General features: G+C 61.5%; 55 protein-coding genes and 1 pseudogene (2 of these 56 running past the window's edge). 31 read left to right on the forward strand and 25 right to left on the reverse strand.

Annotated elements, in window-relative coordinates; genetic code table 11:
* The 6 genes from QF045_RS07820 to yaaA form a co-directional block, all read right to left on the reverse strand.
* On the reverse strand, nt 1-600 hold the 5' portion of the coding sequence (locus tag QF045_RS07820) for an alginate export family protein (RefSeq protein ID WP_306491707.1). The gene continues 888 nt to the left of window position 1, outside the view; only the first 600 of its 1488 coding nucleotides appear in the window; it begins with the start codon at nt 598-600; its stop codon lies off the left edge, out of view.
* Nucleotides 597-1976 (reverse strand): alginate biosynthesis TPR repeat lipoprotein AlgK, encoded by a 1380-nt coding sequence (algK, locus tag QF045_RS07825; protein WP_306494869.1) that lies wholly within the window; start codon nt 1974-1976, stop codon nt 597-599. The genes QF045_RS07820 and algK overlap by 4 nt, the downstream gene beginning before the upstream one ends.
* A 131-nt stretch (nt 1977-2107) precedes the next feature.
* Nucleotides 2108-3274 carry an alginate biosynthesis protein Alg44 gene (locus QF045_RS07830; RefSeq protein ID WP_306491708.1) on the reverse strand — a complete coding sequence of 389 codons (1167 nt, stop codon included), beginning with the start codon at nt 3272-3274 and terminating at the stop codon, nt 2108-2110.
* A gap of 37 nt (nt 3275-3311) precedes the next feature.
* Nucleotides 3312-4781 carry a mannuronan synthase gene (gene alg8 / locus QF045_RS07835; RefSeq protein ID WP_373424415.1) on the reverse strand — a complete coding sequence of 490 codons (1470 nt, stop codon included), beginning with the start codon at nt 4779-4781 and terminating at the stop codon, nt 3312-3314.
* A gap of 103 nt (nt 4782-4884) precedes the next feature.
* Nucleotides 4885-6201, reverse strand: a complete 1317-nt coding sequence (locus QF045_RS07840; RefSeq protein WP_306491710.1) for a nucleotide sugar dehydrogenase — start codon at nt 6199-6201, stop codon at nt 4885-4887.
* An 877-nt stretch (nt 6202-7078) separates the two neighbouring features.
* Nucleotides 7079-7858 carry a peroxide stress protein YaaA gene (gene yaaA / locus QF045_RS07845; RefSeq protein WP_306491711.1) on the reverse strand — a complete coding sequence of 260 codons (780 nt, stop codon included), beginning with the start codon at nt 7856-7858 and terminating at the stop codon, nt 7079-7081.
* 132 nt (nt 7859-7990) lie between these two features.
* Between yaaA and QF045_RS07850 the strand changes: the two genes are divergently transcribed.
* The 5 genes from QF045_RS07850 to moaE all read left to right on the forward strand — a co-directional run bounded on the left by QF045_RS07850 (nt 7991) and on the right by moaE (nt 12152).
* Nucleotides 7991-9115, forward strand: coding sequence for a polysaccharide deacetylase family protein (locus QF045_RS07850; protein ID WP_306491712.1), 1125 nt, complete (start codon nt 7991-7993; stop codon nt 9113-9115).
* 339 nt (nt 9116-9454) lie between these two features.
* Nucleotides 9455-10849 (forward strand): PhoH family protein, encoded by a 1395-nt coding sequence (locus tag QF045_RS07855; RefSeq protein WP_032877681.1) that lies wholly within the window; start codon nt 9455-9457, stop codon nt 10847-10849.
* Nucleotides 10850-10987: 138 nt separating this feature from the next.
* Complete coding sequence (gene moaC, locus QF045_RS07860) at nt 10988-11461, forward strand: cyclic pyranopterin monophosphate synthase MoaC (RefSeq protein ID WP_306491713.1); 474 nt, start codon at nt 10988-10990, stop codon at nt 11459-11461.
* Nucleotides 11458-11700, forward strand: coding sequence for a molybdopterin converting factor subunit 1 (gene moaD / locus QF045_RS07865; RefSeq protein WP_038448994.1), 243 nt, complete (start codon nt 11458-11460; stop codon nt 11698-11700). Before moaC ends, moaD begins: the two co-directional genes overlap by 4 nt.
* A 2-nt stretch (nt 11701-11702) precedes the next feature.
* Nucleotides 11703-12152 carry a molybdopterin synthase catalytic subunit MoaE gene (moaE, locus tag QF045_RS07870; protein WP_306491714.1) on the forward strand — a complete coding sequence of 150 codons (450 nt, stop codon included), beginning with the start codon at nt 11703-11705 and terminating at the stop codon, nt 12150-12152.
* A gap of 108 nt (nt 12153-12260) precedes the next feature.
* On the opposite strand, the gene rhlB is transcribed toward moaE, so the two are convergent.
* Together rhlB and QF045_RS07880 are read right to left on the reverse strand one after the other, a co-directional pair.
* A complete protein-coding gene (rhlB, locus tag QF045_RS07875) occupies nt 12261-13727 on the reverse strand; it encodes an ATP-dependent RNA helicase RhlB (RefSeq protein ID WP_306491715.1) in 1467 nt (488 codons plus the stop codon).
* A 95-nt stretch (nt 13728-13822) separates the two neighbouring features.
* Entirely contained in the window at nt 13823-14479 is a 657-nt protein-coding gene (locus QF045_RS07880) for an alpha/beta hydrolase (protein ID WP_306491716.1), read from the reverse strand.
* 345 nt (nt 14480-14824) lie between these two features.
* Between QF045_RS07880 and QF045_RS07885 the strand changes: the two genes are divergently transcribed.
* The 4 genes and pseudogenes from QF045_RS07885 to QF045_RS07900 all read left to right on the forward strand — a co-directional run bounded on the left by QF045_RS07885 (nt 14825) and on the right by QF045_RS07900 (nt 18995).
* A complete protein-coding gene (locus tag QF045_RS07885; protein WP_053254520.1) occupies nt 14825-15856 on the forward strand; it encodes an amino acid ABC transporter substrate-binding protein in 1032 nt (343 codons plus the stop codon).
* A gap of 72 nt (nt 15857-15928) precedes the next feature.
* On the forward strand, nt 15929-17110 hold the full coding sequence (locus QF045_RS07890) for an amino acid ABC transporter permease (protein ID WP_306491717.1): 1182 nt from the start codon (nt 15929-15931) through the stop codon (nt 17108-17110).
* A 10-nt stretch (nt 17111-17120) separates the two neighbouring features.
* Complete coding sequence (locus QF045_RS07895) at nt 17121-18218, forward strand: amino acid ABC transporter permease (RefSeq protein ID WP_306491718.1); 1098 nt, start codon at nt 17121-17123, stop codon at nt 18216-18218.
* A gap of 11 nt (nt 18219-18229) precedes the next feature.
* Nucleotides 18230-18995: pseudogene (locus QF045_RS07900) on the forward strand (amino acid ABC transporter ATP-binding protein).
* A gap of 60 nt (nt 18996-19055) precedes the next feature.
* Here the strand turns inward: QF045_RS07900 and QF045_RS07905 are convergent.
* Entirely contained in the window at nt 19056-19544 is a 489-nt protein-coding gene (locus QF045_RS07905) for a type II toxin-antitoxin system MqsA family antitoxin (protein WP_306491719.1), read from the reverse strand.
* Complete coding sequence (locus tag QF045_RS07910) at nt 19541-19852, reverse strand: type II toxin-antitoxin system MqsR family toxin (RefSeq protein ID WP_306491720.1); 312 nt, start codon at nt 19850-19852, stop codon at nt 19541-19543. The genes QF045_RS07905 and QF045_RS07910 overlap by 4 nt, the downstream gene beginning before the upstream one ends.
* A 159-nt stretch (nt 19853-20011) precedes the next feature.
* On the opposite strand from QF045_RS07910, the gene QF045_RS07915 reads away from it, so the two are divergent.
* Entirely contained in the window at nt 20012-20671 is a 660-nt protein-coding gene (locus tag QF045_RS07915; RefSeq protein ID WP_306491721.1) for a FadR/GntR family transcriptional regulator, read from the forward strand.
* Nucleotides 20661-21926, forward strand: a complete 1266-nt coding sequence (locus QF045_RS07920; RefSeq protein ID WP_306491722.1) for a CynX/NimT family MFS transporter — start codon at nt 20661-20663, stop codon at nt 21924-21926. The genes QF045_RS07915 and QF045_RS07920 overlap by 11 nt, the downstream gene beginning before the upstream one ends.
* On the opposite strand, the gene QF045_RS07925 is transcribed toward QF045_RS07920, so the two are convergent.
* From QF045_RS07925 to QF045_RS07950, 6 genes are all read right to left on the reverse strand, one after another.
* Complete coding sequence (locus QF045_RS07925; RefSeq protein WP_306491723.1) at nt 21923-23062, reverse strand: DUF1120 domain-containing protein; 1140 nt, start codon at nt 23060-23062, stop codon at nt 21923-21925. The genes QF045_RS07920 and QF045_RS07925 overlap by 4 nt on opposite strands.
* A gap of 11 nt (nt 23063-23073) precedes the next feature.
* On the reverse strand, nt 23074-25500 hold the full coding sequence (locus QF045_RS07930) for a fimbria/pilus outer membrane usher protein (protein ID WP_306491724.1): 2427 nt from the start codon (nt 25498-25500) through the stop codon (nt 23074-23076).
* Between the two features lie 83 nt (nt 25501-25583).
* Nucleotides 25584-26282, reverse strand: coding sequence for a fimbria/pilus chaperone family protein (locus tag QF045_RS07935; protein WP_373424416.1), 699 nt, complete (start codon nt 26280-26282; stop codon nt 25584-25586).
* Nucleotides 26283-26305: 23 nt separating this feature from the next.
* Nucleotides 26306-26989, reverse strand: a complete 684-nt coding sequence (locus QF045_RS07940) for a DUF1120 domain-containing protein (RefSeq protein WP_306491726.1) — start codon at nt 26987-26989, stop codon at nt 26306-26308.
* Between the two features lie 2 nt (nt 26990-26991).
* On the reverse strand, nt 26992-27612 hold the full coding sequence (locus QF045_RS07945; protein WP_306491727.1) for a DUF1120 domain-containing protein: 621 nt from the start codon (nt 27610-27612) through the stop codon (nt 26992-26994).
* Nucleotides 27613-27623: 11 nt separating this feature from the next.
* The gene (locus QF045_RS07950; RefSeq protein WP_306491728.1) at nt 27624-28238 is read right to left on the reverse strand and encodes a DUF1120 domain-containing protein; all 615 of its coding nucleotides are present in this window, start codon (nt 28236-28238) and stop codon (nt 27624-27626) included.
* 577 nt (nt 28239-28815) lie between these two features.
* Between QF045_RS07950 and QF045_RS07955 the strand changes: the two genes are divergently transcribed.
* The 7 genes from QF045_RS07955 (at nt 28816) to dacB (ending at nt 36526) form a co-directional block, all read left to right on the forward strand.
* On the forward strand, nt 28816-29631 hold the full coding sequence (locus QF045_RS07955) for a response regulator (protein WP_306494870.1): 816 nt from the start codon (nt 28816-28818) through the stop codon (nt 29629-29631).
* 198 nt (nt 29632-29829) lie between these two features.
* A complete protein-coding gene (locus tag QF045_RS07960; RefSeq protein ID WP_306491729.1) occupies nt 29830-30465 on the forward strand; it encodes a response regulator transcription factor in 636 nt (211 codons plus the stop codon).
* 69 nt (nt 30466-30534) lie between these two features.
* Nucleotides 30535-31005 carry a nuclear transport factor 2 family protein gene (locus QF045_RS07965; RefSeq protein ID WP_306491730.1) on the forward strand — a complete coding sequence of 157 codons (471 nt, stop codon included), beginning with the start codon at nt 30535-30537 and terminating at the stop codon, nt 31003-31005.
* 36 nt (nt 31006-31041) lie between these two features.
* Complete coding sequence (locus QF045_RS07970; RefSeq protein ID WP_306491731.1) at nt 31042-31314, forward strand: GIY-YIG nuclease family protein; 273 nt, start codon at nt 31042-31044, stop codon at nt 31312-31314.
* Between the two features lie 75 nt (nt 31315-31389).
* Complete coding sequence (locus QF045_RS07975; protein WP_306491732.1) at nt 31390-32325, forward strand: glutathione S-transferase family protein; 936 nt, start codon at nt 31390-31392, stop codon at nt 32323-32325.
* A gap of 108 nt (nt 32326-32433) precedes the next feature.
* Nucleotides 32434-34848 (forward strand): TonB-dependent receptor, encoded by a 2415-nt coding sequence (locus QF045_RS07980; RefSeq protein WP_306491733.1) that lies wholly within the window; start codon nt 32434-32436, stop codon nt 34846-34848.
* A gap of 220 nt (nt 34849-35068) precedes the next feature.
* Nucleotides 35069-36526 carry a D-alanyl-D-alanine carboxypeptidase/D-alanyl-D-alanine-endopeptidase gene (gene dacB / locus QF045_RS07985; protein ID WP_306491734.1) on the forward strand — a complete coding sequence of 486 codons (1458 nt, stop codon included), beginning with the start codon at nt 35069-35071 and terminating at the stop codon, nt 36524-36526.
* A 1-nt stretch (nt 36527) separates the two neighbouring features.
* Here the strand turns inward: dacB and QF045_RS07990 are convergent, their stop codons facing one another.
* The gene (locus QF045_RS07990; protein ID WP_306491735.1) at nt 36528-37307 is read right to left on the reverse strand and encodes an IclR family transcriptional regulator; all 780 of its coding nucleotides are present in this window, start codon (nt 37305-37307) and stop codon (nt 36528-36530) included.
* Between the two features lie 119 nt (nt 37308-37426).
* Between QF045_RS07990 and hmgA the strand changes: the two genes are divergently transcribed.
* From hmgA to QF045_RS08010, 4 genes are all read left to right on the forward strand, one after another.
* Entirely contained in the window at nt 37427-38710 is a 1284-nt protein-coding gene (gene hmgA / locus QF045_RS07995; RefSeq protein WP_306491736.1) for a homogentisate 1,2-dioxygenase, read from the forward strand.
* Nucleotides 38711-38713: 3 nt separating this feature from the next.
* The gene (gene fahA / locus QF045_RS08000; protein ID WP_306491737.1) at nt 38714-40000 is read left to right on the forward strand and encodes a fumarylacetoacetase; all 1287 of its coding nucleotides are present in this window, start codon (nt 38714-38716) and stop codon (nt 39998-40000) included.
* Between the two features lie 12 nt (nt 40001-40012).
* Nucleotides 40013-40648, forward strand: coding sequence for a maleylacetoacetate isomerase (gene maiA / locus QF045_RS08005; protein ID WP_306491738.1), 636 nt, complete (start codon nt 40013-40015; stop codon nt 40646-40648).
* 146 nt (nt 40649-40794) lie between these two features.
* Nucleotides 40795-42156: an aromatic acid/H+ symport family MFS transporter gene (locus tag QF045_RS08010; RefSeq protein ID WP_306491739.1), complete on the forward strand. Its 1362-nt coding sequence runs from the start codon at nt 40795-40797 to the stop codon at nt 42154-42156.
* On the opposite strand, the gene QF045_RS08015 is transcribed toward QF045_RS08010, so the two are convergent.
* Nucleotides 42153-42956 carry a SirB1 family protein gene (locus tag QF045_RS08015; RefSeq protein ID WP_306491740.1) on the reverse strand — a complete coding sequence of 268 codons (804 nt, stop codon included), beginning with the start codon at nt 42954-42956 and terminating at the stop codon, nt 42153-42155. The genes QF045_RS08010 and QF045_RS08015 overlap by 4 nt on opposite strands.
* 187 nt (nt 42957-43143) lie before the next feature.
* Between QF045_RS08015 and QF045_RS08020 the strand changes: the two genes are divergently transcribed.
* Nucleotides 43144-44163, forward strand: coding sequence for a Glu/Leu/Phe/Val dehydrogenase dimerization domain-containing protein (locus QF045_RS08020; protein WP_306491741.1), 1020 nt, complete (start codon nt 43144-43146; stop codon nt 44161-44163).
* A gap of 54 nt (nt 44164-44217) precedes the next feature.
* On the opposite strand, the gene QF045_RS08025 is transcribed toward QF045_RS08020, so the two are convergent.
* Complete coding sequence (locus QF045_RS08025) at nt 44218-44478, reverse strand: YebG family protein (protein WP_003171979.1); 261 nt, start codon at nt 44476-44478, stop codon at nt 44218-44220.
* Between the two features lie 420 nt (nt 44479-44898).
* On the opposite strand from QF045_RS08025, the gene QF045_RS08030 reads away from it, so the two are divergent.
* The 4 genes from QF045_RS08030 to QF045_RS08045 all read left to right on the forward strand — a co-directional run bounded on the left by QF045_RS08030 (nt 44899) and on the right by QF045_RS08045 (nt 46402).
* Entirely contained in the window at nt 44899-45117 is a 219-nt protein-coding gene (locus tag QF045_RS08030; RefSeq protein ID WP_306491742.1) for a DUF6124 family protein, read from the forward strand.
* A 178-nt stretch (nt 45118-45295) separates the two neighbouring features.
* Entirely contained in the window at nt 45296-45484 is a 189-nt protein-coding gene (locus QF045_RS08035) for an antitoxin (protein ID WP_306491743.1), read from the forward strand.
* Nucleotides 45474-45743, forward strand: a complete 270-nt coding sequence (locus tag QF045_RS08040; RefSeq protein ID WP_306491744.1) for a type II toxin-antitoxin system RelE/ParE family toxin — start codon at nt 45474-45476, stop codon at nt 45741-45743. Before QF045_RS08035 ends, QF045_RS08040 begins: the two co-directional genes overlap by 11 nt.
* Before the next feature lie 170 nt (nt 45744-45913).
* Nucleotides 45914-46402 (forward strand): phosphate-starvation-inducible protein PsiE, encoded by a 489-nt coding sequence (locus QF045_RS08045; protein ID WP_306491745.1) that lies wholly within the window; start codon nt 45914-45916, stop codon nt 46400-46402.
* Here QF045_RS08045 and QF045_RS08050 read toward each other — a convergent pair.
* The 3 genes from QF045_RS08050 to QF045_RS08060 form a co-directional block, all read right to left on the reverse strand.
* Nucleotides 46399-46716 (reverse strand): DUF3509 domain-containing protein, encoded by a 318-nt coding sequence (locus tag QF045_RS08050; RefSeq protein ID WP_306491746.1) that lies wholly within the window; start codon nt 46714-46716, stop codon nt 46399-46401. The two genes, QF045_RS08045 and QF045_RS08050, sit on opposite strands and share 4 nt — an antisense overlap.
* A gap of 269 nt (nt 46717-46985) precedes the next feature.
* Nucleotides 46986-48272 carry a serine/threonine transporter gene (locus QF045_RS08055; protein ID WP_306491747.1) on the reverse strand — a complete coding sequence of 429 codons (1287 nt, stop codon included), beginning with the start codon at nt 48270-48272 and terminating at the stop codon, nt 46986-46988.
* Between the two features lie 61 nt (nt 48273-48333).
* Nucleotides 48334-49710: an L-serine ammonia-lyase gene (locus QF045_RS08060; RefSeq protein WP_306491748.1), complete on the reverse strand. Its 1377-nt coding sequence runs from the start codon at nt 49708-49710 to the stop codon at nt 48334-48336.
* A 137-nt stretch (nt 49711-49847) separates the two neighbouring features.
* Between QF045_RS08060 and QF045_RS08065 the strand changes: the two genes are divergently transcribed.
* Both QF045_RS08065 and QF045_RS08070 read left to right on the forward strand, forming a co-directional pair.
* Entirely contained in the window at nt 49848-50795 is a 948-nt protein-coding gene (locus QF045_RS08065; protein ID WP_306491749.1) for a LysR substrate-binding domain-containing protein, read from the forward strand.
* Nucleotides 50796-51008: 213 nt separating this feature from the next.
* Entirely contained in the window at nt 51009-51419 is a 411-nt protein-coding gene (locus QF045_RS08070; RefSeq protein WP_306491750.1) for an HPF/RaiA family ribosome-associated protein, read from the forward strand.
* 107 nt (nt 51420-51526) lie between these two features.
* Here the strand turns inward: QF045_RS08070 and fecA are convergent, their stop codons facing one another.
* The 3 genes from fecA to QF045_RS08085 form a co-directional block, all read right to left on the reverse strand.
* A complete protein-coding gene (gene fecA, locus QF045_RS08075) occupies nt 51527-53863 on the reverse strand; it encodes a TonB-dependent Fe(3+) dicitrate receptor FecA (protein ID WP_306491751.1) in 2337 nt (778 codons plus the stop codon).
* Between the two features lie 91 nt (nt 53864-53954).
* Nucleotides 53955-54896 (reverse strand): FecR domain-containing protein, encoded by a 942-nt coding sequence (locus QF045_RS08080; protein WP_306491752.1) that lies wholly within the window; start codon nt 54894-54896, stop codon nt 53955-53957.
* Nucleotides 54893-55381, reverse strand: coding sequence for a sigma-70 family RNA polymerase sigma factor (locus QF045_RS08085; protein ID WP_306491753.1), 489 nt, complete (start codon nt 55379-55381; stop codon nt 54893-54895). Before QF045_RS08085 ends, QF045_RS08080 begins: the two co-directional genes overlap by 4 nt.
* Before the next feature lie 169 nt (nt 55382-55550).
* On the opposite strand from QF045_RS08085, the gene QF045_RS08090 reads away from it, so the two are divergent.
* Both QF045_RS08090 and QF045_RS08095 read left to right on the forward strand, forming a co-directional pair.
* Nucleotides 55551-55853, forward strand: a complete 303-nt coding sequence (locus tag QF045_RS08090; protein ID WP_306491754.1) for a DUF3649 domain-containing protein — start codon at nt 55551-55553, stop codon at nt 55851-55853.
* Nucleotides 55850-56198: the start of a PepSY domain-containing protein gene (locus QF045_RS08095; RefSeq protein ID WP_306491755.1), read on the forward strand. Its footprint extends 1226 nt past the window's final position; 349 of the gene's 1575 nt are visible here — the first part of the coding sequence; the start codon lies at nt 55850-55852; its stop codon lies beyond the right edge, outside the window. Before QF045_RS08090 ends, QF045_RS08095 begins: the two co-directional genes overlap by 4 nt.

The raw sequence follows: 56198 nt of genomic DNA on the forward strand, positions 1-56198 counted from the left end.
GTAGAAGTGCTGGCGGTCCTTGTCCTTGGGCGACAGTTCCTTGAGGTCGGTGCGGTATTCGCTGAAGCGTTCGGCGGCGCCGACGTTGGCCTTGAGCAGGGTGGTGTCGAAGGTCCAGTTCAGCGCTTCGATGTTGGTGTCGCGCCATTGGCCGTCATCATTGCGCAGGCGCTGGCGACCGAACTTGAGGATCTCGCCAGGGTAGGGCGTGAAGCCGCTGTAGCCCACCCAGAACTCGCGCAGGGCCAGGTAGTTCTTCTTGGCCTTGCGGTCGTCATTGCTCGATTGTTCGGTGGTGTCGTCGGACGACTGTTGCAGGGTGTCGGTCTCGATGATGTCGCTGGACACCACCGCCTGGCCCATGGCGTAAGCGTTCCACGCACCGCTTTCGCCGTAGATCCACGGGCGCAGGTCCAGGCCGATACCGTTGACGTCGCCGCCTTTCTGGGTGCCCAGGTCGCGGTCGTCTTCGGACTGCGCGGTGGCTTTGACTTCCAGGCCGAAGTTCTTCGCTTCGGTCAGCGCGGCCAGAGTCGGGCACGACCACAGCAGGGCGAAGGACAGGCCGATGCCGGCCTTGACGAATGGGTTGAGCTTCATAGGGATTCCTCGCCATCTTCTTCTTGCAGGGCGTGCAGTTGCAGCGTGCTCTGGGCCAGGGTGCCGCGGGCCGCCAGTTCCTGTTGCACCAGGCGTTGGCCTTCGGCGCGTTGTTCAGGGGTCAGTGGGGCTTCGAGCTGGGTGGCCAGCTCAACGGCCTCGGGCGTGTCCTGGGCTTTGGCCAGTTGGCTGAAGACATAGGCGTTCAATGGGTCGGGCTTGGTGCCCTTGCCTTGGGAAAACAGTTGGGCGATGGCGAAGTCGGCGCTGTTCTGGCCGTTGCGCGCAGCGGTCAGCAGGTGGTCCAGGGCTTTTTGCGGGTAGACCTTGCCCAGGTAGCCACGGCGGTAGATCTGGCCGAGGTAGTAATCGGCTGCCACTTCACGGCCCACGGCTTTTTCGAAATGAGCTTCGGCGGCTTTGGCGTCGGCCGGCACCCACTTGCCTTCGTAGTAGAGCTTGCCCAGCAACAGTTCGGCGCGCGGCTGGTCGGCGGCGCGGCCGTTGTCGAGGTACTTCATCATCTGGTCGACGTCGCCCAGTTCGGGGAAGTCGTAGAGCAGTTGCGCCAGGCTGACCCAGGACGCTGGGTAGCCAGGGGCGATTTTTTCCAGCAGGGCCTGGGCGGTTTTCTCGTCCGGGGTGCCGAGGGTGGCATCACCCAGCACGCGCGCAACGCTGTCGACACGCTGGGCGGTGACCGTGCCACGGCTGTAGCCGGCTTCCATCTGCTTGAGCAGTTCGGCCTGTTGTTCGGGCTGCTGTTTTTTCTGATAGACCGTGGCCAGCTCGACGTAGCAGATATCGGTGGTGTTCAGCGCGGCTTTGCAGATGCGCTCCACGTCGTCCAGGTGCTGGTCGTAGGTGCCCTGGGTGCGATACAGCAGCACCTGGGCCAGACCGGCTTCCGGATAACCGGCGGCTTGCCACTGGCTGATCTGCTGCTGGGCGTTCACGTTCGGAAAGCTGTGGGGGTATTGCAGGTACAGCATCGCCAACGGAATCAGGGTGTTGCCTTCGCCATTGGCAAAGGCCTTTTTCAGCAGGCTTTCGGCTTCATGGTGTTCGGCTTCGGTGGCGCCGGGCTTGGCCACCAGCAGGCGGCCAAGGCGTGCCTGGGCGCGGGGCGAAGTGTCTGCCGCCGCGCGGTAAGTGGCTTCGGCCTGTTTGATCTGCGCCGGGTCGCGGGTGCCGACCTGGATATCGGCCAGGCCCACTTGGGCCTCGCTGTAGCCCATGTCTGCCAGTTGCTGGTAGTTCTGCTGCGCGGTGACGGTGTCGCCGCGTTTCAGTGCTTCATTGGCCAGACGCTGGTCGGGCAGGCCGGCGCAACCGGCCAGGCTCACCGCAACAGCCAGCAACGCCACCGTACCCATGTGGGAGGGGGCTTGTTCCCGATGCAGGCGACTCGGTCCGTCAGGCAAACCGCGCTGATCCCATCGCGAGCAAGCCCGCTCCCACAGCGATTGTGTTGTTCTTGAAATAGGGTTCACAGGCATGTCCTCGCTTACAGACCGTGAGCCATGGCTTTATCGATCAGCCAGTTCAGCGATGGGCCGCGGTCGCTGGTGACTTCCACCGGACGGCCAGCGTAGGTGCTGTCCAGCGGTGCGTCTGGCTTGATCTGTACGCGAATGTCCGAAGACAGGTCGGCGCTGTTCAGGCTGGTGCTGCTGACGATGGTGCCGGTGCGCACCTGGTCTTCGTCGGCGACCTGGAAGGTCACTGGAGTACCTGGGCGCACGTCACCGAACTGGCGATAGGTGAAGCGTGCTTCCACATTGGCCTGGCTGCCGCGTGGCACCAGTTGGAAGATCACATCACCCTTGCTGGCGTACTGGCCGTCGGCGACCAATTGCTGGGCGACCACGCAATCGCACGGCGAGGTCAGGGTGCCGGTCATTTGCTTGCCGAACAGCTCTTCGACCTTGGCCGGTTGCAGCTGGTCTTCATCCAGATGGCCCTTGAGCACGTCGAGCATGCTGGTGCTGAACGTGGCCAGTGGCGCGCCCTTGGCCGCTACCGAATCACCTTTGAGCAGGCTTTGCACGGTGCCGTCGCGCGGCATGGTCACGTTCATGCCCGGTACGCTGACAAGGCCGGCCTGGGCGTGGCTGACGAAGTACATGCCGTACAGCGACTTGAACACAAAACCGAACGCGGCCAGGCCCACCAGGAAAATCGCCAGGCTGAACGTCACGGCGCGCAGGCGACCGAAGGCGGTCATGTTGCTGCCGCCGTCCTTGACCTTGCGCGCCTTGGTGAAGTTGTCGCGTTGCAGGGTGGCGAGCACGTCGCCCATGGTCACGATATCGCCCGACAAGTGCGAGGTGATCAGGTGACGCAGGGTGGAAATGTCTTGGGCATCGAGGTTCTGGAACTGGCAACCGGTGCGGCCGGTCTGGCGGTCGTAGGAGCGAATCTGCAGCTCCACGTCCATCGCCAGGCCGAGGTTATCGATGACAAATTGCAGGCGGCCCTTGTGCACCTGCCCGACGATCAGCGGCTGGGTGGCGGTGAACGCCAGGCCGCCGGCGGAAAGGTCGATCACCCGCGCTTCGGTTGGCGTGCGGTCGCTGTTGAAAAAGCGCAGCTTGGCCGGGATTTTGACCCGGGCGTGCTGGCGCTGGGCTTCGGATTCGTGGACAACGTTGGCGTTTACTTGGCTATTCATCGGGTGTAATTCCTAGGTTAATTCAGGCTTGGCAGGGTCAGACCATCATCAGCAACACGGCAACGAAGATGCTGCCGGCGGAGAAGGTCATGGTCCGAGACGACCAGGTGTTGAACCAACGTTGAAAGCTGGCCAAATCGCGGGTCAGTTTGGTGTCCTGGCGGGTCCAGGACTGTTGATCAAGGCGGAAGAACACGTAGATCTTCACCAACGCGCCCATGATCTGGTTGTAATAGAGAATCAGCGGGTAGGCCGGGCCGATCGTGTGCCCGGAGCACGACAACAGCAGGGTGAGGATCAGGCGGGTGATGCCGATCCACAGCAGGTACGCAAGGATGAACGCGCCGCCGTACTTGAAGGTGGCGATGATCGCCACGGTCAGGCCGAGCAGGGAGGTCCACATCGACACGCGCTGGTCGAACAGCACCACGCTGGTGAACAGGCCGAGGCGGCGGATACCCAGGCCCAGGGCGCGAGAGTTCTGGCGCAGGTTGTTGCCGTACCAGCGGAACATCAGCTTGCGGCTGGCCTTGATGAAGCTCTTTTCCGGCGGGTGTTCCACGGTGTGGATGGCGGCATCCGGCACGTAGAACGTGTCGTAGCCCAGGCGCATCAGGCTGAACCAGCTGGATTTATCGTCACCGGTCAGGAATTTGAAGCGGCCCAGGCGCCAGTGTTGCAGCGAATCGCTTTCCACGTCGGCGATAAAACCCGGATCGGTCACGACGCTGGCACGGAACACCGACATCCGCCCGGTCATGGTCAGCACGCGCTTGGACAGGGCCATGGAGCACATGTTGATGTGACGCTGGGCGAAGCGCAGTTTGTGCCACTCGCTCATGATGTAGCCGCCGCGCACTTCGCAGAACTCGTTGGTGGTCAGGCCGCCGACATTGCCGAACAGCTGGAACCACGGCACGGTCTTGCGCACTACGCCTTCGGCGAGCACGGTGTCGCCATCGATCACGGCCACCACGGCACGGTCGTCCGGCAGGTGGCGCGAGATGGCGCGGAAACCGAAAGCCAGGCCGTCACGCTTGCCGGTACCGGCGATGCGCACGAAGTCGAGCTTGACGTGAGCCGGTGGGTTGAGTTTTTCCCAGAGGCTCTTGACCAGCAGTTCATCGGACATTTCCACCAGCGAGCAGACCACGGTGGTGGGGAAGCCGCATTCGATGGCTTCGCGAATCACCGAGCTGTAGACCTGCGCGGTGGTCAGCGCGTCGATACGAAAACTGGTGACCATCAGGAACACATGGGATGGGTCCGCGGCCTTGCCCAGCTTGCGCACTTTGCGGCGCAGGTGCGGGTACACCACGTAGAGAAACAGCATGCCGCGAAAGAAATGCGTTGCACCCATCGAGTAGCGCCAGATACCGACGGCACCAATCAGGAAAATAAAATTCTTCGATTGCGAGTCGAAGGTGCTGGCTGGCAGAGCCAGAGCTAGAAGCGCTAAAAGCCCCAAAAATAATAGCCAGCCAGTCGCTTGGTTTAGCCTTTGCATAGTGGTGTCCGTCACAGAGAAGTCGGGCGGCAAGCCACAAGCTACAAGCCGAAAATCAGCGCTTCTAACTTGCAGCTTGCCGCTTGAAACTAGCCGCTGCTCCTTACCAGCAAATACCTTCGGTACGGCCGCTCACGCTGGTGGCCTGGGACATGAAGCCCACCAGGTCGACCACTTGCTTGCCGTGCGGGGCGTTGTGGGCCAGGGCACGGAATTTCTCGTCACGGTTGCCCAGGATGATCACGTCGGAGTTGTTGATCACTTCGTCGAAGTCCGAGTTGAGCAGGGACGACACGTGGGGGATCTTGCCTTCGATGTAGTCCTTGTTGGCACCGTGCACGCGGGCGTATTCGACGTTGCTGTCGTAGATGCTCAGGTCGTAACCCTTGCCGATCAGCATTTCCGCCAGTTCCACCAGCGGGCTTTCGCGCAGGTCGTCGGTGCCGGCCTTGAAGCTCAGGCCCAGCAGGGCGACTTTGCGTTTGTCGTGGCTGGAGACGATGTCGAACGCGTTCTGTACCTGGGACTCGTTGCTACGCATCAGCGAGTTGAGCAGCGGTGCTTCCACGTCCAGGGCGCCGGCGCGGTAGGTCAGGGCGCGCACGTCCTTTGGCAGGCACGAGCCGCCGAACGCGAAGCCAGGGCGCATGTAGTACTGGGACAGGTTGAGGGTCTTGTCCTGGCAGACGACTTCCATCACTTCACGGCCATCGACGCCGACGGCCTTGGCGATGTTGCCGATCTCGTTGGCGAAGGTGACTTTGGTGGCGTGCCACACGTTGCAGGTGTACTTGATCATCTCGGCGACAGCGATGTCCTTGCGGATGATCGGCGCGTCGAGTTCTTCGTACAGCGACTGCAGAACATCGCCGGAGGCTTTGTCGAATTCGCCGATAACGGTCATCGGCGGCAGGTCGTAGTCGGCGATGGCGGTGGATTCACGCAGGAATTCGGGGTTGACCGCAACGCCGAAGTCGACACCGGCTTTCTTGCCGGAGCAGTCTTCGAGGATCGGGATCACCACGTTGGCCACGGTGCCCGGCAGTACGGTGCTGCGCACCACGATGGTGTGGCGGGTGGTCTTGTCGCGCAGGACAAAACCGATCTCGCGGCATACCGATTCGATGTAGTTGAGTTCCAGATCGCCGTTTTTCTTGCTCGGCGTGCCGACGCAAATCATCGACAGGTCGGTATCGCGGATGGCTTCGGCGAAGTTGGTGGTGCCACGCAGTCGGCCCGTCTGGATACCCTGGCTCAACAGCTCGCCCAGACCCGGCTCAACAATCGGCGATTTACCGGCGTTGATCAGGTCGATCTTTTCCTTGGAGATGTCTACGCCGACCACTTCGTGGCCACGGGCAGACAAGCAACCGGCACACACTGCGCCAACGTAACCCAAACCGAATATGCTGATGCGCATCGCAATTACCTCTATATTTAAATCATGCCATTAGATGGCCGGAGTTCATGTTTGCAAGCGTCACTGATGCCGCGAAAGTTGGGCGAATAGACGCCGACTTACCGCGTGCAGGCATGTTGAATAATGAGTGACTAACTATTGCACTCAAGTTGTGCGCAACCAGGCCTTATTATTGGGGCTTGCCCTGAAATGCAGCCGTGCTTCCTTGGAGGAAGGCTCCGGCGCCGGTGCGGTAAGGCGTGGATGAAGGCAAAATGCCTTTTTTATCAACGCCTTGAATGCGTGCACGGGCTCATCTAGGTCAGCGCTGCCTTGGCCTGTAGGGAATAGCAATGCGTCCTTATCGCCACCCTTAACTCGATCAGTTGATAATGTGACCATTGAGTCGAAGTGTTTTAAGACAACTTGACTACTTCCCTTGGTCGTTATGTAAGTCATCTCTTACAGAAACAGAGAATTTCGTTACCGGTGGTATGAGCGGTGCTTCAGGACGAAGTTCCAGGCCGCTCATCCTGTTTCCGGAAATTTCTTGAAATATTAGAAAAGATGGCACTAGTACTATATTGATAGCACTTGCTATTCAGGCCAGTAGTTGTGGGGAGTTGGCACGAAGGGATAGTTTTGTGCCACTACTGATAAAAAAATGTGGTGCCACTACGAAAAAAACCGACGAGTGTCGAGTGAATAAATTGTTAGGGTTGTGTCTGAATGTTTTTTTGACGTCAAATAAATGACGATTTCAGCATTTGAATGCAAAACAAAATGTGGGAGGGGGTTTGCCCCCGATAGCGGTGTATCAGTCCCTGGAGAGGTGACTGTTGCATCGCCATCGGGAGCAAGCCCCCTCCCACAGTTGATACTCAGTGTTTTTACGGCCTTATTCCGGTGCGTGATCGCGCAGAAACACCAGTTTATCCGGCTTGGACTGCTCCGCATTGAAGCGATAACCCTGTACGTCGAACTGCTGGAGCTTGGCCGGGTCGTTGATCCGTTCCTCAATCACGAACCGGCTCATCATGCCCCGGGCTTTTTTCGCATAGAAGCTGATGATCTTGTACTGGCCGTTCTTGAGGTCCTTGAACTCGGTGTTGATGATCCGCGCGTTCAGGGCCGGGCGCTTGACCGCCGAAAAATACTCGTTGGACGCCAGGTTGAGCAGCACGTCGTCGCCTTGTTCGGCCAGGGCTTCGTTGAGCCACTCGCTGATGCGCGTGCCCCAGAAGGCGTAAAGGTCCTTGCCACGAGCGTTGGCCAGCTTGGTGCCCATTTCCAGGCGGTACGGCATCATCAGGTCCAGTGGGCGCAGCAGGCCGTACAGGCCCGAAAGCATGCGCAGGTGGTCCTGGGCGTAGCTGAAGTCGGCATCGCTGAAGGTTTCGGCGTTGAGGCCGGTGTATACGTCGCCCTTGAACGCCAGCAGCGCTTGTTTGGCATTGGCCGGCGTGAAAGCGGGCGTCCAGCTGCCGAACCGTGCGGCATTGAGGCCGCCGATCTTGTCGGAGACGTGCATCAGCTCGCTGATCTGCGCCGGGCTCAGCTCGCGCAGTTGCTCGATCAGCGCCTGGGAGTGGTCGAGGTACTGCGGCTGGGTGAAGCGCGGGGTTACCGCCTTTGACTCGAAATCGAGGGTCTTGGCGGGGGAAATCACCATCAGCATGAAGTTGGCTCCTGGAATCGTGGCGTGTAGCGTGGGCGCGATTCTAGGGGTTGGGGCGGTTTGACTCCACCTATGATGGTGATAGGCGCGATCCGCTATGATGGCCGGCAACTCTGGAGAGGGAGACCCCACGTGCGATTAGCGCTTTTTGTGACGGCGTGTCTGTTGTGCCTGAGCGCGCAGGCCGCGCCGGTTGATGTTGCCAGCCTCGACCGCAGCACCTGGCCGGAAAAACTCGCCAGCCCGGCGCTGTTCGATGTGGCCTCGCGCGCGGAAATCCTCATGTTTGCCCATGGCTTGATCGCCAGTGAGGGCCAGAACGAAACCGCGCTCAAGCAACGCCTGGGGCTGAAAAATATCAACCTGGCGGCCATCGACGACCTGCGCCGCCAGCTCTGGCAGCGGTTGCTGGAGAACTACAGTTTGGCCCAGCAAAGCTGCGAGGAAGACGCCTCGTTCTGCTATCTGGTGGAAAACATGGATGACCTGCGCGAGCAGGCCGGCAAATTCGAAGTCAGTGACAATTCGTTCTATATAGGCTGGGCGGCCCCCAGCCGGCAGTTCCATGAACGCTATCTGGACGAGTTGCTGCGCAAGGCCGCGCTGTTGCCGCAGATCAGCAGCGAAGTGGCGCGCTTGGGTGACCACGAACGCAACGGTGATGAGCTTAATGACCGGATGTTCCTGCTGACCTTCGACGGCGGCCCGGCCCCGGTCAACGGCAATACCGACTGGCTCGCCGATTACCTGCGCAAGCAAAAGATCGACGCCACGTTCTTCGCCCTCGGCAGCAGCCTGCAGACTCGCGTGGAACGAAGCTCGGCTGCCGATGTGCAGGCGCTGTACCAAGGGCAGTGTGTGGGCATCCAGGGTTGGCAATATCGCTCCCACAGCCACTGGGTCGACTGGCAGGACTCGATCACCCGCAGCGCGTCACTGGTGCAAAACCTGATGCCGGAAAACTACGTGCCGCTGTTTCGGCCGCCTTACGGGCAACGACGCGCGGACAGCCAGGGATTCTTTCAGGCTCAAGGCCTGCAGGTGGCGTTATGGGACATCGATTCCCAGGACGATCCGGGCAAACTCAAGGCCGAGGAATCGGCGCAACGGGTGCTGACGCTGATGCTGTTGTGGCGCAAAGGCGTGATTGTGTTTCACGACACCCAGGACAAGGCGCGGGTGGCATTGCCGGTGTTGTTGCAGGCGACGGCGCAGAGTGGCCTGGGTTGGCAGGACTGCCGCGAGGCATTTCGCTGAAAAGCCCGGCCCTGCTGGGTGAGGCGGATTTTCGGGGCGATTTGCTGCGACATTTCGATGCAGGCGGACTTCCGACTTTAGCGGGGTAGCTGGCACTCGGCTAGTGCTATTCGTCATCCTGAAAAATAAACTTCAAAAAAACGTCAAAGTGCTTTTTCCTGTCATGGGTTTTGCGGTATTACGAAGTCAGATTGCCGAAACCTGCAGCACAGGTGGCGTCTTCCAAGACTCCTCCTGTGGGCACCGCACTTGACGTCACTCAGGTGCAATCGGTGGTCGAATCGAGGCGCAGCACCGCCCAGGTATTGCGTCGACTGGCTCCCACAAAGGTGACCGAGTATGGATGATCATGGACGCACCCCTTCTTCCGACCAGCCAATCCTTTATGTGCTTGATACCAACGTACTGATCCACGATCCAAACGCACTGCTTAACTTTGAAGAACACCACGTCGCCATTCCCATGATCGTGCTGGAGGAACTCGACAAGCTCAAAAGCGGCCACCACAGCGTTGCCGCCGAATGCCGCCAGGCCATCCGCCTGATCGACAAGACCCTGGGTGAAGCCTCGCCCGAGGACGTAGAAGTTGGCGTGCCGATCCAGCGCGGCAAGAGCGGACCCAAGGGTTTGCTGTCCATCCTGATGAGCAAGCGCAGCGAGCCCAACAGCCTGCTGCCGGAAAACCTCAACGACAACAAGATCATCAACCAATTGATCGACCTGCATGCGCGCGACAAGGACCTGCGCGTGGTGCTGGTGACCAAAGACATCAATATGCGCCTCAAGGCCCGCGCGTGTGGGATCGCCGCCGAGGACTACAGCACTGACCAACTGGTTGACGACGTCTCGATGTTGTCGCGTGGTTACCACATGATGACCGGCTCGTTCTGGGACCGCGTCAGCAAGGTCGAAACCCGCCAGGACCATGGCCGCACCTGGCACCAGGTGCAATTGATCGACAACCTGCCGGCCGTGCACATCAATGAATTCATCGTCGACGAGCAAGGCTTCGTGGGCTGGATCAAAGAGATCCAGGTCGACAAGCTGCTGATCCTCGACCTGCATCAGGAACCCCTGTTGCACCAGGAAGCCTGGGGCCTGAAACCGCGTGATATCTACCAGAGTCTGGCGCTGTACGCGCTGCTCGACCCGGACATCCACCTGGTCAACCTGACCGGTGCCGCCGGCTCCGGCAAGACCATCCTCGCCCTGGCTGCCGCTATCGAGCAGACCATGGTGACCAAGCGCTATCGCCGCATCATCGCCACCCGCAGCGTGCAGGGCCTGGACCAGGAAATCGGCTTCCTGCCCGGCACCGAAGCGGAAAAAATGGAGCCGTGGCTGGGGGCGATCACCGACAACCTCGAAGCCTTGCACATGGATGACGAAAACACCCACGGCAGCGTCGACTACATCCTCAGCAAAGTGCCGTTGCAGTTCAAATCCCTCAACTACATCCGAGGTCGCAGCTTCCAGCAAAGCCTGATTCTGATCGATGAATGCCAGAACCTCACCCCGCACCAGATGAAAACCATCATCACCCGTGCCGGCGCCGGTTCCAAAGTGGTGTGCCTGGGCAACCTGGCGCAGATCGACACCCCATACCTGTCCGCGACCAGCTCCGGGCTGACCTACCTGACGGAACGCTTCAAAGACTTCCCGAACGGCGTGCACATTGCGCTGCAAGGGGTACCCCGTTCGATTCTGGCCGAGTACGCAGAATCTCATTTGTAAAACGCGGTCAATGTGGGAGGGGGCTTGCCCCCGATGGCGGTGGTGCATTCAACCTCTGTGTTGACTGGCCTGCCGCCATCGGGAGCAAGCCCCCTCCCACATGGTTTACAATCGCTGCTCCTGATCAGGAGTATCGCTGTGCTGACTCATCTCGATTCCCAAGGTCGCGCCCATATGGTCGACGTCACCGACAAAGCCGTGACGTTCCGTGAAGCGGTGGCCGAAGCGCGGGTGCGCATGTTGCCGGACACACTGAAAATGATTGTCGACGGCGCCCATCCCAAGGGTGACGTGTTCGCCGTGGCCCGCATTGCCGGGATCCAGGCGGCAAAGAAAACCAGTGACCTGATCCCCCTGTGCCACCCGCTGATGCTCACTGGCGTCAAGGTCGAGCTGCGCGCCGAGGGTGACGATGCGGTGTACATCCTGGCGCGCTGCAAACTCTCCGGCCAGACCGGCGTGGAAATGGAAGCCCTGACCGCCGCCAGCGTGGCGGCATTGACCATCTATGACATGTGCAAGGCGGTGGATCGCGGCATGACCATCGAAAGTATTCGCCTGCTGGAAAAGCTTGGCGGTAAGAGCGGGCATTTCAAGGCGGATCAGCAATGAGTATCAACGTACTGTTTTTTGCACGATATGCCGAAGCGGTGGGCTTTGATTCGTTGGAGATGGAAGGTGAGTTTGCCACCGTTGATGCTGTGCGCCTGGCACTGGCCGCTGACCCTGAGTTCGCGGTACTCAACGAGGCGAGTTTGATGTGCGCGCGCAACGAAGAGCTGTGCAATCTCGACGAGCCGGTCCAGGCCGGTGACGAAGTCGCGTTTTTCCCGCCCGTAACCGGAGGCTGAACATGGCCATTCGCGTGCAGGTCGAAGCCTTTGATCCCGGTGCTGAAGTTAACGCGATGCACGCGGCCAATGTGGGCGTGGGCGCGGTGGTGAGTTTTGTCGGGTATGTGCGGGACTTCAACGATGGTCGCGATGTGTCGGGGATGTTTCTTGAACACTACCCCGGCATGACCGAAAAAGCCCTGGCCAAGATTGCTGTCGAGGCCGAGCAGCGCTGGCCGCTGCTCAAGCTGGAAGTGCTGCACCGCATCGGCGCGTTGGAGCCGGGCGAACCGATCGTGTTTGTCGCAGCCGCCAGCGCACATCGCCAGGCGGCGTTCGATGCGTGTGCGTTTGTGATGGATTACCTGAAGACCCGGGCGCCGTTCTGGAAGAAGGAAAACACCAGTGAGGGGCCGCGCTGGGTGGAGGGTAGGGACAGCGACCACGCAGCAGCGGATCGCTGGAAGTAAATGTGGGAGGGGGCTTGCCCCCGATGGCTGCGGCACATTCAACATCTCTGTTGACTGACCCACTGCCATCGGGGCAAGCCCCCTCCCACATTTTGATCGGGTTTCGGCTTATGGACGTTTGCGTTCAACAGCCCGCAGCAGATGCGTCGGCGGCGTCTCGCAGCTGATCTTGCGCCCCAGCAACGTCTCGATCGACGGCAGTTGATACGAATCATCCTCCCCGGCAAAGCTGATCGACACACCCGCAGCTCCGGCGCGACCGGTACGGCCGATACGGTGCACGTAGTCGTCCGGCACTTCCGGCAGGGTAAAGTTGATCACGTGGCTGATACCATCAATGTGGATCCCGCGCCCCGCCACGTCGGTGGCCACCAGCACGCGGATCTTGCCTTCGCGAAAGCCTTCCAGGGTCTTGATGCGCTTGTGCTGCGGCACGTCGCCGGACAGTTGCGCGGCGTTGACGCCGTCACGCACCAGGCGCTCTTCGATGCGGCGCACTTCGTCCTTGCGGTTGGCAAATACCATCACCCGCTCCCAACCGTTGTCGTTGATCAGGTTATAGAGCAGTTTGTACTTGTCGGCACCGGCGACGGCGTAGATGTGCTGCTCGACGTTTTCGCTGGCGACGTTGAGTGCTTCGATCTCGACGATGGACGGGTCGGTGGTCCACTGCTTGGCGAGGTTCATCACGTCTTCGGTGAAGGTCGCGGAGAACAGCAGGGTCTGGCGCTCGCTTTTCGGTGGGGTCTGGCGAATGATCTGGCGCACTTGCGGGATGAAACCCATGTCGAGCATGCGGTCGGCTTCGTCCAGCACCATCACTTCGACCATGTCCAGGTGCACGTCGCCGCGCTGGTTGAAGTCGAGCAGGCGACCTGGGGTGGCGACCAGGATGTCGCAGTGGCGGGCTTCGAGGTGCTTGAGCTGCTTGTCGAAGTCCATGCCGCCGACGAAGGTCATCACGTTGAGGCCGGTGTACTTGGTCAGGTCAGCGGCGTCCTTGGCAATCTGCACCACCAACTCCCGGGTCGGGGCGATGATCAGTGCGCGCGGCTCACCCATGTAGCGCTCTTTGGGCGGCGGCGTCTGCAGCAGCTGGGTGATGATCGAGATCAGGAACGCGGCGGTCTTGCCGGTGCCGGTCTGGGCGCGGCCGATGGCGTCTTTGCCCGCCAGGGTGAAGCCCAGCACCTGCGCCTGGATCGGCGTGCAGTACGGGAAACCCAGGTCCTGGATGGCGTGCATCAGTTCCGGAGCCAGTTTGAAGTCGTGGAAGCGGGTCTTGCCTTCCTGGGGCTCGACGACGAAGTCTTCGAGTTTCCACGGCGTCACGGGCGGCTTGGGCGCGCGTTCGCGACGTGGTTTGGCAGCGGGTGCGGCGACAGTCTCCGCGGGCTTTGCCGGTTCAGGCGGCGTCACCGGGGGGGCTTTCGGTGAGGCGGCAGGTGCGGTCCGGTCGGGCCGAATACCGTCATTGCGGTTGCCGGGCTTGGGAGCGGGAGCACTGTGAACAGGCGCGAGCGGCTCAGCCTCGCTTTTGCCGAACATCTTCTTGAGTGCTTTGAGCACGGTCATCTCATTAATTGATTAAGGAATGTACGCCGGCCAGTGTAATGCAAGAATCGGGCGCGGCGTAGTGCGTCTGTCATACAACTACATATAGGCGCGGTTCAGCGCAGGCGCTCGGCCAGCCACGTGCCGATATCGCGTATCTCTTCGGGTAACACTTCGTGGCCCATTGGGTATTCTTGCCATGTCACGGTGACACTACGGTGCTTCAAATGCTCGTAGGCGCTGCGGCCCATGGCGTTTTGCACCACGTCATCGTACTGGCCGTGCAGGCACAGGGTGGGGATGCGTTGCTGGCTGGCGGATAATTCCAGCTGATCGTCGAAGGTCGGCGCATAAGTGGAGAGGGCGATCACGCCGCCCAAAGGCCCCTGCCAAGTCTTGAATGCGGTGTGGAAAACCACCGCGCCGCCCTGGGAAAAACCCGCAAGGAAAACGCGCGAAGCGTCTATCCCGGTTCTCTTCTGCACTTCTATCAAATCCGTGACCATTTTGGCCGACGCTTCCAGCTCCTCCAGGCTGATCGAACGGGCCGGGCTCATGGCCTTGATGTCGTACCAACTCGGCATCTCGTAGCCACCGTTGATCGTCACCGGACGGCTGGGCGCCTGGGGCAATACGAAGCGCGTGGACAGCAAGGTTTCCTGCAGCGCTTCGGCCACTGGCAGGAAATCGTAGCGATCAGCGCCCAGGCCGTGCAGCCAGATGACACAGGCGTCGGCGGGCTTGGCGGGCTCAAGAATCAGGGGTTCGGTCATGTCTGCTCCATAAATGTGCGGGCGCTCCGATTGAGGGCGTCGGAACGGTGCGCGACGGATTGATCTGTTAAGAGAATGTCGCAAGATTGAATCTTTTTCGATTGACCATGGGCTGAAACGACGCGGCCAGCACTCTGGTACGGGGCTTGCTATGTGTAGCTCGATGTCAGGACTATCCGATGACGGTAACACTATCAGTGACTGCCGCTTGTGGGATAGCCACTGGAATTACCGCGACAGCCTCATGCCGCTTGACCCTATAAAAAGCCAACACGGGTCGATATCGCCTCATAAGGGTGCGCTGAGGTTGGAGCTTCGACACAACAAGAGCAACTGGAGGTTTGAATGAAGGTATTGAAATCCACCCTGGCCATCGTGACCGCAGCCGCTGTACTGGGTGTCAGTGGTTTTGCCCAGGCTGGCGCCACCCTGGACGCCGTGCAGAAGAAAGGCTTTGTGCAATGTGGCGTGAGTGACGGTTTGCCGGGCTTCTCGGTGCCGGATGCCAGCGGCAAGATCCTCGGGATCGACGCTGACGTGTGCCGCGCCGTCGCCGCCGCTGTTTTCGGTGACGCCACCAAGGTCAAATTCAGCCAGTTGAATGCCAAGGAGCGTTTCACCGCGCTTCAGTCCGGCGAAGTCGACATCCTGTCGCGCAACACCACCATGACCAGCTCCCGCGATGCGGGCATGGGCCTGAAATTCCCGGGCTTCATCACCTACTATGACGGCATCGGCTTTCTGGTAAACAACAAGCTGGGCGTGAAAAGCGCCAAGGAACTGGACGGTGCAACCATCTGCATCCAGGCCGGTACCACCACTGAGCTGAACGTTTCGGACTACTTCCGCGGCAACAACCTCAAGTACACCCCGATCACCTTCGACACCTCCGACGAAAGCGCCAAGTCGCTGGAATCCGGTCGTTGCGACGTGCTGACCTCCGACAAGTCCCAGCTGTTCGCTCAGCGCAGCAAGCTGGCCTCGCCGAAGGACTACGTGGTACTGCCGGAAACCATTTCCAAGGAGCCGCTGGGCCCGGTCGTGCGTAACGGTGACGACGAGTGGCTGGCCATCGTGCGCTGGGTAGGCTACGCCATGCTCAACGCTGAAGAAGCCGGTATCACGTCGAAAAACGTCGAAGCTGAAGCCAAGTCCACCAAGAACCCGGACGTTGCACGTCTGCTCGGTGCCGACGGCGAATACGGCAAGGATCTCAAGGTCAAGAAAGACTGGGTGGTACAGATCGTCAAGCAGGTGGGTAACTACGGCGAAGTGTTCGAGCGCAACCTGGGCAAGAGCACCCCGCTGGAAATCGACCGTGGCCTGAATGCGCTGTGGAACAACGGCGGCATTCAATACGCACCCCCTGTGCGCTGATCGCTGATGGTTCTGTCACCCGGTGGGCCAACCGCCGGGTGATGTTCTGTTCCATTCTTTGCGGGGCACTTCATGCAAACTCAAATCGGCGCACCAAAGCAGAAGCTCAGCTTCAGCGATCCCAAAGTGCGTGCGTGGCTCTTCCAGATCATCACCATAGTGGCGGTGGTCTCGCTGGGCTGGTACCTCTTCAACAATACCCAGACCAACCTGCAACACCGGGGCATCACCTCGGGTTTCGACTTTCTTGAGCGCAGTGCCGGCTTCGGCATAGCGCAGCATTTGATCGATTACACCGAATCGGACAGCTATGCCCGCGTCTTTGTGATCGGCCTGCTCAACACCTTGCTGGTGACTGTGATCGGTGTGGTGCTGGCGACCCTGCTCGGTTTCATCATCGGCGTGGCACGCCTGTCGCCCAACTGGATGATCAACAAGCTGGCGACCGTGTACGTGGAAGTGTTCCGCAACATTCCGCCGCTGCTGCAGATCCTGTTCTGGTACTTCGCGGTGTTCCTGACCATGCCGGGGCCGCGCAACAGCCATAACTTCGGTGACACCTTCTTTGTCAGCAGCCGGGGCCTGAACATGCCGGCCGCGCTGGCCGCCGACGGGTTCTGGCCGTTCGTGGGCAGCGTCGTGGTGGCGATTGTCGCCATTGTGCTGATGACCCGCTGGGCCAATAAGCGCTTTGAAGCCACTGGCGTGCCGTTCCACAAGTTCTGGGCGGGCCTGGCACTGCTGATCGTGATCCCGGCGCTGTGCGCGCTGATCTTTGGCGCGCCGCTGCACTGGGAGATGCCGAAGCTTTCAGGGTTCAACTTTGTCGGTGGCTGGGTACTGATCCCGGAACTGCTGGCGCTGACCCTGGCACTTACCGTCTACACCGCAGCGTTTATCGCCGAGATCGTGCGTTCGGGCATCAAGTCCGTCAGCCACGGCCAGACCGAAGCCGCACGTTCCCTGGGCCTGCGCCCCGGGCCGACGTTGCGCAAGGTCATCATCCCGCAAGCGTTGCGCGTGATCATCCCGCCGCTGACCAGCCAATACCTGAACCTGGCGAAGAACTCGTCTCTGGCCGCCGGTATCGGTTACCCGGAAATGGTTTCGCTGTTTGCCGGCACGGTGCTCAACCAGACCGGCCAGGCCATCGAAGTCATTGCCATCACCATGAGCGTGTACCTGGCGATCAGCATCAGCATTTCGCTGCTGATGAACTGGTACAACAAGCGCATTGCGCTGATCGAGCGGTGAGGAAACCTGCATGAGTTCGCATACGTTCAAACCTGATATGCCGCCACCGAGCAAAGTCTTCGGGCCGATGGCATGGATGCGCGCCAACCTGTTTTCAAGTTGGCTCAACACCCTGCTGACCTTGTTGGCGTTCTACCTGATTTACCTGGTGGTACCACCGATCCTGAGCTGGGCGATCATCGACGCCAACTGGGTCGGCACCACCCGCGCCGACTGCACCAAGGAAGGCGCTTGCTGGGTGTTTATCCAACAGCGCTTCGGGCAGTTCATGTACGGCTACTACCCTGGCGACCTGCGCTGGCGCGTGGACCTTACCGTGTGGCTGGCCATTGTTGGCGTGGCGCCGTTGTTCATCTCGCGTTTCCCGCGCAAGGCGGTCTACGGCCTGAGCTTCCTGGTGCTGTACCCGATCATCGCGTTCTTCCTGCTGCACGGCGGCGCGTTCGGGCTGACCAACGTGGCGACCAGCCAATGGGGCGGCCTGATGCTGACCCTGGTGATCGCCACCGTCGGCATTGCTGGCGCGTTGCCGCTGGGGATCATGCTGGCGTTGGGGCGGCGCTCGAACATGCCGGCGATTCGCGTGGTCTGCGTGACCTTCATCGAATTCTGGCGTGGCGTACCGTTGATCACCGTGCTGTTCATGTCCTCGGTGATGCTGCCGTTGTTCCTGCCCGAAGGCATGGGCATCGACAAGCTGCTGCGGGCGTTGATCGGCGTGATCCTGTTCCAGTCGGCTTATGTGGCCGAAGTGGTGCGCGGTGGTTTGCAGGCGATTCCCAAGGGCCAATACGAAGCGGCCGCCGCGATGGGCCTCGGCTATTGGCGTTCGATGGGCCTGGTGATTCTGCCGCAAGCGCTGAAGATGGTGATCCCCGGCATCGTTAACACCTTTATCGCGTTGTTCAAGGACACCAGCCTGGTGATCATCATCGGCCTGTTCGACCTGCTCAACAGCGTCAAGCAAGCCGCCGCCGACCCGAAATGGTTGGGCATGGCCACCGAAGGCTACGTGTTCGCGGCCCTGGTGTTCTGGATTTTCTGTTTTGGTATGTCGCGCTATTCCATTCATTTGGAACACAAGCTCGACACAGGCCACAAGCGTTAGGAGTTGTTGTTATGAGCGAAGCGATCAAACAGCCTGTGAGCCCTGAAGGCATTATCCAGATGCAGGGCGTCAACAAGTGGTACGGCCAGTTCCACGTATTGAAAGACATCAACCTGAACGTCAAGCAGGGCGAGCGCATTGTGTTGTGCGGCCCTTCAGGTTCGGGCAAGTCCACCACACATCCGCTGCCTCAACCGTTTGGAAGAGCACCAGCAAGGTCGCATCGTGGTCGACGGCGTGGAGCTGACCAACGACCTCAAGCAGATCGAGGCGATCCGCCGTGAAGTCGGCATGGTGTTCCAGCACTTCAACCTGTTCCCGCACCTGACCATCCTGCAGAACTGCACGCTGGCACCGATGTGGGTACGCAAGATGCCCAAGCGCAAGGCCGAAGAAATTGCCATGCATTATCTTGAACGCGTGCGTATTCCGGAGCAGGCCCACAAGTTTCCGGGGCAGCTGTCCGGTGGCCAGCAACAGCGCGTGGCAATCGCCCGTGCGCTGTGCATGAAGCCGAAAATCATGCTGTTCGACGAGCCGACTTCGGCACTCGACCCGGAAATGGTGAAAGAGGTTCTCGACACCATGATCGGCCTGGCCGAAGACGGCATGACCATGTTGTGCGTGACCCACGAGATGGGCTTTGCCCGCACCGTGGCCAACCGCGTGATCTTCATGGACAAGGGCGAAATCGTGGAGCAGGCGGCGCCGAATGACTTCTTTGACAACCCGCAGAATGAGCGGACCAAGTTGTTCTTGAGCCAGATTCTGCATTGATGGATGGATGATGCTTGAACAATAAACCCGGCCTTGGTGCCGGGTTTATTGTTTGCAGGATCAGGAGGCTTTGAGGGCTTCCTGCGTTTCGTTGTTGAGGGTGTGGGTGAAGGCGTTGCGCAGGTCTGCGCCCTCGGCCAGATCCTTGGCGTCGGCGAGCAAGTGCGGGTGATGGTCCAGCAGGCGCATCAGCACCATCAGCGGTTTGGGCGGCGTTATTTCGCCGCGTTCGTAGCGGGAAAAAGCGTTGTGCCCGCCGCCGGACAGCCATTGCACGGTTTCTTTCTGCGTGAGCTGCAGCTTGCGGCGAATACGCTTGAGTTCGGCGCCCATCATTCGCCGCGCGACGTGGAGCAGGTCATCACCTGCCTTGGCATGGCGTTCGCTGCTGTCGGGGTCGTACATGCCGTCCTCGCACACCTGGCATTCCCAGCCCGAAAGATCGTCAATGCGCCGCTCCATGCCTTTTATGCACAGGGTTTCGCTGCGACCTTCAAAGCGTGTCATGGCGTCCGGGGCACCACAGATACAGCATTGTTGGGTTTTCATGGGTTCATCCCTTTGAAGGAGATCACCGGAGGGTTGCTGCCGGAGCAGTAAGTAACCTTGATGTAAATCTCCAGACCATGTGAATGGATGTGGTAGACGTCTTGCCAGACCCGATGATCGGCGTAGGTGGTCATCGACTTGTCCAACATCCGGTTTTTCAGTTCGTAAACGATCGCCTGCATCTCGCTGATGTCGAGGTCGAGAGCCTTTCCCGTTTCCTTGGCCGCACGGGTGAATGCTCGTGCTCCCAGCCGCCTGACATCCGCCTTGATCACCGCCAGATCGTAATGAGGTGTGTACTTTTCCATAAGACACCTGAGTTCAATAATTACCCTCTCAGGGTAATTTTACCAATCGAAAATACTGCTCGTTTTCCTGCTTAGGAACCCTAGTGCGTTGCCTTTGTAGGCCGCTCCGAATAGGCTGTAGGAAAATTCATCCTATGATTGGACGAAAGCTTAAAATCCATGACAGACATCGCCCCACTGATCAAACGCTCCCTGGTTGACCAGGCCCTTGAGCAACTGCGCCTGCGCATTGCTCAGGGCGTGTGGGCCATCGGTGAGCGGCTGCCCACCGAGCCTGAGTTGTCCGCCGAGCTGGGGATCAGCCGTAATACCGTGCGCGAGGCGATGCGGGTGTTGGCGTTTTCCGGGCTGATCGATATTCGCCAGGGCGACGGCAGTTACTTGCGTTCCATGACCGATCCGCTGGGGACGATGCGGGCGTTGTCCCATTGCACCCTGGAGCAGGCGCAGGAGACTCGCGCGATTCTGGAAGTGGAGGCCATCGGCCTCGCGGCGCTGCGGCGTACCGATGATGATCTGCACCGGCTGCGCGAAGCGCTCACTGCCAGCGCCGAGCTGTTTCAAGGTGACCTTGAGGCCTATATCAGCGCCGACCTGCTGTTCCACCAACAGCTGGTGGATGCGGCGCACAACCCGGCCTTGAGCGAGTTGTACCAGTACTTTTCCGCCATTGTCGGCGCACAGTTGCGCCAGACCCTGAACACCTCGCCACGACGCCAGGCGGTCTTCGACCTGCACGGCGCCCTGCTCGATGCGGTGGAACAACAAGACCCGCAACGCGCCAAATCCCTCTGCCGGCAGTTGATCAATGAACCCTGAAACCAAACCTGTGCCCGACCTGGAAGAACTGTTGATTGACGCCGAAGCGGACGACGAGACCGTGCAACAGGCGCATCCGACCGTCACGCGTCCCTGGCTGTTACTGCTGGGCCTGGTGCTGGTGGCGCTGAACCTGCGACCGGCGTTATCGAGCCTGTCGCCGTTGCTGGCCGAGGTCTCAAGCAGCCTGGGATTATCGGCGGCCAAGGCTGGACTGCTGACGACATTGCCGGTGCTGTGCCTGGGGCTGTTCGCGCCCACTGCGCCGATCCTGGCACGACGCTTTGGTGCCGAGCGTGTGGTATTCGGCATCCTGCTGACCCTGGCTGCCGGGATCATCCTGCGCAGTTCGTTCGGCGAAGTGGGGTTGTTTGCCGGCAGCCTGATTGCCGGTGCCAGTATTGGCATTATCGGCGTGTTGCTGCCCGGCATCGTCAAGCGTGATTTCGCCCGGCAGGCCGGCGCCATGACCGGCGTCTACACCATGGCACTGTGCTTGGGTGCCGCACTGGCGGCCGGTGCCACTGTGCCGTTGACCCGTTACTTCGGCGACAGCTGGACTATCGGCTTGGGTTTCTGGATCTTGCCGGCCCTGATGGCCGCGTTGTTCTGGCTGCCGCAGGTCGGGCAAAAACACGGCGCCCACCGAGTCGCCTACCGGGTGAAGGGCCTGCTGCGTGATCCGCTGGCCTGGCAAGTGACCCTGTACATGGGCCTGCAATCCTCCCTGGCCTACATCGTGTTCGGCTGGTTGCCGTCGATCCTCATCGGTCGCGGCCTCAGCGCCACCGAGGCCGGGCTGGCGTTGTCCGGCTCGATCATCGTGCAGTTGCTCAGTTCGCTGGCCGCGCCGTGGCTGGCCACACGGGGCAAGGATCAGCGGCTGGCGATCGTGGTGGTGATGCTGCTCACACTGGGCGGTCTGTTTGGTTGCCTGTATGCGCCGCTCGATGGCCTGTGGGGCTGGGCGATTGTGCTCGGCCTGGGCCAGGGCGGCACCTTCAGCCTGGCGCTGACCCTGATCGTGCTGCGCTCCCGGGACTCCCATGTCGCCGCCAATCTGTCGAGCATGGCCCAGGGCATCGGTTACACCCTGGCGTCGATGGGCCCATTTGCGGTCGGCCTGGTGCACGACTGGACCGGCGGCTGGACGGCGATCGGCTGGATCTTCGCCGTGATCGGCCTCGGCGCGATTATCGCCGGTCTCGGCGCCGGCCGTGCACGCTACGTAAACGTCACCAGCGAGAAAGTCTAAAGGTAGACAATTTCAACAGTGCCGGACCCATTGATGCGTACGACGTCACGCAGGTCCAGGGTTTGCATCGGCGCCAGGTAGGCCTTGATGCGTATCGTGCCGGTCAGGGCCTGCATGGCGACCGGCCCGGTGGTCACGCCGATCTGGTCGGTAAAGGCCAGCAGGCTGTTGGCGGCCATGGGGATTTGCCGCGCGGTGGCGCTGCTCCACGCCACGCCATTACTGGTGGAATCGGTGCGGTACAGCGTGGGAAGGCTATCGGCGCTGAATTCCGCCGGATCGATGGTCAGATAAAAGCGCCCGATTTTGTTGCGGCTGGCATCCAGGTCCAGGCCGTAGGCGGTTTCATCGGTGCCGCCGGTGGCCGAGCCGTCGCGGTTGTCTTTCATGCGCAGGGCGAAGCGAATCGGCGCGTCGCAGGTCACGCTCAGGCGCAGGGTGCGGGTGGGCAACGGGGTTTCAGTGGTTGCGTTGAGGTCCTTGGCGTACAAGGTGGCGTAGTCCACCACGCCGTGGTCGGATAACGTCGGCAGGCAGGCGATTGGCGCGAAGTGTGCGCGCAGTGTCAGTTCCCGATAACGCCCGCTGTGGGCACTGTAAAAGGTTCCCGTGACTTCCCAGGTGCTGGCGTCGCTCACTCGTGTTGCGGCGGCGTCGGCCCAGGCGCGCAGGGTCAATTGCAACGACAGGGTTTTACCGGTAAGCACCGCGCCCTGTTCGATCGGCGCGATACCCTGGCCGGCGCGCCACTCCAGCGCGCTGCCGGTGGACACGGGCGCCTGGCCCGCTGCCGGCAGCACACCCAGTTCCACCGCGCGGCCGTCCAATACGGCGTTACCCGCCTCGATGGCATAGCTGCCGTGCTCGGTGAATAGCAGGCGGTGTGTGCGGTCGGCCGGTGCGCGGTAGAACAGGCTGAGGTCTTCGACCTGCGGACAATTGATAGTCAGGCTCAATCGCCGCTCGCCAAGCAGGCGTTGCGCCGCGCTGTCGTGTTGCGCGAGACGGTTCATCAGGCCGAAATCCACCTGCGGTTCGCTGATGTTCAGTTGACACTCGTCCAAGGCTTGAGCGGTGCCGGCGACCCCTAGCAGTAAGCACAGGCTCAATTGACGCAAACAGCTGACAAGGGACATCGCGATATTCCTCATGGGAGGTTGCACCGGGCAGGCGCGGTTTCGAAATACACCGAGGGGTCGGCTGCTTGCGCCAGTTCGTAGCGCAGCTCGCAGCGACCGCCTTGCGGCGTGGTTATCCACAGCGTGGGTTGATCCAGTACGTTGGGCAGAAACACCTGGCTGCCTTCCTGGACCAACGTCACGAACTCACCGCTACCGCTGCTGACGGACGCGCCGGCAGGCAACGCTGCGCCCTGGTCGGTACTGACGGTAAGCAGCACGCGGCGAGTCAGGCCAACGCCAAACTTGACCCGGTCCACCGCACCGCGCCCGGCCGAGATCATCGCCAGGCCGTTGTTGATATCGGCATTGCGCGGCAGCGAGCGGGTCTGGACTTCCACCGCGCTGCGACCATAAGCGGCCACGTGCGGCACCACGGCTTGGCCTTGCCAATCGGTCCAGACCGGGCCACTGGGGGTGCTGAGCTTGATACCGCTGATCTCGCCGACAGACACCAAGGCGAAGGTGTCGCGCACCGGGTAGGGGGAAAACGTCACGCCGTCGCCGTGCAGCACCACGGCGCCGCGAGCGCCACCTTGGTAGCTCGAACGCTCGGCATCGGAACGGCTGTAACTCAGATCGAGCTGGCTGTAGCGCGGTAGCGCCGAGACGCCCAGGGTCGTTTCCACCTGATGGTCGCGGCTGTCGTGTTCGGCGCTGATGCGGTAGCTGAGCTGGTCGTCAATCTGTTCGCTCAGCCCCAGGCCGGTGCGGTTTTCGCCGCCGGAATTGCGTACCCAACCGCGCAACTGGCGACTCTCGCCCAGCGGTATACCGAGGGTGAGGTAGACCGCATTGTCCTGCTGCTGGCTGCCAGCTAGTTGCCACTCGGCGCTGGCTGACAAGGACATTGCGCCGATGCTCGTGCCCCAGGAGGCCAACGCGCGGCTGCTGCTGTTCCCGGCAAAACTGGCTGAGCGCGAAACCCCAGCGCTGAACGCCCCCAGCAGTGGATGTGACCACCCCAGGTTGAGGCTTTGCTGATCGCGATAGCGTGCGCTGCGATGGCGGTCATCAGCCTCATAGCTGCTTTCTTCGAGTTCGCGATAACCGATGCTGCGCCAGGAATTGGCGGCGCTGATCGACCACTGCTCGCCCAGGCGCTGTGACCAGGAAAGATCGGTTTGTACGCCGGACACTGTTTCCAGCGCCTGGGTATTGGAGACTTGCGTGGCCAGTTGAACCTGACTGTCCAACCCCGGCATCCAGCCGAGGCTGGCGCCCACCGAGCGGTATTCGCTGGCCGCCAGTATGCCGCTGCCCAGTGTCAATTGCGGATGCAGGGAGCCGGTCCAACCGGCGCTGACCACCCAGGGATCATCGCCCTTGGCGTCGCCGACAGTGCGCACCCGGCCTGCCGCCAATGAGTAACCCGGCGCAGGCAAGCCCAAGCCGAGCATGGCGGCCGGTACGGTGAAGCGCCGTTCGCCGCCGACACTTTCCTTGACCGTGACTTCGACGTCCGAGCGTGTATTCAAGCGCCGCACATCGTTCAAGGCAAAGGGGCCGGCAGGCACCACGGTGGAGTGAATCAATGCGCCGTTCTGGCGTACTTCAACCTGTGCCGGGCTGTTGGCGATGCCTTGGATCAGCGCACCCTGGCCCTGTTCCTGGAGAGCATGCTCGGTGAGCACCTGCACGCCAGTGATCCGAGCGCCGGACAGCACCGGGTTGTAGAGATTGATCTGCCCGGCCTGCAGCACTGCCTGGTGGCTGGCAAACGTGCGTTGGGCATAGGCTTCCAGGTGCGTGCTGCGTGAAAGGCCGTCTTGCCAGGTCTGCACTTGGCGGCTGCGTACGATCCAATCGCCGGCATTGAAGCCTGCTTCCGTGTTGGCCGAGCCAAACCGGCTGGCGTCATCGCCAAAGCGGTTGTAAAAACCGCTGAGTTCGTAATTGAGCAATCCGCCGAACCCGCCGGTTTCGTATCCCGAGATATCCTGCAGCACGGGGCGCAGGGCTTCGGTGGGCACCACCAGCGATACCGTCAATGTCGCCGGGTCTGGCTCCACCAGGCTCTGCGGATACCGCGCGATAAAATCGTGACAGCCCGGCCTGTCACTGGGCATCACCAGATTGGCGGCGTCCAGCAGGGCGCGGTCGAAGCACAGATTGCCCTGCTGATCAACGTTCACCTCCTGTCGGCCACCTCGCTGGCCGTTGACGCGCAGGTTGACGGTGTGCCGTCCGGCGGCGAAACGCGGGGCGGCCAGCAGCAGGCTGGCCAACTGCGGGTCAATACCGCGCTGGTGCAGAGTCTGGGCGTCGAAGCTGGATGTACCGACACCCTCGGCCCAGGCCTCGGCCGGCACGAGTGCAAACAGCAGCGCCAAGGTGGGGATGGCCGGGATCGCGGGCACGGCTGCGCCGTCACGGTAACTCAATACTGTTTTCACGAAAGGTACTCAAGTCGTGACAGTCAATGAGCCGTCACTTCGTTATCCAGGCGGCGATGTGCGGATGCCGCCCGCGATTTGCTTCAGAGGACGATCGGTGCGTCGTACGCCTTGACTGCAAACCCGTATACGGTCGCCGGCTGCAGCCTGACGGTGGTGGCCCGACCACCGCTGGCCGGCATGCTCAAGGTTTCACCCGGCAAAACATAGGTGCGCGGCAGCATCGCCTTGCCGTCGCCGGGCAATAGCAACAGCTCCTGCGCCAGGCGCACCACATACGGCGTGTCGTTACGCACCTGCAGCTGGCCGTCGTGCTGGCTCCAGGTCAGGTCGGTCCACGGCGTGCGGTTGAGCGCCAGGCCCTTGGGATGCACGATCACCGGCAAATTCTGGCGCACGGTCACGCCCACGCGGGCATGCCCGACGGCAGTGGCTGCGCGGCCCTGGGGCATGCCTTCGAACACCGCGCGCTTGAGCCGCTGGGTGAGCAGGGGCTGCTGGTTTTGCAAAATGAAGCGCACCAACTGGGATTTGGAGGCTTCGACCCGCGACAGCGGTGGCGTCACTACGAGCAGCGGCTCGGTGTCTTCGGGAATGTCCTGCAAGGTGACATGCAGCAGCGCGAGCTGGCCGTCGGTGTTGGTGACCGACACCGACGCTTCGCCATCGGCTTCATGCACGATAACCACGGAAGTGTCCGGCACCATGCCATCGGCCATGGCTGGATTGCCGAGCATCAGCAGCAGGACGAGGCCGGCAGCGGTGAGAGAACGTGTCGTCATCACGGTTTATCCATGTGAGTGGGTCAGAGGTAGCGCAAATCCAGGACGATGGAGCCGTCCAGGGGGACTTCCTGGTCCAGGGTCAAGTACTGCGAAAAGTTGATGGCGGTGTCCACCTGAAGCTGGACCGTCAGTTGGCTGACAAAGTCCGGTTGCCGGTCGCCTGCCGGCGCGAAGGCCATATAGGAGCGGGGGTAGGCGTTGGGGTCCGGCGTCCAGCTTTCGCCGCTGTTGGTGGAGCCCAACACCTGCATCGGTTGGGTGTCACCCACTGGGTTGCGATAGGACAACGCCACCGAGCCGAGGCGTTCACTGGGGGCGTGGATGTTTCGGCCCAGACCGTAGAAAAAATCGGGCGCCATGGAAGACTCTGCGCGATTGTCTAGGCCCACCAGCGCAAACAGCATGGGGCGGGCGCAGAGCACGTGCAGCTCGAGTGTTCGGCTGGGCAGCACGGTGAACTCGTCGACGTTGAGGCTGTGAGCAGCAATTCTGCCGTGGTCGACAGTGCCTTCATTGTTCAGCTCGATATGGCAGGCGTCCGGTATCACCCGGCCGGTCACCCTGAGGTCGGCGGTTGAAGCCCCATGGACTTTGCCCAGGGCGGCCAGGCAGAGAACGGCAGCCAGGTATCGGCTGAACCTGTTCATCACCGGCACAGGTAGGCGCAGCCCATGCCCATCGAAGTTCAAGGGATGGGCGGCCATGGTTACAGGTACTTCACTTCGAGCGTGGCGGAGCCGTCGATGGTGACTTCGTTGCTCAGGTCAAGGCCGTCGGCGCGGTTGATGATCGTCTGCACTTCCAGATCAAGGCGCAAATCCTTGACCGCCACAGGCTGGGTAGTGTCATCCATTGACGCCACAGACATGTACATGCCTGGTTCCCAGATGTATTCGCGGAACCAGGTGTTGCCTTGGTCATAAGAGCCGATGGTCTGCACCGCTGTGCCGCCCTCTACAACCGGATTGCGCAGAAGAAGGGAGTACCGGCCCAACTTCTGGCTATCGCTGGCAAAGCCCAGGCCGTAGTGCGTCGTGATACCCGACGCCGCGCGGTTATCGATCGAATGCAGTGCAAACTGGATCGCGGCGTCGCAATTGATCGCCATGCTCAGGGTGTGATTACCAATGACAGTGGAGCGATCCGGGTTCAGGTCCTTGGCGGAAATCTTGCCATGATCAATCACGCCACCCCCGGTAAAGCTGGGCGTACAGGCGCTGGGCACGATCAGGCCCTTGACGGTGAGGTCGACGGTGGAGCCGGCGAAGGCGGTGGCTGAGGCGAGCAGCAATACGCTGCTGGCCAGAGCGGTCAAGCGAGTGTTCATGGGGAGACTCCTTAGAGGTAATTGACTTGTACGGTGGCGTGGCCGTCGATAGGCACTTCGTCGGTGAGCGTCAGGCTTTGGGCGGGGGCAATGTGGGTGATCAGACGGATTTGCGCGTCCAGCTCCCGTACCGCAATCGGCACGATGTCGTCGTTGCTGGCGACTGCGGTCAGCAAGGTATGGCTGAGCATCACGGAAGGCATCCACGTCACGCCGCCATCCCTCGAGGTGATGGTGCGCACGGGTACGCCATCGGCTACCGGCAGGTAGAGGCCAAATCCGACATCACCGACTTTCTCATCGTTGGGCGTGGTGCCCAGACCATGCCAACTGAAGTGGCTGGCGGCAGTGCCCGGGCGATTGTCTATGGTGTTGAGGGTGAAAAATGTTGGCCCGTCGCAGCGCACGCTCAGCAGCATGGTTTCTGCGGGCAGTGCGGTGTGGGTATCGGTGTTGAGGTCCTTGATCGACACTTTGCCGAAGTCGATGCTGCCTGCGCCGGAAATCACCGGCGCACAGGCGTTGGGCGTGATGGTTCCCTGGACAAGTAATTCGGTGTGGCTGGCGGCGAATACTGTCGGGCAAAGCAGCAAGGCCCCTAACACGTGGGGTGCGAAAACCTTCATGGCGAATGAATCTCCTAGGCTAGAACGGGGTGTCCGGTGTTACGGGTACAGCAGCTCAAAGATGGCGCAACCGTCGATAGCCACTGGGCGAGTCAAGGTCTGGTATGGCAGGCGTGATCGAGCGCCCAGCCTCCGTCAGCACGGCTGCCCAGTGCTATCAGATCGTTCGGCCATTTGGCCGCGTCATCGCAGTTTGTTCCATTGCACGCGGGTCGATATCGAGCGCGTGCGGGGCTACGCCCACCCTGTGTGGCCGGATGGTATGCGTGGCGGCGGTTTGATGGTTGTTGGCGGTTGCCGGGGAGTGGCAAGCCGTCCCTCTCGTGGGGTGGGCACAATTTAGCGAGCGGTGTGCGCGGGGGAAATACAACTAATACGACACTGCGGGGGCGGGGCAGAGCGCGCCGAATGGGTGTTTTTCGTAATTGTTGTATCGGCTTTCGGGCACTCAAAAGGTTATCTGTTTACAGCCGATAACCTTCAAAGGGATGCGGCAATCATTACTGCACAGGGTCTCCATGGCAATTGCATCAGTGTCACAGGTTGCCGCTGGATCAATAACCATGAAGAGGTAGTGATGGTTGCGCAGGGAGCTTCAACCGCTGGAGGGAGCCGCACACCTAATCCACCGGTTGTCCCCGCGTTTCATTGGCAGCACATGAGTGTCCTGGTGGTGGAGGACCATTCAGCTTATCGCCTGCTGCTGGGCTGGATGCTGCAGAAGCTGGGTCTGGGGCACGAGCTGGCCACCGATGGGTTCATGGGGCTGGAGGCGTTCACCTGCCGGTCCTTTGACTTGGTGATCTGCGATTGCCAGATGCCATTGATGGACGGCTACAGGATGGCCAGCGCCATTCGCCAACATGAGCGCGTTCACGGGTTGAGGCGAGTACCGATCATCGCCCTGACCGCCAACCTGCAGAACGATAGCCCCCGGCGCTGCCGCAAGGCCGGCATGGATGCCTGGCTGCTCAAACCACTGACCCTTGAACAACTGCACGCTGTACTGGTGCGCTGGTTGCCAGGTAGCGATGTTGCGCAAGAGGGCCGGAAGACTGCGGCATCCGCGAGCTGGCCGACCCGTGAAGCACTTGTCACGACGTTTGGCAGTAACGCGATTGTCGATCAGTTGCTGGAAAGCCTGCTGGTCGAAGCCTGGGAAGACTACCGTGTCTTACTCCATGCCTGTTCCACGCTGAACGCATCGCTGGCTGCCGAGCGCCTCCATCGCCTGGTGGGGAGCCTGGTGTTTTTGGGCGGCACCGACCTCGAATCCACCGCCATGCAATTGATCGAGCAGGTCCAGTCCGGTGATGTTGCCTCCCACGCGGTGCAACTGGAACGATTCCAGGCACGCTTGCGCATCTATCTCGAGTATTTGTCCACCATTTGAAATCAGCGCCTGCCAGGGCTTTCAGTCGTCCGGCGAGCTGGTTTTGGCTGTAGGTATTTTCCTATTGTGTTGTAGGCAAAAAATTAGCTGGTACTGAATATTGGGCGTGGCTGCAAGTGGCTCTTTGTTAGCTGTTGTTGATGGTCGCTGGCGGAGGTATTTTGCGCAGATTCAAGTTGCCATCATTCGTGGGTACCTATGCTTCGAGTAATTATTGCTGACGATCACCCTATTGTTCGCGTCGGGCAAAGGGTCGTGATCGAGGCGAATGGAAGATGCACAGTGGTCGGTGAGGCCGACGGTCCCGATCAGTTGCTTGACGTGTTGAGCAAAAACCCATGCGACGTGCTGGTCACGGACTTCGCCATGCCAGGCGGCCAGCAGGCCGATGGCTACGGTTTGTTGGGCCTGCTGCACCGCCAGTATCCGCAGGTGCCGGTGATTGTGGTGACGATGTTCGCCAGCATCGCCATCTTGCGTGCGGCTTTTTCCCATGGCGTGCGTGGCGTGGTCGCCAAGAGTGCGTCGGCCAAGGAGTTGCCCCAGGCGATCAAGGCCGTGTGTGCGGGCCAGACCTTCACCAGCGAATCCCTGCGCTTGCAGTTGGTGGAGTCGGGGGTGGGCGACCAGTCCGGGCAGCCCAGGTTGTCCGACAAAGAGCGCGAGGTGGTGCGCATGTTGGCCAGCGGCATGACCGTCAGCCAGATTGCGGCGCAGGTCAACCGCAGTATTTCCACGATCAGCAAGCAGAAAAGCACGGCCATGCAACGGTTGAGCATTTCGACGGATGTCGATTTGTTTGCTTATGCGCGCGATACGGGAATGGTGCCGTAGAAAGCAATGGCTTTCTCGTGTTGCGCGGACTATCGTTCGGCACCTCTGTTCATCCTGCGAAAACTGCCCATGAGTGATGCCCATAACGCCCTGATCACTGAGTTCTACAGCGCCTTTGAGCGCCTGGACGCCGAAGCCATGGCCGCCTGTTATACCCAGGATGTGCTGTTCAGCGATCCGGCCTTCGGCGAACTGCGCGGGCAGGACGCCGGCGACATGTGGCGCATGCTCACCACTCGGGCCAAGGATTTTTCCCTGACCTTTGACAACGTGCGCAGCGAGGGCAATGAGGGCAGCGCGCACTGGGTGGCGACCTACCTGTTCAGCGCGACCGGCAATACGGTGGTCAACGATATTCAGGCGCGCTTTGTGTTTCGTGACGGCAGGATCTGCGAGCATCACGACCATTTCGACCTGTGGCGCTGGTCGCGTCAGGCGTTGGGTACCAAGGGCCTGTTACTGGGGTGGACGCCCTTGGTGAAAAACGCCGTACGCGCCCAGGCGCGCAAAGGTTTGAAGGCATTCCAGGCCGGTCGTTGATAAGCTGGGTGCTTGTGTACAGTGCCGAATCCCGTCGTGAACACGCCTGAATCCAAACCCTGGTTTGTCTACCTGGTGCGCGCCGCCAATGGCTCGCTGTATTGCGGCATCAGCAATGACCCGGTGCGCCGGTTCGCCACGCATCAGAGCGGCAAGGGCGCGCGGTTCTTTCTTTCCAGCCCCGCCGTTGCGCTGGTGTACACCGAGCAATGCGCGAGCAAAGGCGAGGCACTGCGCCAGGAACGCCTGATCAAGAAATTGAAGAAGAGCGCCAAGGAGTGCTTGGCGGCGAGTGGTCCATCACGCTGACTGATAGGTTCCCATCACGCCGCCCAGCCGTTTTGCGCGCTAAGCTGCGGGCTCATTCCTCAAGTGGACCCCCGCATGTCTGAGCTCATCCTGCACCATTACCCGACGTCGCCGTTTGCGGAAAAAGCTCGGCTGCTGCTGGGCTTCAAAGGCTTGTCCTGGCATTCGGTACACATCTCGCCGGTGATGCCCAAGCCCGACCTGACGGCCTTGACCGGCGGCTACCGGAAGACCCCGGTGCTGCAAGTCGGCGCGGATATCTATTGCGACACTTCCCTGATCGCCCGGCGCCTGGAGCAGGAAAAATCTTCGCCGGCGCTGTTCCCCCTGGGCCAGGAAATGATCACCCAGACTTTCGCCACCTGGGCCGACAGCGTCGTGTTCGCTCACGCTGTCAGCCTGGTGTTCCAGCCCGAGTCGGTGGCGGTGCGGTTTGGCAAGTTGCCGCCGGAAGCGATCAAGGCGTTTATGGCCGACCGCGCCGCGCTGTTCAGCGGCGGTACGGCAAGCAAGCTGCCGGCCGAACTGGCCAAGCAGCAATGGCCGGCGATCATGGCGCGCTTGGAGCAACAGTTGCAGCGCGAGCCGGCGGACTTTCTATTTGGCGAACCGACGATTGCCGACTTTGCCCTGGCCCACTCGCTGTGGTTTCTCAAGGCCACCCCGGTGACCGCGCCGTTGGTGGATGCCTATCCTGCCGTGTTGGCGTGGCTGGGGCGCGTGCTGGGCTTTGGCCATGGCACCGCCAGTCAGATGACGGCGGAGCAGGCGTTGCAGATCGCCCGCGAGGCCACGCCAGCGGCGCTGCCGGATGAAGTATTCGAGGACCTGAATGGCTTCAAGGCCGGCCAGCACGTCACGATTGCGGCGATCGACTACGGCGTCGATCCGGTCGCCGGTGAACTGATGTTTGTCGGGCGCGAAGCCTTGATCCTGCGCCGCACCGACGAGCGCGCCGGCACTGTGCATGTGCATTTCCCGCGCTTTGGTTTCCGCATCCAGGCGCAATAACAAAAAAAAGTTGCAAACAACGGTGAGGTAAACCGCTCGCCCATCCGTGTAGTGCTTGAAACTGCGATCAATTCGCATTAACAGCGTTTTTACACGGATGCTCACAGCATGAAATCGACGGCGGGCGGTTGGGTCAAACAGTGGCTGGGAGCCTCGGTATTTTCAGTCTCGGCGCTGGCGTTGCTGCCCCTGGCCGTGGCACAGGCGCAGGAACAGCAAAGCGCCCAGTTCAACTTTGCCCTGGCGGCCAAACCATTGCCCCAGGCGCTGAGCGATTTCAGCCGGGTCACCGGGATCAGCGTGATCTACACCGATGAAGCGCCCTACGGCCTCAGCGCCCCGGCGCTCAACGGGTACATGAGCGCGACCCAGGCGCTGCAACGCCTGCTGGGCAATTCGGGCTTCACCTTCCGCCAGATCGACGCCCGTACCCTGGCGCTGGAACCGCTGCCCGCCGATGGCGCGGTCAACCTCGGTGCCACCACCATCAGCGCCGCCAGCCCTGGCCAGGACAGCACCAGCTATCAGCCGCCACCGACCAGCTCGGTGATGCGCTCCCGCGGCTTGCTGCTGGAAACCCCGCAAACCGTCAACGTGGTGCCCGCCCAGGTATTGCGCGATCAACAACCGCGCAACCTGGATGATGCGCTGGGCAATGTCAGCGGCATCACCCAGTCCAACACCCTGGGCAGCACCCAGGACGCCGTGATGCTGCGCGGCTTCGGCGACAACCGCAATGGCTCGATCATGAAGGACGGCATGCCGGTGGTGCAGGGCCGTGCGTTGAACGCCACCGCCGACCGCGTGGAAGTGCTCAAGGGCCCGTCGTCGCTGCTGTACGGCATCCAGGACCCGGGCGGCGTGGTCAACATCGTCAGCAAAAAGCCCGAGTTGGTGCAGTCCACTTCCCTGACTGCGCGCGGCTCGACCTTCGGCAACGGCAAGAACGGCAGTGGCGGCAACCTGGATACCACCGGCCCGATAGGCGACAGCGGCCTGGCCTATCGCCTGATCATCGACCACGAAGACGAAGACTATTGGCGCAACTACGGCACCCACCGCGAAACCCTGGTGGCGCCGTCGCTGGGCTGGTATGGCGACGCGACCCAAGTGGTGTTTGCCTATGAACACCGCGAGTTTCTGTCGCCGTTCGACCGTGGCACAGCCATCGACCCAAAAACCAATCACCCCCTGAACATCCCCGCGACCCGCCGCCTGGATGAGCCGTTCAACAACATGGAAGGCCGCTCCGACCTGTACCGCCTGACGGTCGATCACGACCTTAACGATGACTGGAAAGCCCACTTCGGCTACAGCTGGAACCGTGAAACCTACGACGCCAGCCAGGTGCGTGTGGTCAAGGTCAACACCAATGGCACACTGACCCGCAGCATGGACGGCACCCAGGGCGCGCTGACCACCGACCGCTTCGCCACCGCCAGCCTTGAAGGCAAGGTCGACGTTGCCGGCATGCAGCACGACCTGGTGTTCGGGCTGGACGATGAATACCGCAAGATCTACCGCGCCGACCTGATCCGCCAGGCGCCACGCGGCAGCTTCAACTACAACGATCCGGTGTACGGCAACGAAGTGGCGGGCTCCAAGGTCAGTGCGCCGGACAGCAACCAGACCGACCTGCTGCGCAGCGATTCGCTGTTCTTTCAGGATGCCATCCACCTGAACGACCAGTGGATCCTGGTGGGCGGTGCGCGCTACCAGATGTACGACCAATACGCCGGCAAGGGCGTGCCGTTCACCGCCAACACCGATGGCAATGGCCAGAAGTGGGTGCCGCGTGCCGGGCTGGTGTATCGCTACACCGATGAGCTGTCGTTCTACGGCAGCTACACCGAGTCGTTCAAACCCAACTCCACCATCGCGCCGCTGGCCAACAAAACCGTGCTCGACGGCAGCCTCGAGCCGGAAGAATCCAAGGCCTGGGAGCTGGGTACCAAGTTCGACCTGCCGGGGCGTATCACCGCGAGCGCGGCGCTGTTCAGCATCGATAAACGCAACGTGCTGGTGCAGGTCGGCGATGGGTTGACCTCGGTCTACAGCGTGGCGGGCAAGGTTCGTTCCCGTGGCCTGGAGCTGGATGCCAGCGGCCAACTGAGCGACAAGTGGAGCCTGATCGGCAGTTACGCCTACACCGATGCCGAGGTCACCGAAGACCCGACCCTCAAGGGCAACCGCCTGCAGAACGTGGCGAAAAATACCGCCTCGTTGTCGGCCGTGTATGACTTCGGCAGCATCCTGGGCGGTGATCAACTGCGCGTCGGTGCCGGTGCGCGTTACGTGGGCGAGCGGGCAGGGGACGCGGCCAACAGCTTCGAATTGCCGAGCTACACCGTGGCCGATGTGTTCGCCAGCTATGACACCCGGCTCGACGGGCAGAAGGTCAAGTTCCAGCTCAACGTGAAGAACCTGTTCGACCGTACCTACTACACCTCGTCGGTGAACACGCAGTTCGTGTCCATCGGCGATGCGCGGCAAGTGTCGGTGTCCAGCACCCTTACCTTCTGACCGGATGTGCTTTTTGTAGGAGCGAGCTTGCTCGCGAAGAACTCAAGGCCACCGTATTTATCCAGAATGAACGCGTTGCCTGGACGTTTTTCGCGAGCAAGCTCGCTCCTACAGTGAACCTCTTTCGCTTAACTGACTGGCATTAGGGTTTGCCCCCTCCCACATTGGCACCTGAGCTGTTAGCGTTGCCGGCATTCGATGCCTACGGAAAACGCTACTGATGCACTTTGGAAGATGGTTACACAACGGCGCCCTGCTGGTTGGCTTGAGCTTTCTGCTGGGCGGCTGCGCCAGCGTTTCACCCACCTCTACCCCTGCGACGCTCGACAAGGTGCTGGCGGATCCTGCGTTGCACGGTGCCAGCGTCTCGCTGATGGTGCGCGACGCCCGCAGCGGCAGCACGCTCTACCAGCACAACCCAGGCACGCGCCTGGTGCCGGCGTCCAACCTCAAGCTGCTGACCACCGCGGCGGCCATGGATGTGCTGGGCCCGCAATACCGCTTCGCCACGCAACTGTTGAGCGACGGCATCCGTCAGGGCGATCGACTGACCGGTAATCTGTACCTGCGCGGCCTGGGCGACCCGACCATCCAGTACGCCGACTATCAAGCGCTGGCCGCGCAATTGGCCAGCCAGGGCGTGCGCCAGGTGCAGGGCGACCTGGTGTTCGACGACACCTGGTTCGACGCCGAACGCCTGGGTGTCGATTGGTCCCACGACGATGAAACCACCTACTACGGTGCGCAGATCTCCGCGCTGACGGTGTCGCCCAATACAGATTTTGACGCAGGCAGCGTGCGGGTCACCGCCAAGGCGTCGGTGCGGGCGGGGTTGCCGGTGAGCGTCGACCTGTTCCCGCCCAGCGATTACCTGCAATTGAGTAATCATGCCGTCAGTGGGCCGGGCAACAGTTATGGGATCAACCGCCGGCATGGCACCAACCTGTTGCAGCTCAGTGGCGCTGTTGCGCCCGGCAAGCAGAGCGAGCAACTGGTGAGCGTATGGGAGCCGACGCAATGGGTGGCCAATCTGTTTGAACAGGCGCTGGCGCAGCAGGGCATCCGGGTGCAGGGCCGTCGCGTGATGGGCGGGGCTAGCCCTGCCACGGCGACGCTGCTGGCCGAGCACCGTTCGGCGCCCTTGCAGGAGTTGATCACGCCGCTGCTCAAGCTTTCCAACAACGCCATGTCCGAAGCCTTGCTAAAGGCCATGGGCCGGCAGACCGCCAATAGCGGCACGGCGGCAACGGGTGCCGTGGCGGTGGCGGGGTTCCTCAAGCGTCAGGGCCTGGATGCGGTGACGCTGAGCCAGGTAGACGGTTCCGGCCTGTCGCGCCGCAACCTGGTGTCGACGCAAACCCTCACCGACCTGCTGCTCGCCGCGAGCAAGCAACCGTGGTTCAACGCTTGGTACAACGCATTGCCGATTGCCGGCAACAGCGACCGCATGAGCGGTGGCAGCTTGCGTTATCGCCTGCGCGGCACGCCGGCGCAAAACAATCTGCACGCCAAAACCGGCTCGATGAGCGGCGTGTCGTCCTTGAGCGGTTATGTCACCGATGCCCACGGGCGCCGGTTGGCATTTTCCATGGTGACCAACAACTACGTGGTCGCCGGCGCGCAGATCAAGGCCCTGGAGAACCGGGTGGCGGTGGCCCTGTCACGTTGGGACGACTGATTCAGGGCTGATAGCCCATGCGCCAACTCACGGCCTTGGTCGCCGCCAGCAATCGCTGCGCCGCCGGGCCGTCTTCATCGGCATGGAACAACGAGGTGGGGCCGACTACGGTCATCACCGCCGCCACGTGCCCGATGGCGTTGAACACCGGCGCCGACAACGCATCCACCCCCGGCATCAGCAAGCCATGCACGAAGTGCAGGCCTCGGCGGCGGATCTGTTCGCAGACAGTGACGTAGGCAGCGTCATCCGCCAGGCTGTGGGCCAGGCCCGCTTGAATCTCACGCTCGCGCAGTTCCACGGTTTCCCGCGTGGGCAGGTAGGCGCTGAACACCAGCCCGGTGGAAGAGCTGAGCAGTGGTAACACCGAGCCTAGCTGGGTCACCACCGTCACGGCGCGCACCGCCGGTTCGATCTGCACCACGGTCGCCCCCTGGTTGCCCCATACCGCCAGGAAGCAGGTTTCATTCAGTTCATCGCGCAGCTCCGCCAGGGGCATCGCGCCCACCTTCAACACATCCATGCTGCCCAGCGCGGCCAGGCCCACGCGCAAGGCTTCGCGGCCCAAGCCGTAATGGTTGGTGGCGGCGTTCTGTTCGGCAAAACCCGACGCGATCAGCGCCTGCAGATAGCGGTGGACCTTGCTCGCCGGCATCTGCACATGCTCGGCCAGGCGCGACAGCGACGTGGCCGGCGACAGTTCTGCCAGGGCCTTGAGAATGTCGGTGCCTACTTCGGCCGAGCGGACTTTCTGTTTGCCGGTGTCGCGGGGCTTTTCCATGGGGGAGCGGGAATCCGAGAGATGAGTGGGCGTCTTTATAGCTTGACGGTCGATAGTGATCAAATTACGTTATGCGTAACTGGATTACGATAAAAACAACTTCCGTCTGAGGATGATCCATGGACCTCGAATACCAATCGGGCTTTGGCAATGAATTCGCCAGCGAAGCCCTGCCTGGCGCGTTGCCCGTCGGCCAGAATTCCCCGCAAAAAGCGCCTTACGGCCTCTACACCGAACTGTTCTCCGGCACGGCCTTCACCATGGCTCGCAGCGAAGCCCGGCGCACCTGGCTGTACCGCATCCAGCCGTCGGCCAATCACCCGGCGTTCATCAAGTTGCAGAGGCAATTGGCAGGCGGGCCGCTGGGCGCCGTGACGCCCAATCGCCTGCGCTGGAACCCGCTGGACATGCCCAGCGAGCCCACCGACTTTATCGACGGGCTGGTACGCACGGTGGCCAATTCAGGCGCGGAAAACCCTTCCGGTATCAGCATCTACAACTACCGCGCCAACCGTTCGATGGAGCGGGTGTTCTTCAACGCCGATGGCGAACTGTTGATCGTGCCCGAGCAAGGCCGCCTGCGCATCGCAACGGAATTGGGCGTGCTTGAGGTCGAGCCGCTGGAAATCGTCGTGCTGCCACGCGGGCTCAAGTTCCGTGTCGAACTGCTCGATGCTCAGGCGCGCGGTTATGTCGCCGAGAACCACGGCGCGCCGCTGCGCCTGCCGGACCTAGGGCCCATCGGCAGCAACGGCCTGGCCAACCCGCGCGACTTTCTCAGCCCGGTCGCCCACTACGAAGACCTCAAGCAACCGACCACGCTGGTGCAGAAATTCCTCGGCGAGCTATGGGCTTGCGAGCTCGACCATTCGCCGCTCAACGTGGTCGCCTGGCACGGCAACAACGTGCCGTACAAATACGACCTGCGCCGCTTCAACACCATCGGCACGGTGAGTTTCGATCACCCGGACCCGTCGATTTTCACCGTATTGACCTCGCCTACCAGCGTGCATGGCCTGGCCAACCTCGATTTCGTGATATTCCCGCCACGCTGGATGGTGGCCGAGAACACCTTCCGGCCGCCGTGGTTCCACCGCAACCTGATGAACGAATACATGGGCCTGATCCAGGGTGCCTACGACGCCAAGGCCGAGGGCTTCGTGCCCGGCGGCGCGTCGCTGCACAGCTGCATGAGCGCCCACGGGCCCGACGGCGAGACCTGTACCAAAGCGATCAACGCAGAGCTTGCGCCGCACAAGATCGATAACACCATGGCGTTCATGTTCGAAACCAGCCAGGTGCTGCGCCCCACCCAGTTCGCCCTGCAATGCCCGCAACTGCAACCCGCTTATGACGCGTGCTGGGCTTCACTGCCCGCCACCTTCAACCCGAATCGGAGATAACCCATGACGCAACCCACACAGACCCGCAGCTGGGTAACCTCCGCCAACGGTCACGCGGATTTCCCGCTGCAGAACCTGCCGCTGGGGGTGTTCAGCATCAACGGCTCGGCACCGCGCAGTGGCGTGGCGATTGGCGACGCGATCCTCGACCTGCACGCCGCGCTGGATGAATTTGACGGTGAAGCCCGGCGTGCCGTTGAGGCAACTGCTGGCGGCCAGCTGAACGCATTTTTCGAACTCGGCCGTGGCCCACGCGTGGCCTTGCGCGAGCGCCTGCTGGAACTGCTTGCCGAAGGCAGCAAGCTGAAGACCCGCGAGGCGCAAGTGCTGCACCGTGCCGCTGATTGCCAGATGCACCTGCCCGCCAAGATCAACGATTACACCGACTTCTATGTCGGCATCGAACACGCACAGAACGTCGGCAAATTGTTCCGCCCCGACAACCCCCTGTTGCCCAACTACAAGTACGTGCCGATTGGTTATCACGGCCGCGCCTCGACCATCCGCCCATCGGGCACCGAGGTGCGTCGCCCCAAAGGGCAGACCTTGCCCGCCGGCCAGACCGAGCCGACCTTCGGCCCCTGCGCCCGCCTGGACTATGAGCTGGAACTGGGCATCTGGATCGGCCAGGGCAATGCCATGTGCGACGCGATTGCCATCAGCGATGCAGCCGAGCACATCGCCGGTTTCTGCCTGCTAAACGATTGGTCGGCACGCGATATCCAGGCCTGGGAATACCAGCCGCTGGGGCCGTTTCTGTCCAAGAGCTTCATCACCAGCATCTCGCCCTGGGTGGTGACGGCCGAAGCGCTGGAACCGTTCCGCAAGGCGCAACCGGCGCGGCCCGAAGGTGATCCGCAGCCGTTGCCGTACCTGCTGGACCCTCGCGATCAGAAGGCGGGCGCCTTCGATATCGAACTGGAAGTGCTGCTGACCACCGCCGCGATGCGTGAACAGAACCTGCCGGCCCATCGCCTGACCTTGAGCAACACCGAGCATATGTACTGGACCGTGGCGCAAATGGTTGCCCACCACAGCGTCAACGGTTGCCAGTTGCAGGCTGGCGATCTGTTTGGTTCGGGCACCCTGTCGGGGCCGCAGCCGGGACAGTTCGGCAGCCTGCTGGAAATCACCGAGGGCGGTAAAAAGCCGATTGAGCTGGCGTCCGGCGAGGTGCGCAAGTTCCTTGAAGACGGTGACGAAATCATCCTGCGCGCGCGTTGCAACCGCGAAGGCTTTGCCTCCATCGGCTTCGGTGAATGCCGCGGCACCGTAGTCGCTGCACGCTGAGAGGGCAGGGTGATGGAACTCTATACTTACTACCGTTCCACTGCGTCGTACCGGGTACGGATCGCTCTGGCGCTCAAGGGCCTGGATTTCACGGCGGTGCCGGTCAATCTGCTGGTACCGGCGGGTGGCGCCAATCGCCAGCCCGAGTACCTGGCGATCAACCCGCAAGGGCGCGTGCCGGCCTTGCGCACCGATGACGGCGAGTTGTTGATCCAGTCATTGCCGATCATCGAATACCTGGACGAACGTTATCCACAGGTACCGCTGCTTTCCACGGACCTTGCCGCCCGAGCCCACGAGCGCGCCGTGGCGTCGATCATTGCCTGCGACATTCACCCGTTGCACAACTCCAGCACCCAGAACCTGCTGCGCCAGTGGGGGCACAACGAGGAGCAGTTGCTGGAGTGGATCGGGCACTGGATCAGCCAGGGCCTTGGCGCGGTGGAGCAGTTGATCGGCAATCAAGGGTATTGCTTTGGCGAACAGCCGGGGCTTGCCGACGTGTTTCTGATTCCGCAGCTTTACGCGGCAGAGCGTTTCAAGGTGTCGCTGGCGGCGTACCCGCGTATCGCCAGGGTCGCGGCACTGGCGGCGCAGCATCCGGCGTTTCTACAGGCGCACCCTGCCAATCAACCGGATACCCCCTGAAACACTCAAATCCATGTGGGAGGGGGCTTGCTCCCGATAGCGGTGTGTCAGCTATGAATGTGTCGACTGCCACACCGCATCGGGAGCAAGCCCCCTCCCACAGTTGATGTGTGTCGGCCAATAAAAATAATTAAAGGTACCTTGCGATGCACAACCAGATTGCCAGCTTTCGCGCGGCACTCGACGCCCGTCCGGTGTCGCGCTATCAGTGGTTGATCCTTCTGCTGCTGGCCTTGCTGCTAGTGACCGACGGCTACGACGCCCAGGTGCTGGGCTATGTGGTGCCGGCGCTGGCCAAGGACTGGGGCCTGGAAAAAGCCGCGTTCGGCCCGGTGTTCAGTGCCAACCTGCTCGGTCTTACCTTCGGCTCGCTGCTGGTGACGCCGCTGGCGGACCGGTTCGGCGTGCGCCGCATCCTGCTGGGCTGTGTGCTGATCTACGCCAGCCTCACGGTGTTGATGGTGTTCGCCAACTCCCTGACGACGCTGATGGCCGCGCGCTTTATCTGCGGCATCGGCATGGGCGGCGCGATGCCCAGCGCCATGGCGCTGATGTCGGAATATTCACCGCCGCGCCTGCGCACCTTGATGGTGACCCTGGCCGCGTGTGGCTTCTCGTTCGGTGGGGCGGCCGGCGGGTTTGTGGCGGCGGGGTTTATCGACGGGTTTGGCTGGCAGGCGGTGTTCCTCGCGGGCGGTGTAACGCCGCTGCTGTTGTTTCCCTTCCTTTTGTGGCTGTTGCCGGAATCCCTGCCTCGCTTGCTGCGCGATGCACCGCCCTATGCGCGGTTGCACAAGGTCACGGCGCGCATGCTGCCCGATTGGCGGGCGCCCCTGGCGAGCGAGGCGCAAAATCGCCAGGAGCAGGGCAGCCAACTGACGGTGGTGGAGCTGTTCCGTCATGGCTATGCCCGCCCGACGGTGCTGATCTGGGCGACGTTTTTTGTCAGCCTGATCCTGCTGTACTTCATGATCAGTTGGCTGCCGTCGCTGTTGCTCGAAAGCGGGCTGGCGCTGAACGAGGCCAACCTGGTGACCTCGATGTTCCTGTTCGCCGGCACGTTGGGCGCCATCGCGATGGCCTGGTTCGCCGACCGGCTCAAAAGCAAAGTGCGCCTCTTATCCGCCGTGCTGGCTGCCGCGGCGGTGTGCACGGTGCTGCTGGGCCTGAATCACGACAATCCGCGTTATCTGGTGGCCTGCGTGTTCGCCGCCGGGTTCTGCATCATCGGTGGGCAACTGACCCTCAATGCGTTCGCCAGTAATTTCTACCCGGCACACGTGCGCGCCACCGGTACGGGCTGGGCATTGGGGGTGGGACGATTTGGTTCGATTCTGGGGCCGTTGCTGGGCAGCATGCTGCTGGCGATGCACATTCCGGTGCAGCAGATTTTCTTCTTCTGTGCGATTCCGGCGGTGATCGCGGCGCTGTTGATTATCCAGGTGCGTTCGCCCAGCGCGAGCGCACCCACCAGCTCTGTGCAGGGCGACACCCTCAAGGCGCCCTAATGCACCACTGCATTGGGAGGCAGGTGCCCCAGCCGCTCGGTCAGGCGCAGGCGCTGGATCGGGTCTTCGCTGAGCATCAATGCGTGTTCCAAGTCGAAACGCTCGGCGCTGGGGCAGTCCAGGCGTTGATACAGGCTGGCCCGCGCCAGGTAGTCGGCGGCGCTGGCATTGCCCAGTTCGAGCACGCGCTCGGCATCTATCAGGGCGGCCAGCGGTTCGTCGTTGGCGAGGTACAGCTGGCGCAGGTTACGTGACAGCCGTTGCAGGATCGCGCGGGGCTCGGCGCTGTGCAGGTGCTCGGCCTGCAGTTTGAGATTGGCCCCGTACTGGCGGTGCAGCAGCTCGCGACAGTCGTTGGGGTACAGGCGCCGACCGCCGCACGGGTCCAGCAGGTGATCGGCACCCGGGACCCGCAACAGGAAGTGGCCAGGGAAATTCACGCCGACCATGGGGATTTCCAAGCGCCGCGCCAGCTCCAGCGCGATCAGGCCCATGGCCAGGGGTTGCCCGCGTTTACGTTGCAACACCTTGTCCAGCAATGCGGCGGCGGGGCGTAGCGGGGTGAAATCATCCTGGGCGAACCCCAGGTCGTTCATGCATCGCAGCAGCGGCTGACCCAATTCATCGGCCGGTAGCAGCGGCATGCCCAGGCTGATCTGTTGTTGCAGCGCGCCGAACGCCTGCAGGATGAGCGGTGGCTGCACGGCAGCGTCATGCTCGGCCGCAATCCAGAGCGCGGCTTCAAACAGCGCTGGGGGCGAGCGGTCCAGGCAGGCGAAAAAGGCTTGGCGGGGCTTCATTGCGTTCTCCGGCGGATGCCTCGTTTTAGCCTTGCTGCGAATTTTCGTCCAGCACCTTGAGTAAATATCCCACGCGCTTATACCGCAGCCCCCGCTTAAATAGCGGTGCTTATTCCAGTGCAATCCAGCAGTCTGCTGCCGTGAGCCTATACTTGGGCCACTACCAGAAGTGATTCGGGAGCTCTTGATGTTTGCGCTCATGCACAGCACCCGCCTTGAATCGCTGCACCTGAGCGTCGACCCGGTGAGCGGGCTGAAGGCGATCATCGCCATTCACAACAGCCGCCTCGGCCCGGCTCTGGGCGGCTGCCGCTACCTTGCCTACCCCGACGACGAAAGTGCCGTGGCCGATGCCGCGCGCCTGGCCCAGGGCATGAGCTACAAGGCCGCGCTGGCGGGCTTGCCGGTGGGAGGCGGCACGGCGGTGATCCTGCGCCCGGCCCATGTGGAAAGCCGCGCCACCCTGTTTGAAGCCTTCGGTCGCTGTGTGGAACAACTGGGCGGGCGCTACATCACCGCCATCGACAGCGGCACCTCGGTCGCCGACATGGACTGCATCGCCCAGCACACCCGCTTCGTCACCAGTACCACCGCCGCCGGCGACCCCGCGCCCCATGCGGCCATGGGCGTGTTCACCGGTATCCGCGCCACCGCCATGGCCCGCCTGGGCAGCGACAACCTCGAAGGCCTGCGCGTGGCGGTGCAGGGCCTGGGCAACGTCGGCTACGCCCTGGCCGAACAGCTGCATGCGGCGGGCGCCGAACTGCTGGTCAGCGACATCGACCACGGCAAGGTGCAACTGGCCATGGAACAGCTGGGCGCCCACCCCATCGCCAACGACGCCTTGCTCAGCACCCCGTGCGATATCCTCGCGCCCTGCGGCGTGGGAGCAGTGTTCAATCGCCAGAGCGTCGGCCAACTGCGCTGCGCCGCCGTGGCCGGTTCCGCCAGCGCACAACTGACCAACCTGCAAGTGGCCGACCAACTGGAAGGGCGCGGTATCCTCTACGCCCCGGACTACGTGATCAACTCCGGCGGGCTGATCTACGTCGCGCTCAAACACAGCGGCGCCGAGCTGCCGAGCATCACCGCGCACCTGTCCAACATCGCCAGGCGCCTCACCGAAATCTACGCCCATGCCCAAGCTGAAAAACGCTCCCCGGCCCGGGTCGCGGACGAGCTTGCCGAACGCCTGCTTTACCAATAGCCGGGCATTAAAAAGGCCCTGAATCCATGATTCAGGGCCTGTTCAATTCGGGCTTTATTCCGCCGCCGCGTTCAGCAACTCGGACAGCGCGTCCGGTTGGCTCTTGAACGCCTTGGCAAATACATCGCGGTTCTTCGCCATGTAGATCCCGGCTTCTTCCACCTGCTGCTCACTCAGGGATGGCACGGCTTTTTGCAACACTTCTGCCAGCAACTCAGCGAGTTCAAGCATCTTGTCATGACGGTCAGCTTCGGCTTTATCCATGAACAAACGCTCCAGATCTCGGCTGCTGCGGTATACCACTTCGACGGCCATTCACCACCTCACATGCCTTCACGATAGTTGTCTTTGCGACTACTGTATTTACATACAGTGAAAAGGATAAGCCAAACGCCGGGGTTTGGATAGTAGGTTTTTAATGTAGTTGGGAAATGGGGGTTTGCTACAGCGGAAATTTCTGACAACTTGCCGGGGTTGCGCTGGAATTGCCCGGTGCCTTACCTTCCTCGGGCGCTGCAGTTGCAGCGAGCGGGCTTGGCGGCCCGACAAGGAAGCGCAACGACCCCCGTTATGAGATTGCTGGTTTTTTGCACTGTATTCTCGTGTCATGGCGGGTTGCGCATGGACCCCTCGGGGTGCCGGGTTGTTCCTTGCCGGTCCGCCAACCTTGTGCAATCCGTCACCCCAATCTGCTTGGCGGCAGACGGTGATGGTTTCTTATTAAGGAACTGGGCCATGAAAAAACACACACCCAACCCCCCGTCTACCGATTCGATGTTATTCAACGTCATGCCTGAAGCTGACACAGAAACCTTATTGGCCAACGCCAGCGAGACCCTAATCAGTGCCCGTGAAATGGCCAATATGCTGGCATTCGACCTTGATGGCCCGCAGCGAAGCTTGGTCCTGGCAATTCACCAGTTGATTGAAATGGGCGGTCTGCTAGTCGATTGAGTGCTGGAGCAAGTCGCGCCCGCCTGACGCTACGTCCCGATCGTTCCCACGTTGGTGGGAACGGTCTAAAAAATGAATGGTTGAGCGTGGATTTTTTCTGTTACTCACTTCATCGCTTGAAGCACGACAGCAAAAACGCCAGCGACTAGAATTCTCATTATCGACAACGGAGGTTTTTATGGACAATCCCTTTTCCTCTGGTATCCAAGCAGATACCGAAGAACAGGCAGACAGTTACGACCGCTGGTTTCGCACCAAGGTACAGGCCGCTCTTGATGACACCAGTCCCGGTATTCCTCACGACGAGGTGATGGCCGAGATGCAAGCGTTGATCGAATCTAAGCTCAAGAAAGGCGATGCTGATTGAGTGGGCACCCGCAGCGCGGGTGGAACTTCGCCAAATTATTGAGTACCTCAGTCATCGTAATCCCATAGCCGCTTTGGAGTTAAAACGTTCCATTGAAGCCTCGGTGCTGGCTCTCTCTCGCAGACCCCACCTTTACCGCCCTGGCAGAATCATTGGTACGCGAGAGATGGTGGTACATCCGAATTATCTGGTCGTCTATAAGGCGACAGATAACATTCGGGTGCTCTCGGTTCTACACGCGCGTCAACGATATCCTTGATAGGCCACACCTTTCGGATGGGCTAAGTATCTGTTCTGCTCACTCTCACAAGTGTCTCATGCCACCCGGCCACCATCTCACTCCCCAATGCTGGCCTTTTTTCTGCATGCAGAACAACCGTCACGTCCATCCCGCATTATCCGGTCGAGCCGACCTAAGGAAACATCATCGTGAAAATCAACTGGGCCGAAAAGCTGCGCCAGCAAGTCCATGGGCTGGCCGATTCGCTGGGCAATCTGTTTGTCGAGTCGTTCCACTACCTGGCGCTGTTCGCCATCGGGGCGGTGACCGCCTGGGCGGCGGTGATGGAGTTTCTGGGGATGCTGGAAAATGGGCACATCAAGATCGATGACATCTTGCTGCTGTTCATCTACCTGGAGTTGGGCGCCATGGTCGGGATCTACTTCAAGACCAACCACATGCCGGTACGCTTTCTGATCTACGTGGCGATCACCGCGCTGACGCGTCTGCTGATCTCTAACGTGTCCCATCACAACCCGCCAGACGTGGGCATTATCTATTTGTGCGGTGGGATTCTGCTGTTGGCCTTCGCAATTCTGGTGGTGCGCTATGCGTCGTCGGCCTTTCCGTCGGTGAAGGTCGAAGGCCCGCGCCGCAAGGGCGAGGCGAGCCTGGAGACCGAGAAGGGCGAGCTTTAAAGCCCGACGCTGAACGGCAGGTCACGGGTGGGAGGGCGCTGCAGGAGCTTGTGGTTATCCCCATCCGTCATCACCGCGAGGATTTCCATGGCGCTGTGACCCTGCTCGATGGCGATGCCGAACTGGATGCTTTGCACCAGGCGCTTGAGCCGCTGCGGATCGTTGCGCTGTTCGGCGCTGATCATGCGTTTGGCCACTACGCCGGTTTCATCCGAGAGGGTGAGCATGATGCTGCCGTCCAGCCGCTGGATGCTCAGGTTGACGCGATATTGTGGGCTGAAGGTGTCGGTGATGATCTGAAAAGGGTTGTCCATGGTGCGCTACCGCCTGATAAGAACATGCAGTCATTGACGACCGGTGTCGCGAATAGTTCGTGTTGCCTGACCACCGGCCAAAGTCCGTTTTCCTCACAGGCTCTACAGCAAGGGCCGTGCCGTACAGGCGCTGAAACTCTGAATGTGGGAGGGGGCTTGCCCCCGATTGCGGTGTTCCAGCCGAGTATTTGTTGGCTGATACACCGCTATCGGGAGCAAGCCCCCTCCCACAGGTGACCTGGGGTTGTTTCTCAGGGCGGTGACCCGTTTCAGGGCAGCACGGAGAAAACGATCGCAGACAGCGCAATCAGGCCGATCACCACCACGAACACATTCGACACCTGGCCCGAATACTGGCGCAGAGCTGGCACGCGCTGGATCGCGTACATCGGCATCAGGAACAGCAGGCACGCGATGATCGGCCCGCCGAGGGTTTCGATCATGCCCAGGATGCTTGGGTTGAACGTGGCCACGGCCCAGCAGGCCAGCACCATGAACAGCGCGGTGCAGCGTTCCAGGCCTTTGGACGACATGGAGCGATTGCGCCCGCGCAGGGATTTGACGATCAAGCCCTGGAAGCCTTCGCTGGCACCGATGTAATGACCAAGGAAGGATTTGGTGATTGCCACCAGCGCGATCAACGGCGCGGCGTAGGCGATCACCGGGGTCTGGAAGTGGTTGGCCAGGTACGACAGGATCGAGATGTTCTGTGCCTTGGCCGCAGCGAGGTCAGCCGGCGACAGCGCCAGCACGCAACTGAAGCAGAAGAACATCACGGTCACCACCATCATGCCGTGGGCGGTGGCGAGGATGCCGCTGCTTTTGCGTTCGGCCTGGGCGCCGTACACGCGCTTCTGGTCGACGGCGAACGCGGAGATGATCGGCGAGTGGTTGAACGAGAACACCATCACCGGGATCGCCAGCCACAGGGTCTTGAAGAACAGCGGCAACGGCATGCCTTCGCTGGCGGAGGCGAAGAATGCGCCGTTCCAGTTGGGGATCAGGCTGACAGCGAGCAACAACAAGGCGGCGACGAACGGGTACACCAGTACGCTCATGGCCTTGACGATCACGCCTTGGCCGCAGCGCACGATGGCCATCAGGCCGAGGATCAGCACCAGCGACAGGATCGCCCGCGGCGGCGGGGTCATGTGCAGTTGGTGTTGCATGAAACTGCCGAGGGTATTGGTCAGTGCCACGCTGTAGACCAGCAGAATCGGGAAGATCGCAAAGAAGTACAGCAGGGTGATCAGCTTGCCTGCACCCACGCCGAAGTGTTCTTCGACCACTTCGGTGATGTCGCCGGATTTGCCCGACAGCACGAAGCGCGTCAGCCCACGGTGGGCGAAGAAGGTCATCGGGAAGGCCAGCAGCGCCAGTACGATCAACGGCCAGAAGCCGCCAACGCCGGCATTGATCGGCAGGAACAAGGTGCCTGCGCCAATGGCGGTGCCGTAGAGGCCGAGCATCCAGGTGGTGTCGTGTTTGGTCCAGCCGGTGGTGACAGTGCTCTCTACAGCGGGATTTTCGGCAGCAGGTGTACGTACATCAGTCATCGATATTGCCTCGTTATTATTTTTGCGCGGGCTCACGTTGGGGCGGGTGCAAGTGCTCCGATCAGCACTCCACCCAGCTGACCGCCAGGCCGCCCCGTGAAGTTTCTTTGTATTTGTCATGCATGTCGGCGCCGGTATCGCGCATGGTGCGGATCACCCGGTCCAGGGAAATGAAGTGCTTGCCGTCGCCGCGCAGTGCCATTTGGGTGGCGTTGATCGCTTTGACGGCTGCGATGGCGTTGCGCTCGATGCAGGGCACCTGCACGAGGCCGCCGACCGGGTCGCAGGTCAGGCCAAGGTTGTGTTCCAGGCCGATTTCGGCGGCATTCTCCAATTGCTCAGGGGTGGCGCCGAGGATATCGGCCAGCCCGGCGGCGGCCATGGCGCAGGCCGAGCCGACTTCGCCCTGGCAGCCAACTTCGGCACCGGAGATCGACGCGTTCTTCTTGCAAAGGATGCCGACGGCGGCGGCGGCCAGGAAGAAATTGACGACGTCGTCGTCGGACGCGTCGGCGTTGAACTTCATGTAGTAATGCAGCACCGCCGGGATGATGCCCGCCGCGCCATTGGTCGGCGCGGTGACCATGCGTCCACCGGCGGCATTCTCTTCGTTGACGGCGAGGGCGAACAGGTTGACCCACTCCATGGCCGACAAGGTTGACGTGATCACGTTTGGCTTGCCGATTTCCAACAGGCTGCGGTGCAGTTTCGCCGCGCGACGTGGGACGTCCAGGCCACCGGGCAGAATGCCTTCATCGCGCAGGCCTTGCTCCACGCATTCACGCATCACCGACCAGATGTGCAGCAGGCCGCTGCGGATTTCTGCGTCGCTGCGCCAGGCCCGTTCGTTGGCCATCATCAGTTCCGAAACCCGCAGGCCGTGCTGGTTGCACAAGGCCAGCAACTCGACGGCGCTGGAAAAGTCGTAGGGCAACTGCACATCGCTGCTCGGCGCAATGCCCGACGCGGCTTCGGCCGCTTCGATGATGAAACCACCGCCCACCGAGTAGTAGGTTTGCTCGCTTGCCAGGCCGCTGTCGCCATAGGCGTGCAGGGACATGGCGTTGGGGTGGTAGGGCAGGCTTTCGTCGAGCAGCAGCAGGTCGGTGTGCCAGTTGAAGGCAATGGTGTGCTGGCCGGCGAGAAGCAGCTGGCCGGACTCGCGCAGTTGCTGGATGCGTGCGTTGATCGAGGTGGGGTCGACGCGATCCGGCCATTCACCCATCAAGCCCATTACACAGGCGCGGTCGGTGGCGTGACCGACGCCGGTCGCGGACAGCGAACCGTATAAACGCACTTCAACGCGGCGGGTCTGGCTGAGCAACTGCTGGTCGGTCAGCGCCTGGGCAAAGGTTGCCGCAGCGCGCATGGGGCCGACGGTATGGGAGCTGGACGGGCCGATGCCCACTTTGAATAGATCGAAAACACTGATAGCCATGCTAAAGCCTTACAAGCAATGGAGTAGAAATCGCTGCCATGTTTTGTAGAGCAGGCGGAATTGGCGCGATACTGAGCCTCTGGATCGGCACTGACCAACGAATTATCCTAAGACACCCTTTAGCAGGACTAAACGCTATGACTCGCCCGCTCCATGGCCAGACGTATGTCTGGCTGCACGTGTTTTCCTGCGCTGCGCGGCATTTGTCGTTCACCCGCTGCGCCGAAGAACTGCACATCACGCCGGGGGCGGTGAGCCAGCAGATTCGCCAGTTGGAGGAGCGCCTGGGCTTTCGACTGTTTCACCGACGGGCCAGAGGCGTGGAACTGAGTGCCGAAGGGCAGCGCCTGGCGAAGGTGGTGGGGGAGGCCTATGGCAGCATTGACGCCGAGTTACAGCGTCTGGACGCCGGGATGATCAGCGGCACCCTGCGCCTGCGTTCGATTCCGTCGTTTCTCGGCAAGTGGCTGACCCCGCGTCTGCCACGTTTGCAACAGCGCTTCCCGGACATCCAGCTGCGCATGGTCGCCGAAGACAGCAGCATCGCCCTGCACGAGGGCGACTTCGACCTGGCCATCGACCTTAACGATGGGAGCTACCCAGGCCTGTTATCCACAGCGCTGCTGGACGAACAGATCTTTCCGGTGTGCGCTCCCAGCCTGCTGCGCGGGCGCCCGCCGCTGCATGGGCCGGCGGACCTGGCGCACTTCCCGCTGCTGCACGACATCACCGCCTGGCGTGGGAGTTATGAATACGCCGAGTGGGAGTTTTACTTGAATGCCATCGGTTACCACGATGCCGATGTGCGTCGCGGGCACACCTTCAATCGCAACCACCTGACCATCGAAGCCGCCATCGCCGGCATGGGCGTGGCGATTGCGCGGCGCACGCTGCTCAACGACGAACTGGAGCGCGGCACCCTGATCGTGCCGTTCGGCCTGGCCGTGCCCAACCACAAACGCTACGTGCTGCTGTATGCCCCAGGCGCATTAAGCCATCCGGGCGTACGCGCAGTGCATGACTGGCTGGTGGAGGAGGCGGGGATTTTTCGCGCGTTGCACCCCTTGGGGGAGGGGCAATTGTGAGGATCTTCGGGTGTAGGAAGATGTGACTAACTCCCCACCCTAACAGCGTTTTTGCTTGTCGTCAGGGTTAATTTGTAATGTAGGATTTATCTTTGCAAAGGGGTTGAATTGTTTCAGCGAGTGCTCAATTGTGTAATCAAGAGGTCATGGTTTCACCACCCCGGTGTTGCAGTTTGTGATCTCTGGCGAGCTAGCTGAAATAAGGGAAGAACTATGCAAATCCAAGTCAATAGCGATAACCATATTGAAAGCAGCATCCGACTGGAGGAGTGGGTACGTACCACCATTGAGAGCACGCTCGAACGTTATGAAGAAGACCTGACCCGCGTTGAGGTGTACCTGCGCGATGAGAACGGCGACAAGCCAGGCCCCCACGATCTGAGTTGCCGTCTGGAAGCACGGCCAAAGGGCCATCAACCAGTTTCGGTCATTCATAAAGCCGATACGCTGGAACAAGCGATCGATGGCGCGGCCACCAAGCTCGATCACGCGCTGGAACATCTGTTCGGCAAACTGCAAGGCAAGCCCCGCGCTGCCGGTAAAAACCAGCCGACCACCAAAGTCAATGAAGATGAGCTTGAGCAGGAGTTTCTGGAAAAAGAACGCGCCGTGTTCAACGGCTGATAACGGTTCAACTCCCCCTTGAAAACGGGCCTGCACATGCAGGCCCGTTTGCGTTCGGGCATGTTGGGTATCAAATGTGGGATGGCCTGCAAATTGAAGGCGGCCAGTCAGAACGCGATGGACGTTTGCACATACACCGTGCGCGGTTCACCCACGTACTTGCCCTTGTTGTTATCGTCGAACGAGCGTGTGTAGTACTGCTTGTTGAAAATATTTTTCACACCGACCGCCACGTTCAAGTCCGACAGCTGCGGGCCGAAGTCATAGGCTGCGCGGCTGCTGAACAGCATGTAGCCAGGGATACGCCCATTCGCGCCGTCGGCGCTTTCGGCTTGGGTGTTGGCGTTGTCGGCGAACTGGCTGCTCTGGTAGCTGCTGTCCAGGTTGAGCTTCCACGGCCCTTCGGTGTAACCCACGCCGAGGGTGCCTTTGTGCCTGGACGAGAAGGGCACTCGGTTGCCTTTGTTCGGGCCGTCTTCGCGGATGGTCGCGTCGACATACGCGTAGGTGGCATACACGTCGAAGCCGGCCAGCGCCGGGCTCAGGCCGTCGAGGGCATAGTTGATGCTCGACTCGATGCCCTGGTGCCGGGTTTCACCGCGGGCGATCACGGTGTCATTGGTCTGGTTGCTGTCGTACTGGTTATCGAAATTGATCAGGAACGCACCGATTTCCGCGCGCAGGCTGCCGTTGTCATAGCGCGTACCCAGCTCCCAGGTGCGGGCTTTTTCCGGTTTCACTTCCCCGCTGTTCACGCGGTTGGGCATCTGGCTGTACTGCACGCTGCCGAACGAACCTTCCGTATTGGCGTAGAGGTTCCAGTCATCGGTGAGGTGGTAGAGCACGTTCAACGCCGGCAGCGCGGTGTTGTAGTCGCCCTTGTAGTTGACGTTGGTGAGGTTGTTGCTCTGCTGGGACTTGATCATCTCGTAGCGGATGCCCGGTGTGATCGTCCACTTGCCGATATCGATACGGTCGTCGATGAAGAATGCATTGGCTTCGGTGCCGCCGCGCGTGTCGCGGTCGTTACGGCTGTCGGTGCTCGGCATTGGCTGATTGGCGGCAATCGGCGTGCGGTAGCGCAACTCGTGGCCGGCTTCGTTGATGTAGCGGTAGCCAACGCCGACTTCGTGGCGGGTGGGGCCGAGGTCGAAGCCTTGGGCGAAGCGGGTTTCCAGGCCACGTACCCAGTATTCGCGGGGTGACAGCGAGAGGAAGTTGCCTTGGTCGAGATAACCGCTGCGCAGGGTCTTGGTGAAGAAGCTGTTGACCGTGAATTCCCGGCGATCCTGCTCGTAGCGGTAGCCGACGTTGAACATCGTGCGGCGGCCCCAGAACTTGTCGTAAGGGCGGGTCGACTGGTACGGATCGGCCTTGTAGTCCTTGACGTTCAAGCCGCCGGGCATATCGGCCTGGCCTTCGTAGTACTGCGCCATGGCGTTGAAGCTGTTGGCGTCATCCAGTTGGTATTTGCCCTTCAGAATCAGGTCATCGATGCGCGTGTCGCTGTTTTCACGCCAGTCACCGCCGCGGGTTCCGGAGTACAGCAGCGCGCCGCCCAGGCCATTGTCGGCGGTGCCGCCGGCCAGCAGGTTGCCGGTGGTCTTGAAGCCATCGTGGCTGGAGGACGGGCTGGTTTCGGTCTGCAGACCGCCTTTGACGGTGGGCGCCTGCGGGATGGCGCGGGTCACGAAGTTGACGATGCCGCCGACGTTCTGCGGGCCGTAGCGCACCGCGCCGCCGCCGCGTACCACGTCGACCGCGTCCATGTTGCCCATGCTGATCGGGGCGAAGGACAGTTGCGGCTGGCCATAGGGCGCGAAGGGCACGGGGATGCCGTCCATCAGCACCGTGGAGCGCGACGCCAGGCGTGGGTTGAGCCCGCGAATACCGAAGTTCAGCGCCATGTCATGGCTGCCGGTGCCGTTGTTGTCCGGGGCGTTGACGCCGGGGATGCGGTTGAGCACGTCGCGGGCCTGGGTGGCGCCCTGGCGTTCGAAGGTGTCGCGGCGAATCACGTCGCGTGCGCCGGGGTGTTCGAACACGTTGGTCTGGGCCGCATCGCCGAGCCAGTCGCCGACCACGTTGGAGGTCTGCAGCTCGAGGGTGGCCGGGGCGCTGGCCGGTTGCAGGCTGTAGGCATTGTCGCCCTCGGCACGGGCTTGCAGGCCACTGCCTTCCAACAGTTTTTGCAGGCCCTCGGCGGCGCTGTAGCTGCCCGACAAGCCTGGGCTTTGCAGGCCGGCGGTGACCTCGGAACCGAAGGACACCAGCACGCCCGCTTCGCGGCCGAACTGGTTCAGGGCCGCTTCCAGGCTGGTGGGTGCGATGTGATAGGTCTTGTCTTGGGCCGCCAGTACCGTGGGCAACACGGTCAGGCTGAGGCTGGCGCCGAGCAGGAGCTGGCGCAGGGTGCGGGCAAGAAGCGTCGGTTGCAGGGGCATGAGGGGCGGTCCTGAGAGGGAAGGATCAAGGTGGCTTTCCTTCTCTGTCACGCGAGGGCTGGAAAACGGCTCACTGTTTTTTTAAATATGTTCAGGCGCGGGCCTGGACCGTCACCCAGTAGCGGGTAAAGCGCCGCACGGTGACCGGCAGGCTGACTTCCAGCAGGTCGAGAATGCGTTCGCTGTCATCCAGTGGATAACTGCCCGACAGCAGCAGGTTCGCCACCTGCGGGTCGCAGTTGAGCTGGCCGCGGCGGTAGCGTGCGAGTTCGCCGAGGAAATCCGCCAGGCGCATATGCGCAGCCACCAGCATGCCGTCAGCCCAGGCACCGCTGTTGGCATCGGTTGGGCGAGGGCTGTCCCAGCCTTTGCGGGTGAAATTGACCTGATGCGCAGCCGCGATGCTCAGCGGCAGGCCGTTGTAGTGGTTGGGCATCACGTCGACATGGCCGTCGAGCACCGCCAGTTGGGTATGGTCGTTGAACTGCCGCACATTCAAGCGCGCCGCCTGGCTGCTGAGCAGGCCCTGGCCGGTGAGTACGCGCAGCGGCGTGGCGCCTGCGCGGGCGGTCAGCTGGATTTCACCTTCGAGCAGGCGGATCAGGCGCTGCTGGCTATCGAAATGCACGTCCACCGCGCTGCCGGTGTTGAGCTGCAAGTGGCTGCCGTCGGCCAACTGCACGGTGCGGCGCTGGCCAACCGGGCTGCGGTAGTCGGCCGTCAACGGCGGCAGGATATGTTGCTGGCGAAGGCTCCAGGCTGCCGCCGAACCGGCGCCGAGGATCAACAACAGCTTGAGCGCCTGGCGCCGGCTGTTGGATGTGGGGGCATTCAACGCCGCATGCGCCAGGGGCGAAGGCATGCCGCGCAGGCGCTGGTTGACGCGCTGGATCTGGTCCCAGGCGCGCTGGTGTTCGCTGTGCGCCTCCAGCCATTGCTGCCAGGCCAACTGCTGGCGCGGGGTGAGCGTGCCTTGCTGCATTTCCAGCAACCAGTGCACGGCTTGTTCGGCAACTTGAGAGGAAACGTTCATAGGGCGAAGTAGCAGCGCAGGGCGGCTTTGGTCAGGTGGCGTTTGACGGTGGCAATGGAGATGCCCAGTTGCGCGCCGATTTGAGCGTAGGTCAGCCCGTCGAGCTGGGCCAGCAGGAAGGCGCGTTTGACCTGCACCGGCAGGCCGTCGAGCAGTTGGTCCAGCTCCACCAGGGTCTGCAAGATAATGGCGCGGTCTTCTTCCGACGGCGCCACGTGCTGCGGCATTTGTGCCAGTGCATCGAGGTAGGCGCGTTCCAGGTCTTGGCGACGGTAGAAGTTGAACAGCACGCGCTTGGCGACGGTGACGAGAAAGGCGCGGGGTTCGTTCAGTGTTGGCGCTTCGCGGGCGCTGAGCAGCCGGATGAAGGTGTCCTGCGCCAGGTCGGCCGCGCTTTCAGGGCAGCCGAGCTTGCGTCGCAACCAGCCGGTGAGCCAGTGGTGATGGTCGTTGTAGAGAACTTCGACGGTGTTGGACGGCGGCAAGTGATCACTCCATCAGCATTGGCATGCTTTAGAGAACAAGAATTGTTCGCATTGTAGGGCCGAGGACGCGGTTCGGCAATCGGCCATGGCCGGTGATTCATCCGTTCTCTTTTGCTTATGAGAATATTTATCATTAATATTGCGCGCTGATGAACTTGGCGCCTGCCGCATGAAAAGCAAAACCTCATTGCCCGCCGCTTATCGCCTCGCCGTCACCTCCCGTGTGCTGGCGGCTGTGATCGGTGGTTACCTGATGGCCTCCCTCGCGGCTATCTGCCTCGCGCTGTGGCTGCCAACCTCCCGCGCCGATGCCGTGATCACCGGCATGATGAGTTCCTTCGTGTTCTACCTGCTGGCGGTGCTGTGGTGTTTCGCCTGCCGCACGGCGTGGCGCGCGTGGGCGGGGGTGATGGTGCCCAGTGCGCTGTTTGCCATCCTGGCGGGCGTGGGTTTGTGGATGGTGCGCACATGAAAGAAGGCTTTCGCCAAGCCATGGCCTGGCTGCACACCTGGGCGGGGTTGATCTTCGGCTGGTTGTTGTTCGCGATTTTCCTGACCGGCACCCTGGCGTATTTCAAAGATGAGATAACCCACTGGATGCAGCCCGAAGTCCAGGCCCATCCATTGGACAACGCACGCAGCCTCGCCGTGGCGCAAAGCTATCTGCAGCGACAGGCGCCCACGGCCGCGCGCTGGTTCATCACCTTGCCCACCCACCGCGACCCCGGCCTGTCGGTGATGTGGCAAGACAAGGTCGAGCCCGGCAAGCGCGGCACCTTCATCCAGAAAGTCCTCGACCCGGTCAGCGGCCAAGCGG

It is taken from the genome of Pseudomonas sp. W4I3 (assembly GCF_030816195.1).
In the GTDB taxonomy this organism is placed as follows: domain Bacteria; phylum Pseudomonadota; class Gammaproteobacteria; order Pseudomonadales; family Pseudomonadaceae; genus Aquipseudomonas.

Excerpts from the sequence above, each read along its gene's own strand:
- QF045_RS08070 (WP_306491750.1), top strand. The coding sequence starts at position 51,009 with ATGCAAATCCAAGTCAATAGCGATAACCATATTGAAAGCAGCATCCGA.
- QF045_RS07855 (WP_032877681.1), top strand. The coding sequence starts at position 9,455 with ATGGATGATCATGGACGCACCCCTTCTTCCGACCAGCCAATCCTTTAT.
- QF045_RS08020 (WP_306491741.1), top strand. The coding sequence starts at position 43,144 with ATGTTTGCGCTCATGCACAGCACCCGCCTTGAATCGCTGCACCTGAGC.
- dacB (WP_306491734.1), top strand. The coding sequence starts at position 35,069 with ATGCACTTTGGAAGATGGTTACACAACGGCGCCCTGCTGGTTGGCTTG.
- QF045_RS08025 (WP_003171979.1), bottom strand. The coding sequence starts at position 44,478 with ATGGCCGTCGAAGTGGTATACCGCAGCAGCCGAGATCTGGAGCGTTTG.
- algK (WP_306494869.1), bottom strand. The coding sequence starts at position 1,976 with ATGGGTACGGTGGCGTTGCTGGCTGTTGCGGTGAGCCTGGCCGGTTGC.
- fahA (WP_306491737.1), top strand. The coding sequence starts at position 38,714 with ATGACGCAACCCACACAGACCCGCAGCTGGGTAACCTCCGCCAACGGT.
- QF045_RS08015 (WP_306491740.1), bottom strand. The coding sequence starts at position 42,956 with ATGAAGCCCCGCCAAGCCTTTTTCGCCTGCCTGGACCGCTCGCCCCCA.
- QF045_RS07885 (WP_053254520.1), top strand. The coding sequence starts at position 14,825 with ATGAAGGTATTGAAATCCACCCTGGCCATCGTGACCGCAGCCGCTGTA.
- QF045_RS08050 (WP_306491746.1), bottom strand. The coding sequence starts at position 46,716 with ATGGACAACCCTTTTCAGATCATCACCGACACCTTCAGCCCACAATAT.
- QF045_RS07830 (WP_306491708.1), bottom strand. The coding sequence starts at position 3,274 with ATGAATAGCCAAGTAAACGCCAACGTTGTCCACGAATCCGAAGCCCAG.
- QF045_RS07915 (WP_306491721.1), top strand. The coding sequence starts at position 20,012 with ATGACAGACATCGCCCCACTGATCAAACGCTCCCTGGTTGACCAGGCC.
- QF045_RS08080 (WP_306491752.1), bottom strand. The coding sequence starts at position 54,896 with ATGAACGTTTCCTCTCAAGTTGCCGAACAAGCCGTGCACTGGTTGCTG.
- QF045_RS07975 (WP_306491732.1), top strand. The coding sequence starts at position 31,390 with ATGTCTGAGCTCATCCTGCACCATTACCCGACGTCGCCGTTTGCGGAA.
- moaE (WP_306491714.1), top strand. The coding sequence starts at position 11,703 with ATGGCCATTCGCGTGCAGGTCGAAGCCTTTGATCCCGGTGCTGAAGTT.
- QF045_RS07920 (WP_306491722.1), top strand. The coding sequence starts at position 20,661 with ATGAACCCTGAAACCAAACCTGTGCCCGACCTGGAAGAACTGTTGATT.
- rhlB (WP_306491715.1), bottom strand. The coding sequence starts at position 13,727 with ATGACCGTGCTCAAAGCACTCAAGAAGATGTTCGGCAAAAGCGAGGCT.
- QF045_RS07935 (WP_373424416.1), bottom strand. The coding sequence starts at position 26,282 with ATGACGACACGTTCTCTCACCGCTGCCGGCCTCGTCCTGCTGCTGATG.
- QF045_RS08040 (WP_306491744.1), top strand. The coding sequence starts at position 45,474 with ATGCTGATTGAGTGGGCACCCGCAGCGCGGGTGGAACTTCGCCAAATT.
- QF045_RS07895 (WP_306491718.1), top strand. The coding sequence starts at position 17,121 with ATGAGTTCGCATACGTTCAAACCTGATATGCCGCCACCGAGCAAAGTC.
- QF045_RS08060 (WP_306491748.1), bottom strand. The coding sequence starts at position 49,710 with ATGGCTATCAGTGTTTTCGATCTATTCAAAGTGGGCATCGGCCCGTCC.
- QF045_RS07925 (WP_306491723.1), bottom strand. The coding sequence starts at position 23,062 with ATGTCCCTTGTCAGCTGTTTGCGTCAATTGAGCCTGTGCTTACTGCTA.
- QF045_RS07880 (WP_306491716.1), bottom strand. The coding sequence starts at position 14,479 with ATGACCGAACCCCTGATTCTTGAGCCCGCCAAGCCCGCCGACGCCTGT.
- QF045_RS08065 (WP_306491749.1), top strand. The coding sequence starts at position 49,848 with ATGACTCGCCCGCTCCATGGCCAGACGTATGTCTGGCTGCACGTGTTT.
- QF045_RS07965 (WP_306491730.1), top strand. The coding sequence starts at position 30,535 with ATGAGTGATGCCCATAACGCCCTGATCACTGAGTTCTACAGCGCCTTT.
- QF045_RS07950 (WP_306491728.1), bottom strand. The coding sequence starts at position 28,238 with ATGAAGGTTTTCGCACCCCACGTGTTAGGGGCCTTGCTGCTTTGCCCG.
- QF045_RS07955 (WP_306494870.1), top strand. The coding sequence starts at position 28,816 with ATGGTTGCGCAGGGAGCTTCAACCGCTGGAGGGAGCCGCACACCTAAT.
- hmgA (WP_306491736.1), top strand. The coding sequence starts at position 37,427 with ATGGACCTCGAATACCAATCGGGCTTTGGCAATGAATTCGCCAGCGAA.
- QF045_RS07905 (WP_306491719.1), bottom strand. The coding sequence starts at position 19,544 with ATGAAAACCCAACAATGCTGTATCTGTGGTGCCCCGGACGCCATGACA.
- moaD (WP_038448994.1), top strand. The coding sequence starts at position 11,458 with ATGAGTATCAACGTACTGTTTTTTGCACGATATGCCGAAGCGGTGGGC.
- QF045_RS08055 (WP_306491747.1), bottom strand. The coding sequence starts at position 48,272 with ATGACTGATGTACGTACACCTGCTGCCGAAAATCCCGCTGTAGAGAGC.
- QF045_RS07840 (WP_306491710.1), bottom strand. The coding sequence starts at position 6,201 with ATGCGCATCAGCATATTCGGTTTGGGTTACGTTGGCGCAGTGTGTGCC.
- QF045_RS07960 (WP_306491729.1), top strand. The coding sequence starts at position 29,830 with ATGCTTCGAGTAATTATTGCTGACGATCACCCTATTGTTCGCGTCGGG.
- alg8 (WP_373424415.1), bottom strand. The coding sequence starts at position 4,781 with ATGCAAAGGCTAAACCAAGCGACTGGCTGGCTATTATTTTTGGGGCTT.
- QF045_RS08010 (WP_306491739.1), top strand. The coding sequence starts at position 40,795 with ATGCACAACCAGATTGCCAGCTTTCGCGCGGCACTCGACGCCCGTCCG.
- yaaA (WP_306491711.1), bottom strand. The coding sequence starts at position 7,858 with ATGCTGATGGTGATTTCCCCCGCCAAGACCCTCGATTTCGAGTCAAAG.
- QF045_RS07980 (WP_306491733.1), top strand. The coding sequence starts at position 32,434 with ATGAAATCGACGGCGGGCGGTTGGGTCAAACAGTGGCTGGGAGCCTCG.
- QF045_RS07940 (WP_306491726.1), bottom strand. The coding sequence starts at position 26,989 with ATGGCCGCCCATCCCTTGAACTTCGATGGGCATGGGCTGCGCCTACCT.
- QF045_RS07945 (WP_306491727.1), bottom strand. The coding sequence starts at position 27,612 with ATGAACACTCGCTTGACCGCTCTGGCCAGCAGCGTATTGCTGCTCGCC.
- QF045_RS07990 (WP_306491735.1), bottom strand. The coding sequence starts at position 37,307 with ATGGAAAAGCCCCGCGACACCGGCAAACAGAAAGTCCGCTCGGCCGAA.
- maiA (WP_306491738.1), top strand. The coding sequence starts at position 40,013 with ATGGAACTCTATACTTACTACCGTTCCACTGCGTCGTACCGGGTACGG.
- QF045_RS08090 (WP_306491754.1), top strand. The coding sequence starts at position 55,551 with ATGAAAAGCAAAACCTCATTGCCCGCCGCTTATCGCCTCGCCGTCACC.
- QF045_RS07910 (WP_306491720.1), bottom strand. The coding sequence starts at position 19,852 with ATGGAAAAGTACACACCTCATTACGATCTGGCGGTGATCAAGGCGGAT.
- QF045_RS07890 (WP_306491717.1), top strand. The coding sequence starts at position 15,929 with ATGCAAACTCAAATCGGCGCACCAAAGCAGAAGCTCAGCTTCAGCGAT.
- fecA (WP_306491751.1), bottom strand. The coding sequence starts at position 53,863 with ATGCCCCTGCAACCGACGCTTCTTGCCCGCACCCTGCGCCAGCTCCTG.
- QF045_RS08030 (WP_306491742.1), top strand. The coding sequence starts at position 44,899 with ATGAAAAAACACACACCCAACCCCCCGTCTACCGATTCGATGTTATTC.
- QF045_RS08035 (WP_306491743.1), top strand. The coding sequence starts at position 45,296 with ATGGACAATCCCTTTTCCTCTGGTATCCAAGCAGATACCGAAGAACAG.